Origin of the sequence: Streptomyces sp. NPDC050388, assembly GCF_040655635.1 — a bacterium.
Classification (GTDB): Bacteria; Actinomycetota; Actinomycetes; order Streptomycetales; family Streptomycetaceae; genus Streptomyces.
The window spans coordinates 1-54,796 of record NZ_JBFAKH010000054.1; the positions used below are offsets into that span (position 1 = coordinate 1).

Sequence of the window (54,796 nt, forward strand, 5' to 3'; positions counted from 1 at the left end):
GGTCAGGGCCTTGGGCTCACAACCCCGGCCGCCCGCCCGGCGACGAACCGACCCCCCGCGGGCAGCAGGACGCGGCCGGCGCCGGCGGCCGCGTCCTGCCCCGCGGGGCAGGACGCGGCCGCCGGAATCCCGGGGAGGGGAGGTGTCAGACCTGGGTGACGAAACGCTCCCAGACCCGGTGCGAGCCCAGTAGTTCCCTGACCTGCTCGAGTGCGGCGGAACCGGAGTCGGCGACGACGATCCCGGGTGCGTCGGTGGGTACGCCTGCCGCCTCGAGGGCCGTCTCGCCGCCCGCCCACGCGCCGATCGCCTTGCCGTGCCGGAAGGCCTCGGACAGGAGCAGGCCGACCCGCGGGTCGGCCGCCGTCCGCTGCGCGGCGGCGGAGAGGCCCTTGGCATCACGGGCGCAGTTCGCGTCGTCGCCCACGGCGGGCGCGCCGGCCAGCAGTACGGCGTCGAACTCGACGGAACGGGCGGTGACATAGCTGCGCTGTACCGTCAGTGTGTTCCCGCCCGTGCCGAGTGTGCCGCCGGTCGGCGCGACGACGAGGGGAACCATGCCGGCCTCGAGCACCGCCTCGCGCACGGAACGGACCCCCTCGATGTCGCCGTCCGGGCTCGTGAGGATCCCGATGACGCGTCCGTCCGTGGGCCAGGTCCGCCCGACCTGGGACAGCGCCGGGCTCGGTGCGACGTCGGCGAGCGGAACGGTGGGCTCCGGCGCGGGCAGGCCGAGGCCCTCGGCGACCTGGGAGCACAGCTCCGGATCGATGTTGGCCAGGACCTGCAGGGTGCGTTCCTTGACGGCCTGCTCGTAGCACTTGCCGAGTTCGAAGGTGTAGGCGCCGATGATGTGCTCCCGCTCCACCGGACTCATGCTCAGCCAGAAGCGCCGGGGCTGGCTGAAGTGGTCGGCGAACGATTCCGGGGCGTCTCGCACCTTCGTCGCCTCGGGGACCCGTACGGGAGTTTCGACGAACGCCCCGGTGTCCGCTCCCGCGGTGAACGGGCAGCCGCCGTCGAGGGAGTTGGGCCGGTAGGGGGCCACGCCCCGGTGCACGGCGGTCTGATGCATGCCGTCCCGGAGCATGTCGTTGACCGGGGCGTGGGGACGGTTGACGGGCAGCTGCGGGAAGTTGGGGCCGCCGAGCCGGGTGATCTGGGTGTCGAGGTAGGAGAAAAGACGTCCGGCGAGCAGCGGGTCGTCGGTGATGTCGATGCCGGGGACCAGGTGACCGACGTGGAAGGCGACCTGCTCCGTCTCGGCGAAGAAGTTCGAGGGGTTGCGGTTGAGCGTGAGGAGCCCGATCGGCTGCACGGGGGCGAGTTCCTCGGGGACGATGTTCGTGGAGTCCAGCAGGTCGATGCCCTCGAAGGTCTGGTCCGGGGTGTCGGGGAACGTCTGGATGCCCAGCTCCCACTGCGGGTGGGCACCGGCCTCGATGGCGTCGGCGAGATCCCGGCGGTGGAAGTCCGGGTCGATGCCGTTGATCATCTGCGCCTCGTCCCACACCAGGGAGTGCACCCCCAGTTTGGGCTTCCAGTGGAACTTCACCAGCGTCGTGGCACCCTCGGCGTTCACCAGCCGGAAGGTGTGCACGCCGAAGCCCTCCATCATCCGGAAGGAGCGTGGGATGCCGCGGTCGCCCATGAAGAAGATGGTGTGGTGGGTCGCCTCGGTGTGCAGCGAGACGAAGTCCCAGAAGGTGTCGTGCGCGCTCTGCGCCTGCGGAATCTCCCGATCGGGGTGCGGTTTCGCGGCATGGATGACGTCCGGGAACTTGATGGCGTCCTGGATGAAGAAGACCGGGATGTTGTTGCCGACCAGGTCGAAGACGCCCTCGCTGGTGTAGAACTTCGTCGCGAAACCGCGGGTGTCCCGCACCGTGTCCGAGGACCCCCGCGAGCCGACCACCGTGGAGAACCGCGTGAACACCGGCGTCTCCACGTCCGCCGCGAGGAACCCGGCCTTGGTCACCGAGGCCGCCGTGCCGTAGCTCCGGAAGACCCCGTGCGCGCCCGCGCCCCGGGCGTGCACCACACGCTCCGGGATGCGCTCGTGGTCGAAGTGCATGACCTTCTCGCGCAGATGGTGGTCCTGCAGCAGGACGGGACCGCGCGGGCCCGCCTTCAGCGAGTGGTCGGTGTCGTACAGTCGGGTGCCCTGCGCGTTCGTCAGCCGGCTCCCGGACTGCGCCACCCTGGCCTGGTCGTCTCCGGTCGCCTGGCCGGTGGGCGACACGGTGGCCGGCCCGCTCTGGTCCGGCTTGGGCGGCAGCGGCTCACGGGGCTCGGTCGGCTCGGCCACGGTCGGCGACTCGGAGCCCGGCTTGCCGGGAATTCCCTCCTCCGGGCCCGCGCCGTCGCCCTGCAGGCCTTCGGTGATCTTCTGGGCGGCCCGTTTGACGGGGTTGGCCTCGCTCATGGGGTGACACTCCTCCGCTTCTTAGCGGCCACGGATGGGCTGACCGGATGCTCAGTTGCCGGCTGCGGGCGATCCGATCGCTGGCAAAGCGCCGGAAAAGGGGCTCAGGTCGTCAACGTCTCACGACGAGGAGCCCCACGCAGCAGGCACGCTCCGACGGGGTGAACCCTCCACCCCGAAGCGCCCGTGCTTGCTCCCCTTTCCCCTCGTGTTTTCCCACCACGCCGGACCGGCCGCCCCGGCCGCGTACCCCGCTCCCGGAAACCGAGGCACGGAGGATGCGGCCCGGCGGCATTCGACGCGGGCCGGTCACCCTTTTCGTCCCCCGTACGGCATTCCCGCCCCGGACGCGCGCGCCTGAACCGAAGTCAGAACAGGTGCTCCTGCTCGGCGGGTGCGCCGCCGCGCGGAAGACGGCGCGGGACGGGGCGTCGGGCCGGGGGCTCCTCGCCGAACAGGGGCACCGTGCCGTACTCGTCCGGCTCGGCCGGCACCACGACGGGTCCGGCGCCCACGTTCAGCCGCAGCGGGGCGTCCCGGTCGAAATCTCCCGGCGTCATGTCCGTCCAGTCGCGTTCCTGACGCTCGCTCACCGACGCTCCGCTCCCCGTCCGGCCTTCCCGTCCCCTCACTGTTCCCGTACCGGGCCGGGGTGTCAGTCCTGGCCGCGGCCCTGAACGCGCGGCAGGGCGGTGCCGCTCTCGGCGGGTGCGGAGGGGTGGTCCTGCATGCCGTCAGGCTATCGCCCGTTCGCCGCTCCGTGGACGACGCCTCCGCGGGCCCGCCGTGGTCCGGCCCGCCGCACCCCGCGGGCCGTCTCCAGTCGGGAGACGTACGTCACATCCCGGGAACCTGTCACATCTCGGCGGGCTGCCTCGTCAGGAGTACGTAACCGCACACGCGAACCAGGAGATCACCATGGATGCCCGTATCAACCTCTTCGGCAACGCGCTCGCGACCAAGGTGCTGAAGCACATCAACTCGGCGGGCAAGGCGGTGTCCGACTCGGGTCTGCCGCACGCCACGCAGGAACTGGTGAAGATCCGCGCCAGCCAGATCAACGGCTGCGGCTTCTGCACCGACATGCACACCAAGGACGCCGCCCACGCCGGAGAGACCGCCCAGCGCCTCCACCTCGTCGCCGCCTGGCGCGAGGCCACCGTCTTCACCGACGCCGAGCGCGCCGCCCTCGAACTGGCCGAACAGGGCACCCGCATCGCCGACGCCGCCGGCGGGGTCACCGACGAGGCCTGGACCAACGCCACCAAGTACTACGACGAGGACCAGCTGGTCGCCCTCATCTCCCTCATCGCCGTCATCAACACCTACAACCGCATCAACGTCATCAACCAGCAGCCCGCCGGCGACTACCAGCCCGGTCAGTTCGGCTGACGGACGGCACAGGGGGCGCGCCGCCTCGCGTGCGCGCCCCCTGTGGTGCGGCCCCAGGTGCCACGGAGCTCGGGTGCCCGTGGAGTTCGGATACTCAGAAGCTCAGGACTCCGCGCGCTTCGGCAGACGCCAGCCGGGGCGGACGAAGTGGCAGGTGTAGCCGTCCGGGTACCGCTGCAGATAGTCCTGGTGCTCGGGCTCGGCCTCCCAGAACGGGCCGGCCGGCGCGACCTCGGTCACCACCGGGCCCGGCCACAGACCCGACGCGTCGACGTCGGCGATCGTCTCCTCGGCGACGCGCTTCTGCTCGTCGTCGAGGTAGAAGATGGCGGAGCGGTAGCTCAGCCCGATGTCGTTGCCCTGCCGGTTCTTCGTGCTCGGGTCGTGGATCTGGAAGAAGTACTCCAGGATCGTGCGGTAGTCCGTGACGGCGGGGTCGTAGGTGATCTCGATCGACTCGGCGTGGGTGCCGTGGTTGCGGTACGTGGCGTTGGGGACGTCACCGCCGCTGTAACCCACCCGCGTGCTGAGGACGCCCGGGAACGTGCGGATCAGTTCCTCCATGCCCCAGAAACAGCCGCCCGCCAGCAGCGCTGTTCCCACGGTTTTCTCGGTCCTCGTCATCTGCTCTCGCCCTTCTCCCGCGTCCTGGACGGCCGGTTCCGTCTCATCCTCATGGTCCCGCACCGTCGCAGCCGTACGTACAGCAGTCTCAACCATGCCGGGAGTTCTGTTGTTCCGCCCGTGACCGTCCGGCCCGGAGGATTCCGCCCAGGTCGGGCGGCGGCCGTGGGTACGATTTCACATATGACCGACACACCGGCCTCGGCGCAGCGTCTGCGCGACCTCGCGCGGCTGCGCCGGGTCCGCGACCGGATCGACCGGGAGTACGCACAGCCGCTGGACGTCGAGGCGCTCGCCCGTGGCGCGCACATGTCGGCCGGGCATCTGAGCCGGGAGTTCCGGGCGGCGTACGGCGAGTCGCCGTACAGCTATCTGATGACGCGGCGCATCGAGCGTGCGATGACGTTGCTGCGCCGCGGGGACCTCGGTGTCACCGAGGTCTGTTTCGCGGTCGGCTGCTCGTCACTGGGTACGTTCAGCACGCGCTTCACCGAGCTCGTCGGCATGCCGCCCAGCGCCTACCGGCGCCGCGCGGCGAGCATGACGGCGGGGCTGCCGCCGTGCGTGGCGAAGCAGGTGACCAGACCGGTCAGGAATCGAGAAGCGCCCGCGCCCGGCTCCTCTCTAGCGTGACGGCCATGGACATCACCATTCACGCGAGTTTCCTCCCGCACGACGACCCTGACGCCTCCCTGGCCTTCTACCGCGACACCCTCGGCTTCGAAGTCCGGGGCGACGTCGGACACGGCAAAATGCGGTGGATCACGGTCGGTCCCGTCGGCCGGCCCGGCACCTCCATCGTCCTGACCCCGCCGGCCGCCGACCCCGGTGTCACCGACGACGAGCGCCGCACCATCGCCGAAATGATGGCCAAGGGCACGTACGCCGGTCTCCTGCTGGCCACCGACGACCTGGACGCCACCTTCGCGCGGCTGCAGTCGGCCGACAGCGCCGAGGTGGTCCAGGAGCCGACCGAGCAGCCGTACGGCGTTCGTGACTGTGCCTTCCGCGACCCTTCCGGCAACCTGATCCGCATCCAGCAGCTGCGTTGAGCCGCCCGGTCACCGCAGGCACCGCCCGGCCCCGGCTCGGCGGTCGCACCCGACCCGGGAATCACCCACGAGAGGAAGACACCACCAGCATGGCCATGAGGACGAAGGCACGGCCGGCCGCGCCGCAGGGTGCCGACAGCCACGAACTGATCCGCGTGCACGGCGCGCGCGTGAACAACCTCAAGGATGTCAGCGTCGAGATCCCCAAGCGCCGACTGACCGTGTTCACCGGCGTCTCCGGCTCGGGCAAGAGTTCGCTGGTGTTCGACACGGTCGCCGCGGAGTCGCAGCGGCTGATCAACGAGACCTACAGCGCCTTCGTGCAGGGGTTCATGCCGACCCTGGCCCGGCCCGAGGTCGACGTCCTCGATGGTCTGACCACCGCGATCATCGTCGACCAGCAGCGGATGGGGTCGGACCCCCGTTCCACGGTCGGCACCGCCACCGACGTCAACGCGATGCTGCGCATCCTCTTCAGCCGGCTCGGCACGCCGCACATCGGCCCGCCCAGCGCGTACTCCTTCAACACCGCCTCCGTCCGGGCGAGCGGGGCGATCACCGTCGAGCGCGGCGACAAGAAGGCGGTGAAGGCGACCTACCAGCGCACCGGCGGCATGTGTACGCGCTGCGAGGGCCGGGGCACCGTCTCCGACATCGACCTCACCCAGCTCTACGACGACTCCAAGTCGCTGGCCGAGGGCGCGTTCACCATCCCGGGCTGGAAGTCGGACAGCTTCTGGACCGTCGGTGTCTACGCCGCGTCGGGCTTCGTCGACCCGGACAAGCCGATCCGGGAGTTCACCCAGCAGGAGAGGCAGGACTTCCTGTACCGGGAGCCGGTCAAGGTGAAGGTCAAGGGAGTCAACCTCACCTACGAGGGACTGATCCCCAAGATCCAGAAGTCGTTCCTGTCGAAGGACAAGGAGTCGATGCAGCCGCACATCCGGGCGTTCGTGGAGCGGGCCGTCGCCTTCACCACCTGCCCCGAGTGCGACGGCACCCGGCTCAGCGAGGGGGCCAGGTCGTCGAAGATCAAGGGCATCTCCATCGCGGACGCCTGTGCGATGGAGATCCGGGACCTGGCCGAGTGGGTCCGCGGCCTGTCCGAGCCCTCGGTGGCCCCGCTGCTCACCGCCCTGAGCGACAGCCTCGACTCGTTCGTGGAGATCGGGCTGGGCTACCTCTCGCTGGAGCGGCCGTCGGGCACGCTGTCGGGCGGCGAGGCGCAGCGCGTGAAGATGGTCCGCCATCTCGGCTCCCCGCTCACCGACATCACCTATGTCTTCGACGAGCCCACCACCGGCCTGCACCCCCATGACATCCAGCGGATGAACGACCTGCTGCTGCGGCTGCGGGACAAGGGCAACACGGTGCTGGTCGTGGAGCACAAGCCGGAGACGATCGCGATCGCCGACCATGTCGTCGACCTCGGCCCCGGCGCCGGCACGGCGGGCGGCACCGTCTGCTTCGAGGGCACCGTCGAGGGACTGCGGGGCAGCGACACCGTCACCGGCCGTCATCTGGACGACCGGGCCGTCCTCAAGGAGTCGGTGCGCAAACCCACCGGGGCACTGGAGATCCGCGGCGCGACGACGCACAACCTGCGCGGCGTCGACGTCGACGTCCCGCTCGGGGTGCTCACCGTCGTGACCGGCGTCGCCGGCTCCGGCAAGAGTTCGCTCGTGCAGGGGTCGCTGTGCAGGCTGAAGGGGGAGGACGGCGAGAGCGTGGTCTCGGTCGACCAGAGCCCGATCCGCGGCTCGCGGCGGAGCAACCCGGCGACGTACACGGGGCTGCTCGACCCGATCCGCAAGGCGTTCGCGAAGGCCAACGGCGTCAAGCCGGCGCTGTTCAGCGCCAACTCGGAGGGTGCCTGCCCCACCTGCAACGGCGCCGGTGTCGTCTTCACCGACCTGGCGATGATGGCCGGGGTCGCCAGTACCTGCGAGGACTGCGAGGGCAAGCGGTTCCAGGCGTCGGTGCTGGAGTACCACCTCGGTGGCCGCGACATCAGCGAGGTGCTCGCGATGTCGGTGGCGCGGGCCGAGGAGTTCTTCGGTGCCGGTGAGGCGCGCACGCCGGCGGCGCACCGGATCCTCGGCCGGCTCGCCGACGTGGGGCTCGGCTACCTCACCCTCGGCCAGCCGCTGACCACGCTCTCCGGTGGCGAGCGGCAGCGGCTCAAGCTGGCCACCCACATGGCGGAGAAGGGCGGCGTCTACCTCCTCGACGAGCCGACCACCGGCCTGCACCTCGCCGACGTCGAGCAACTGCTCGGCCTGCTGGACCGGCTCGTCGACTCCGGCAAGTCGGTCGTGGTCGTCGAACATCACCAGGCGGTCATGGCGCACGCCGACTGGATCATCGACCTCGGGCCGGGCGCCGGGCACGACGGCGGCCGGATCGTCTTCGAGGGCACCCCCGCCGACCTCGTCGCCGCCCGCTCCACCCTGACCGGCGAGCACCTCGCGTCGTACGTCGGCGCCTGAGAGGAGCGGCACCCTCGTGGAGGCGGCCGGTCGTCAGCGGCCGGTCGTCTCCACGAGGGAGATGCGGGCCGTGATGCGTTTGCCGGTCGGCTCCGGCTGCACCTCCAGTCCGTGGGCGACGGCCATCACGATCTCCAGGCCGTGCTGTCCCACCCGGTCCGGGTTCGCGACCCTGGCCACGGGCAGCACGCCGCTGCCGTCCCGGACCATCACCTCGAGGGCGTCATCGGTGATGCACAGGTCCAGCCGGACGGGGCCGGGGGCGTACTTGCGGGCGTTGGTGACCAGCTCGCTGACCACGAGCTGGGTGATCTCCACCGCACGCGCCGAGACGGGCAGCCCGTCCTCCGTCCGGGCCCGCGTCAGGAACGCGGCGGCCAGCTGCCGGGCCTTCGCTATCCACGCGCCGTCACCGTCCAGGGCGTACGCCACCCGTCGCGGTGTGCCCGGCGGCGCGCCTCCTTCGTTCACCGGAACTGGTTCCATTCGGTCCGCCTTCACTCACCGATCACACCGCGCGACTACCCGAAATGCCCGGCCGCACTCCCCGAGCCACCCTGCCGGGCCGGGCGGCTGCTCACCGCCCGTTCGGTGAAATGTGTCGGACGCGTCATACGGGGTTCCGGGCGCCCGGTGCCAGGGCGCCCACCGGTGCGGCCGGTTTCGGGGCCGGGCCTCGGCGCGCAGGCGGCGGCGCCGGCGGGCCGGGCCCCAGGGCTTGAGGAGCGGGATCACCGTCATGAGGACAGGGACGGACCAGGCAGACAGGGATACGATCGGTCCGAAGAGGGCATCGCCTCCATCCGGCAGGGGCCGGCCTACGGCCGCGGCGGCCGCGGACCCGGGGTGCTCGCGGTGACACCGGGTGCGAGCAGCCCGAGGGTGAGCACGAGCCGACTCGCGAAGGAGACGACGTGGACGACGAGCAGGGCCCGGCGTGCGGGGCGGCTGAGTCTCACCTGCCCCACGGTGCCGGGCCCGGTCGCCGCGGGCGTCCCACAGCGGGAATGACCCAGGATACTGGCCTCGGCGTACGCGAGGGCCCTCACCGGCCGCGCAGCCGTCCCGACTCCTCCAGCGTGCGCCTGACCGCGTCGGCCAGCCGGGGGCGGTCACGTACGAAGCGGCGGGCGGCCCGTGCCGGTTCGCGGCTCAGCCGGTACACGGCTCCGCCCGGCACCGGACGCACCACTGCGCCCTCGTAGACCGGCAGTTCACGGGTCTTGAACGAGTCCTTGTAACGGGCCGGCCCGCTGCCCAGGTCGACCAGGTGGACCCCGTCGGCCGCCGCCGCCTCCAGCATCCGCAGGTGCAGCACCAGCCCCGGGGAGTACTTGCCGTAGTCGCGGTCGTAGGCGGGGAACCACCAGGAGAGCACGGTGGGCGAGCGCAGCCCGAAGTGGGCGGCCACGGGGCGGCCGGCGGCGTACAGCACGGAGAGCAGTCCACGGCACTCGGGCTCGTCGCCGTCCGCGAGCCGTTCCACCAGAGCGGTGATCCACTGCTGTGCGAACCTGTCCCGGCGACCGGTGCGCCGGTACTGGGCGGACTTCCAGCGCATCAGCGCCCGTAACGCGTCCGGGTCGTGCGCGTCGTACACGAACCGCACCTCGCCGACCTGCCGGGCGAGCCTGCGCTCCTTGGCCAGGGTCTGCCGGAGGAATCCGGGGGCGGTCGCGCGCAGCCGTCGGGTGTAGGACTCGAATCCCTCTCCGATGTCGACGACGGGGCTGGCGAGTTCCTCGGTGGCATGCGGTACGAAGAGGTGCTGACCGGCCTCCAGATTGTCGAACTCCCATGAGGAGAGGGCGCAGGCGGCCAGGAGGCGGCGGGGGTCGAGCCGGATGCCGGGGCGCAGGACGGCGCCCTGGCTGTCCGACACGCCGAGGCCGATGGCCCTGCCCTGTCCCCATGCCCCCCTCTCGTACGGAAAGAAGCCGACGGGTGTGCCGTCCTCCTCGAGTACGGCGACCCTGGCTCCCGGCCTGCCCTGCCCGACGGCCGCGGTGAACGCCGGGTCGAGGAACGGGTTCTCCGGTGCGCCGGATTCGCTGCGCAGATGTCTCCACGTCTTGTACTCGGTGGGGCCCAGTTCGTCCGGTCGCAGAACGAGAACGCGCTTTCGGGACATGAGGGTCTCCTGTGTCGTCACGGTTTCGGGGACACGCGGAGGCCTGCCGCGTTGCATCGGCGTGCGGCGCGCGAGCGGCCACCGGAAAGTACGCGGGCCGCGCGGTGCAGGCCTCGGGCGGTACTGCGGTCGCTCAGCAGCGAAGAGTCTGTGATGCGGCGGCGCCGCGGGCCGGGCCCGCCGGTTCCGCGCCGCGTGGGGCACCCGGCGGGTACGGGGCGAGGACGCCTCGCTCGGAGAAAACCGCGTTCATCCGGCCGTCCGTCGCCGCCTGGTGTGCCGCTCCGGTCGCGCCCGCGGTCCTCGGTGAGCGTGCCAGGGGGCGGTGGAGGCAGGCGTCCTGCGTACCGGGCGAGGGCTCGCGGACACGTTGGGGTGCGGGGTCCTGAGCTGCCGTGGGGGCGGGGGCGGCCGTGGGGTGGGTCATCGCGTGCCGGTCCGACGCCGTGTGCCGGTCCGCCACGTCGGCGACCACCGGCGAGCACAGGTGCGCGAGGAGTATCGACGTCAGCAGAACGATCGCCGCCGCCCATCGAGGCCGCACCCCGTCACCTCCCGACGTGCATCCCGGCGGGGGCGGCGTACCGGGCCGGCGCCGGGCGTCCCCCCGGAACGTCCGCCCGGAACGCCTTCCAGTAGCGCCGAGCGCGTCCTGCCTCGTCAAGCCCCCGGCACCGCAACGGGGCGCACTCTGCGCGCCCCGGCCGCAGTGCTCCACTGCCGCATCACCGGTCGCGTCGTCGGACGCCGTCGGACGCCGACGGGCGCCCCCGGGAGGATCTGCGGCTCAGCGTTCGGTATGTGCCGGTGTGCCGAGCCCGCGGTGGTGCTGAAGCGGGTGCGGTAGGCGCCAGGGGTGACGCCGAGTTCGCGCTGGAAGACCCGGCGCATGGTTTCCGGGCTGCCGAATCCGGCGTGCCGGGCGACGGCGTCCAGTGGGTCGGTCCCGGTCACCAGCGAGGTGCAGGCCGCTTCCAGGCGCACCTGTTCCACGAACCGCGCGGGCGAGGTGTCGGTCTCCGCCCGGAAGAACCGGGTGAGGTGCCCGGGGCTGAGCCCGACCTGGCGGGCCAGGGAGTCGAGGGTGTGCTCGGCCGTCGGATTCTCGGTGACGAGGTCCAGCACCGTGCGCAGCGCCGGGGTGCCGGGCCGGCCGCTCCGGGCGCGGACACTGAACTGGGGCTGCCCGCCCGGCCGGGCGGGGAAGACCACCAGGTTCCGGGCGACGGCACGGGCCGCGTCGCCGTCGCCCGGCTTCGTCGCCCGCTCGGAGCCGACCGGATTTCCCACATTGGCATGGACCTGATACTCAGGGCCCGCTAAGCTCTGCCCAACTCTGATGAGAGCGCTCTCAGATGCGGTTGTTCCACCCCCACCTTGCTGGAACGACGAAGGGCAACTTCCCATGAGACGCACCCGATTCACGCATGCCTGCGTGGCCGCCCTGCTGATGCTCGGCAGCTGGACCGCGGCCGGCACCCTGCCCGCCTCGGCGAGTGACACTCCCGACTCCGCCGAATCCGCCGCCCGGGCCGGTTCCGCGCCGGCATCCGAGGCCCTGGTGCAAGCGATGCAGCGGGACTTCGGCCTGTCCCCCGCCCAGGCCGAGGCGCGGCTGGCCGCCGAAAGCCAGGCCACCGAACTCGAACCCGAGGCCGCCGAGACCGCCGGATCCGCCTACGGCGGCGCCTGGTTCGACGCGAAGAGCGGGAAACTGACCGTCGCGGTCACGTCGGACGCGGACGCGTCGACGGTCCGTGACCTCCGCTCCTCCGGCGCGGCCGTCCGCGTCGTCGAGCACAGCGCACGGCAACTCGACGCGGTCAAGTCCCGGCTGGACCGCCTCGACGCGCCTTCGGGCGTGAGCAGTTGGTCCGTCGACCCGACCGCCAACACGGTGGTGGTGAACGTCGTCGAGGGCGAACGGGCCGACAACGATGTCCGCCGGTTCCTCTCCGAGGTCCGCGAGGCCGGACCGGTCACCGTGCGCACCGTGGAGGCCGCCGCGGAGACCTTCGCCGCGGGTACGGTGGGCGGCGACCCCTACTACACGGGCAACGTCCGCTGCTCCATCGGCTTCTCGGTGCACGGCGGCTTCGTGACCGCCGGGCACTGCGGTGGCGTGGGCGGTCAGGTGCGGGGCTGGGACGGCTCGTACATCGGCAACTTCCAGGGTTCCTCGTTCCCGGGCGACGACTACGCGTGGGTCAACGTGGGCAGCGGCTGGTGGACGGTTCCGGTGGTGCTCGGTTGGGGTACGGTCTCCGACCAGCTGGTGCGCGGCTCGAACGAGGCTCCCGTCGGCGCCTCGATCTGCCGCTCCGGCTCGACGACCCACTGGCACTGCGGCAGGGTCCTGGCCAAGAACGAGACCGTCAACTACAGCCAGGGCTCGGTGCATCAGATGACGAAGACGAGCGTCTGCGCCGAACCCGGCGACTCGGGCGGCTCGTTCATCAGCGGTGACCAGGCACAGGGCGTCACCTCCGGCGGCTGGGGCAACTGTTCCGGCGGGGGCGAGACCTGGTTCCAGCCGATCAACGAGATCCTGAACCGCTACGGCCTGACCCTGCACACGACCTGACCGACTCCCGAAGGCGCATGGCACCGACGAAGCAAGCCCGGTTCCCGAACACATCGTTCGGGAACCGGGCTTGTGGTGGAGCGCTGGGCAGGCCTTGCACCTGCATCTCCCCGCAGGAAGCGGGGCGTCTTTCCTTGGACCACCAACGCACGGCCTGGAACCGGGAGTTCCGGCGCCTTGACGTGCGTCAATCATAACCACACTCGCCTCGGGCAGTCACATCGGGCGGGCGAGCAGCGCGGAAGGTGGTCCGGTGGGTGTGGTGGCGCCGCCGGTCAGTCCCTGATCAGCACGGCCCGTGGCGTCGCACCCGGCTGCCCCGCCGAGCCCGACCCTTCCGCCTCGCCCGTGCCGGAGCGGGCGCCCGCGAAGTTCTTCTCGACCTCCGCCTTCTCCGCCGCGTTCGGGTAACGGTTGGTGCACGCGGTTCCCGCGCTGGAGCCGGACATCAGGCTGGAGCAGGGGCCCGGCTTGCGGTCCGGCAGGCCCAGGACGTGCCCGAGCTCGTGGGCCGAGATGCGGATCGTGTCGTACCCCTGGTCCACGGCCTGGCGGCCGATGTAGACGGTGCCGCTGCCCAGACCGGTGGGCAGGGCGCGGGGCCAGCCGTTGTCCGCCAGGACCCGGATGTCGGCGCGCTGCCCGGACGCGGCCGGGCGGAGTTCCACGGCGTCGACGCTCTCGTTCCAGACCGCCGCGCCGCGGTCGACGGCGGACCTGAACTCCGCGGAGCCGCTCGCGTCGTAGGTGAGCACGCGGGCGGCCAGGGACTGCTCGGGCACACCGGGCGGGGCGGCCACGGCCTGGCCGCTCGACAACAGGGGGAAGGACATCACCAGAACCGTGGCCAGGCTTCCGGTCAGCGTACGGATGCGCATGGTCGACCTCCTCGCGGGGGAAGGGTAGTCGTGCTCATGACACTCAGGTCCCCCCTGCCCGCCGTGCGAGGGCGGCAATCCGTCAATCGGCCCTCGCCCGTCCGACAACGGTCCCCCAGGATTCAGAAGCCGTGTCGCTGAGTCCTGTGCGAAGGATCGGTTGGACTTCCGGATCACGCGGGGGCAGTGTGGACGGGGCTCCCACGTCCCACGGAACATCCCTGCATCGCACCCGGAGAACACCAGATGAACCACGTCATCAATCCCGAGCGCTACGACGGCACCATGCGCTACCGGCGCACCGGGCGTTCGGGACTCGACCTCCCCCTGCTGTCCCTGGGCTACTGGCACAACTTCGGCGACGACCGGGCCTTCGAGACCCAGCGTGAGATCGCCCTGCGCGCCTTCGACCTCGGCATCACCCACCACGACCTGGCGAACAACTACGGTCCGCCCTACGGGGCCGCGGAGATCAACTTCGGCCGGCTGATGAAGCAGGACCTGGCCCCGTACCGGGACGAGCTGGTGATCTCCACCAAGGCCGGCTGGGACATGTGGCCGGGCCCCTACGGCCAGGGCGGCGGCTCGCGCAAGTACCTGCTCGCCTCCCTGGACCAGTCGCTGAAGCGCATGGGCCTGGACTACGTGGACATCTTCTACTCCCACCGGCTCGACGCCACCACTCCCCTCGAGGAGACCATGGGCGCGCTCGACACCGCGGTCCGCCAGGGCAAGGCCCTGTACGTCGGCATCTCCTCCTACGACGCCGAGCGCACCCGGCAGGCGGTCGCCATCCTCCGGGACCTGGGAACTCCGCTGCTGATCCACCAGCCGTCGTACAGCATGCTGAACCGCTGGATCGAGACGGAGGGACTGCTGGACGTGGCCCAGGAGGAGGGCTTCGGAATCATCGGGTTCACCGCGCTGGCGCAGGGCCTGCTGACCGGGCGGTATCTGGACGGTGTGCCGGAGGGGTCGCGGGCGACGCAGGGCAAGTCGTTCGACGCCTCATGGCTCACGGACGACATGCTGCACCGACTGCGTGCCCTCAACGACATCGCGGCCCGCCGCGGGCAGACGCTCGCCCAGATGGCGCTGGCCTGGGCCCTGCGGGACCGGCGTGTCACCTCGCTGGTCATCGGCGCTTCCCGCACCGAGCAGCTGGAGCAGAACGTCGCCGCGCTGGAGAACCTGGACTTCAGCGACGAGGAGCTGGCCGAGATCGACAAGTACGCCACCGACGGCGGCGTCGACCTGTGGCGCGAGGCCCGTCTCGGCACCATGGGCTGAGCCGGGGCACCGGCTCGTCTCCGCGCGAGAACGACCCCGGCCGGGGTCGTTCTCGGCGGCCCCGGCGCCTCCCTCTCCGGGACCGCCGGGGCCCTTTGGGTGTTCGGCGCGCCTAACGCGAGGAGAGGTACTTCTCGACGCCCGGGGCCGTGTGCGCCTCCTCGGCGTTCACCACGCTGCCGACCGCCTTCGCGTCGGGCTTGAGCACATACGTCTCGACGCTCGCCGGACGGTCGACCTCGGAGAAGTTCTGCGCGGTGCCGAGGCCGGTGTCGGCGTTCTTCTGGGAGCGGTGCGCCTTGACCACGTCCTCGCGGCTGAGGCCGCCCGCCTCGCAGGCCGCCTTCAGGTCGGCGCCCATGAGCTGCGCGGCGTTGTAGCCGGAGAGCACTCCGGAGTCGACCGGCGAGTCCGGGTACTTCTTCTTGTACGACGCCACCATGCGCTGCACGCCCGGCAGTTCGGAGCTGACGGCGGGCGCGGCGCTCACGATGTGCAGCATGGCCGCCAGCGCCGGTGCGGCGGGGGTCTCCATCAGCTGGGGCGCGTAGCCCGGCGCGCTGCTGACGACGGGGACGCGCAGGCCGCGGGAGGCGGCGACGCCGACGAGGGAGGCCGTCTGGGCGGGTCCCGCGCTGATCAGGACGGCCTTCACGCCCTCCTTGCGCAGGGCCGAGACCTGCGCGGACAGGTCGGTGTCCGTGGCCTGGATCTTCTGGCCGACCACCTTCAGCCCGGCCTGCTCCGCCGCCCAGGTGGAACCTTCCAGCGCGTTGGCGCCGTAGTCGCCCTCGAAGTAGACGTGGCCGATGGTGTCGCCCTTCTTCAGCCCCTTGGTGCGGGTGAGGAAGTCGACCGCGGCGATCATGTCGACGTCGTAGGTGGTGCCGAGGACCTGGATGGCCTCCCTGCCGAGCAGGGAGGCCGCCCAGGCCTGCGGGAAGGTGAGCATCTCGTCGCGCTCGATGTCGTCGAGCAGGACGGCGACGACCGGCGAGCCGATGACCTGCGGCAGGGCGACGACGTCCGGGGCGATGTCGGCGTAGGCGGTGACCGCCTTCTGCACGTCGTAGCCGTGGTCCTTGACGACGATCTCCACCTCGCGGTCGCAGATGCCGCCGTCGGCGTTGGTCTCGTCGGCCCACATCTGCTGGGCCTGCACGATGCTCTTGCCGAGCGTGGCGTAGGGGCCGGTCAGGTCGGTGAGGGCGCCCAGTCTGATGGTCTCGGCGCTGACGCCGGGGCCGGTGCGGACGCCGTCGGCGGCGTCGCCGCCCCCTTTGCCGTCGTCCGCCTTGGAGCTGCATCCGGTGGCCGCGAGCAGCAGGGCGAGGGCGCCGGCGAGCGCGGCGGGAGCGGTGCGGCGCCGGTCGCGGGGCCGGTGATGCGTGGTGTTCACGGGGTGTGCTCCTTGGATCGTGCGGCTGCGGCCGGTTGCGGGGGTGAGAAAACTGAGTCGGCTGGGTCGGCTGGGCCCGTGGCGGGGGCGCGGGGGCGGCTGCGTCGTACGCGGTCGCGGGCCCGGCGGGCCAGGCCGTGCAGCCCGTCGGGCGCGTACAGCAGGACGACGACGATCGCGGCGCCGTAGAGATAGCGGGCGGCCTCGGTGGGACCCACGGAGCCCTCCCCCGATCCCGGGGCGGCCACCAGCGGGAGCTGGTCGGCGTAGCGGGTCATCAGCAGCGGGAGCGCGGTGACGAACACGGCGCCGGCGGTGGCGCCGGCGACGGAGCCGAGCCCGCCGATGACGATCATGGCGAGGTAGTCGACGGAGAGGACCAGGGAGAAGTAGTCCGGGACGACCCGGCGAAAGGAGAGTGCGAGGAGCACTCCCGCCAGGCCCGCGTACATGGACGACACCACGAAGGCCGCCGAGCGGTGGCGGGCGACGTCGACGCCCATCACCGCCGCCGCGGTCTCGCTGTCGCGCAGGGCGGCCAGTGCCCGCCCGGAACGGCCGCGCAGCAGGCCGCGGGCGGTGAACCAGGTGAACCCGAACAGCGCCAGGCCCAGGAACCACAACCGCTCCTCCGCGCCGAACGGCACCCCGAGCACGGTCAGTTCGGGGTCGCTCTCCGCGAAGGTGAAGCCGCCGAGGGTGAGCGGGGGCACGGAGCGGCCGTTGAATCCGCCGGTGACGGAGTCGGCGGTCAGCAGGACGTGGTGGCCGAGGAAGACCAGGGCGAGGGTGGCGATGCCCAGGTAGATGCCCTTCACCCGGGCGGCGACGGGGCTGAACAGCCCGCCCGCCGCTCCGGTGAGCGCCACGGCGAGGAGTGCGGCGAGGGCCGGGGGCAGTCCCGGTCCGGGCTCGCCCGCCAGATAGGCGTAGCCGTAGGCGCCGACGGCGAGGAAGAAGGCGTGGCCGAGGGAGAGTTGACCCGCCGTTCCGGTGAGCAGGGCGAGGCCGACGGCGCCGATGGCCGCCGCCATGGAGAACAGGCCGATGCGGAGCCAGAAGGCGTCCAGGTAGAACGGCGGGAGGCACAGGACGGCGGCGAGGAGCAGGATGCGGACCGGGCGGTGGGTCAGGGCACCGAGGAGACGGTCAGACACGGGCCGCTCCCTTCGCACCGAACAGCCCGGCGGGCCGTACCAGGAGCACCAGCAGCATCACGGCGTACGGGGCGACGTCGCCGAAGCCCTCACCGAGGACGTGCAGGTCGGACTGGTGGCCGACGACCAGCGCCTCGGTCAGGCCGATGAGCAGGCTGCCCGCCAGGGCTCCGGTCGGGGAGGCCAGCCCGCCGAGGATCGCGGCCGGGAACGCGTTGAGGGCGATCTGGCCGGTGGTGCGCTCCAGGCCCGGCGCCGGGAACGCGGCGAGGAACACCGCGGCCAGCGCGGCGAGCGCGCCCGCCAGGCACCAGGCGCCTGCCCGCACCCGGCTGAGCCGTACGCCCATCAGGGCTGCGGCCTCCAGGTCCTCCGTCGCCGCCCGCAGGGACAGCCCCCACGAGGTGAACCGGAAGAGCGCGAACACGGCGCCGATGACCACCGCGGACACCACGATCGCCGCGAGCCGGCTGTCGGCGACGGTCACCGGCCCCAGTTCGGTCACCGCGTCGCCCCACGGGTCTCCCAGGGACAGCAGGTCACCGCCGATGCGCCGGGCCAGGTCGGTCAGCAGGACGATGTCGACGCCGATGGTGACGATGGTCTGCACATGGGCGGAGTGCGCGTCCTGTCCGCCGCGTTGCAGCAGGAACCGGTCGAGCGCGCCCGCGAGGGCCGCGGTGGTGAGGATCGCCAGCGCCAGCGCGCCGGCGAAGCCGAGGTCGTCGTGCAGGACGGCGGTGAGGTACCCGCCGAACAGGAGCAGGGAGCCGTGGGCGAAGTTGAGGACGCCGGACGCCTTGAAGATGACGACGAAGCCGAGGGCGACCAGCGCGTAGACCGCGCCGAGCGCGATGCCGCCGAGGACGTTGTCCAGGAAGCCGGTCATGCCGCGTCCTTCCCCTGTGTGTCGGTGCCGAGGTAGGCGCGCAGCACCTCGGGGTCCTGGCGGACCTCGTCGGGGGTGCCGTGGGCGATGGGACGGCCGAAGTCGAGCACGGTGACGTCGTCGGCGAGGCGCATGACCAGTCCCATGTCGTGCTCCACCAGGAGGACGGACAGGCCGAGTTCGGAGCGCAGTTCGCCCACGACCTCGACCGTGCGGGTGCGTTCGGCGGAGTTCATGCCCGCCACCGGTTCGTCGAGCAGCAGCACGCGTGGTTCCAGGCAGAGGGCGCGGGCGAGTTCCACGCGCTTGCGGTCGCCGTACGGCAGCAGCGCCACGGGGCTGTCGAAGTGGGCGCCGAGACCGGTCAGTTCGGCGATCTCGCGGGCCCGGGCGAGGTGCTCGCGCTGTTCCCGCACGGCTCGTGGCAGACGCAGCGCACCGGCGGCGAAGCCGGACCGGGACAGGGCGTGGCGGCCGAGCATCAGGTTGTCGGCGACCGTGCCGTGGGTGGTGACGATGTTCTGGAAGGTGCGGGCCACCCCGAGCGCGGCGATGCGGTGCGGGGCGAGCCGGGTCAGCTCGGTGTCGCCGAGTGTCACCGTGCCGGCGGCCGGACGGCACAGCCCGGACAGTACGTTGAAGCAGGTCGACTTGCCGGCGCCGTTGGGGCCGATGAGCGCGTGCACCGAGCCCGGGGCGACGGTGAAGGAGACGTCGTCGAGCGCGGTGAGTCCGGCGAAGCGCACGGTGACGCCCCGTACGTCGAGCACGGGGGGCGCGGGCGGTGCCGTGGTGGTGCGGTCGTTCACGCGGCCCCCTGGTCCTCGGCGGCCTCGCCCAGATAGAGGCGGCGTACGGCGTCGGTGCGGGCGAGTTCGTCGGCGGGGCCGGACAGGCGGGTCTCGCCGACCTCGAGGACATGGGCGTGATCGGCGAGGGAGAGTGCCATGCCCGCGTTCTGCTCGACCAGGAGCACGGCGGTGCCCTGGGTGTTGATCTCGCGGATCACCTCGGCGATCCGCTGCACCATCTGCGGCGCGAGGCCGAGGGAGGGCTCGTCGAGGAGCAGCAGTCGGGGGGCGGCCATCAGGGCGCGGCCGATGGCGAGCATCTGCTGCTCGCCCCCGGACAGCAGGCCCGCGGCCTGGTGGGTGCGTTCGGCGAGCCGGGGGAAGAGCGCGAACACGCGCTCCCGCGCCTCGTGGACCTGGTCCCGGCCGCGCCGACCGAGTCCCAGACCGCCGCTGCGGAGGTTCTCGTCGACCGTGAGTCCGGCGAACACCCGCCGCCCCTCGGGGACTTGGACGACTCCGGCGCGTACCGCCGTCACCGGGTCCCTGCCGTCGAGCACGGTGTCGCCGTAGCGGATGCGACCGGCCGTGATCGCGCCACGGTGCAGGCGCAGTGTGCCGGAGACGGCGCGCAGCAGGGTCGTCTTGCCCGCGCCGTTGGCGCCGAGCAGGGTGACGACGCCGCCGTGCGGCACGGTCAGGGAGACGGAGCGGAGGGCGGACAGGGCTCGCCCGTACGTCACGTCGACGTTCTCGACGCACAGCGCGGGCCGGTCGTCCGGTGGTGCTTGGGGCATCACGGCTCCTCGGGGCCGTGCCGCACGGCGGCAACGGCTTGGACGGCAGGGGAGCTCACGACACCACGGGCGCGAACGACCGGTACAGGCTCCGGGCCCCGCTCGCTGCGCCGTCCCAACGAGGGCTGCCACGGGTTGTGCGGCTGCCCAGGACCGGGTTCAGCCGCGGGCGCGGAGGTAGGCCTCCAGTTCGGCCGCCCCGGTCAGCATGGCCCGCCCGCGGGCGGACAGCCGGCCGTGCCAGTCGCGCAGTGTCGCCCCCAGCGGCTCCGGCCCGCCTGCCGACCGCACCTGCGCGACGAGCGGGGCGATCTGCTCCAACAGGTAACCGCCCCGCCTGAGTTGGTGGGTCAGCCGGGCGTCCCGTACGTCAGCCTCCTCATAGACGCGGTAGCCGGTCACCGGGTCGCGGCGCGGGCTCACCAGCCCGGCGCGCTCCCACTTGCGCAGTGTCGCGGGCCGGATGCCGAGCTCTCCCGCCAGCGGCCCGATGAACCGTCCGCCGGTCCCGGACACCGCCGTGCCGGGTCCGGGCGCCGCGGTGGAGGCCAGGTCGCCGAGGGCTCGCTCCACCGTCTGCAGGGTCCGCCGGTCGTCGAGCAGTTGGGCGTGGCTCTCGTCGACGGTCTGCAGGGCCTCGTCGACCGCGCCCCGGTTCACGGCCCGCATGATCGACGTCGCCACCGCGTGGCCGTGGCCGGGCACCAGGGCGAGGAAGGCGCGCAGGGCACGCGCGTGCAGCGGGGTGTAGGTGCGGTAGCCGTGGGGGGTGCGGTCGGCGGGCGGGAGGATGCCGGCCTCCTCGTAGTTCCGGACGGCCTGCGTGGACAGACCGTGCCCGCGTGCCAGGTCGATCGGCCTGAGCCGTTCCTCGTTTTGAAGGTTTCGTCCCACGGTCCCGATGATATCGCGGGAAAGTCTCCACCGTGAGTTCAACGATAGCGTTGAGGGCATGACTACCGGCATCAAGGACATCACCCGTGCCGTGACGGCCGCCGCCGTCACGGAGCTGCTCGGGGCCCGGCCGCGGGTGCTCGCCCTCGGCGAGCCCACCCACGGCGAGGACACGCTGCTCGACCTGCGCAACGACGTCTTCCGGCAGCTCGTCGAGCGGGAGGGCTACCGGACCGTGGCGATCGAGAGCGACTGTCTGATGGGCCTGGTCGTGGACGAGTACGTCACCTCGGGCACGGGCACCCTCGACGAGGTCATGGAGCGCGGATTCAGCCACGGGTTCGGCGCGTCCGCGGCCAACCGCGAACTCGTGCGCTGGATGCGGGAGTACAACGACGGCCGGCCCGCGTCCCAGCGGCTCCGCTTCGCCGGTTTCGACGGCCCGCTGGAGATCACCGGCGCCGCGAGCCCCCGGCAGGCCCTCACCGCACTCCACGGCTTCCTCGCCACCCGACTCGCCCCGGACCTGCTCCCCTGCACCGCGAAGACCCTGGACCGTCTGCTCGGCGCCGACGACCGGTGGACCCATCCCGCCGTCATGACGGACCCGGCCCGGTCCGTGGGGCGGTCGGCCGAGGCCGGGGAGCTGCTGTTGCTCGCCGACGACCTGGTGGCGCTGCTCGAGGCCGAGACGCCGCACCTGATCTCGGCGACCTCGCGGGACGACTGGGAGAGGGCGCGCCTGTACGGGCGCACCGCCACCGGCCTGCTGCGCTACCACCACTGGCTGGCCGACACCTCACCGGGCCGCATGACACGGCTGCTGGGCCAGCGGGACCGGATGATGGCCGACAACCTCCTCGCCCTCGCCGAGCGGGGCCCGACCCTGGTCTTCGCGCACAACGCCCATCTCCAGCGGGACAAGAGCACGATGCGCATGTGGGACCAGCCGCTGCTGGAGTGGTGGAGCGCCGGTGCGCTGGTGAGCGCCCGGCTGGGCGAGGAGTACGCCTTCCTGGCCACGGCCCTGGGCACGATCCGCCACCGGGGAGTGGACGCCCCGCCGGCGGACAGCCTCGAAGGACTCCTGTACGCGCTTCCGGAGGACCGCCGCCTCGTCGACGGCATCCGGCTGGCGGGTCTCCTCGGCGACCGGCCGCCCGCCCCCCGGGAGTCCCCCTGGTTCGGCTACATGCCGCTCGACCCGGCCCACCTGACCGGGATCGACGGGGTGGTGTTCGTCAAGGACGTCCCGCAGGTCCGGTGAGCGGTCAGCGCGGGAGGAGTCTGCGGGCGGTCAGGGCGAGGGTGACCTCGACCAGGTCGAAGGGGCGGGACAGGGAGCGCCCCGTCAGTTGTTCGTAGCGGCGCAGGCGGTTGAGGACGGTGTTGCGGTGGCAGTACAGCCGTCTGCTCGCCCGCTGGGCCGAGCCGTCGCAGGCCAGCCAGGTGGCCAGGGTGTCCAGCAGGATCTCCGCGTCGGCGGGCTCGAGGTGCGCCAGCGGACCGAACAGCCGGTCGGCCAGCGCGGTGCCGAGGTCGGGGGACGACACCACCAGCGCCGCCGGCAGGTGTTCCGTCAGCCGGACCGTGCCGCCGGTCTCCGGGCACAGGCTCAGCGCGGTGTCCGCCAGCCTGCGCGCCTCCCCCACCGCCGCGAGCCCTTCGACGGCGCTGCTGACCCCCACCCGTACGCCCGGCGGCTGCTCGTCCGCCACCACCGGCTCCGCGTCGTCGTCGACCCGTACGATGCCGTGCTCCGCGTCCACACCCGTGTGCCAGTGCACGCGCACACCCGGAGCGAGGACCGCTTGGGCACCGGGACAGGCGGCGAGTCCGCCACCGCCGACCGCGACGACCACGTACCGGCCCTGCTCCGGCAGTTCCAACGCGAGCGCGGCCTCGGGCAGGTCGGCGATCCTGCTGGTTCCGTCCAGCAGCGCCGCGGTCAGCAGCCGCACCCTGTTCTCCCGCCGCCAGGCCAGCTGCCGCTCGGTCTGCCGGTAGGCGTCCGCCACGACGGTGCAGTGCTCGTCGACGAAGTGCCACACGTCCGACGCCACGTGCACCAGCAGCCGTACGTCCTCGGGGGCCACCCGGGAGGTCTCGTCGACCAGGCCCTGCCACACCAGGGAGCCGCCGAGGCGGAAGGCGTGCAGCACGGCGTCCAGCGGCAGCCCCTGCTCGGCGCGCGTGACGCCGATCTTCCAGGAACAGCGGCGCGCGGCGTCGCGGGCGCCGCGCGGGTCCAGCAGGGAGGAGACGCTGTGCCGCAGTGAGCGGTGCACCTCCTGCCAGATCTCGGCGGCATCGTGCTCGATCGCCGATCGGTAGGCGGGTTCCTGGTCCTGGAGCACGGCGACCAGTTGGTCGGTGAGCCGGGGCAGGTCGTCCAGCAGGACCCGGGCGGCGCGGTGCAGCACGCGGAGCGCGTCGGCGTCGATCAGTGACCGCACACGCGGGGTCCGTGGCCGCGGTGCGGGCACGGGTCCGGGGCGGGGCAGGCCACGTGGCCGTACAGCGTGTCGCATCGCGCATCTCCCCCAGGGTCGGCTTCCCGGCGGCGCCCGCGTGGCGGTCCGCGCACCGGCCACCGGCCGGCCGCGGAGCCCGTGGGCGGCCGCCACCTGACTCGTCCTGCCCCGAAGGATCGCATACCGTCCGGTCGGTCCCTAGGGGTGTGCACCGGCCTTTTCCGCCTGTTCGACCAGCCGGACGAGCTCGACCCGGGAGCGGACGCCGAGCGTCGCGAAGACGTTGCGCAGGTGGTAGTCGACGGTGCGGGTGCTGACGGACAGGCTCAGGGCCACTTCCCGGTTGGTGGCGCCCTCGGCGACACACCGTGCGATCCGCAGTTGCTGCGGGGTCAGCCGGGACAGGGCCCGCCCATCGTGCCGGGGCGGCTCGCCGCTGCCGGCCCCGCCCGGCGCCGCGCCGCCCGCGCGCAGTTCCGCGCCCGCCTGGCGCGCCCACGGGTACGCGCCGCAGCGCTCGAAGTCCACCAGCGCCTCTCCGAGCCGCACCCGTGCCTCACGCAGCCGGCGCCTACGGCGCAGCCACTTGCCGTGCAGCAGCTCGGTGCGGGCCCGTTCGAAGTCGCCGGACGTCTCGTCGTGCCGGTCCAGGGCCCGCAGGTACAGCTCGTCGGCCGCCTCCGGTGCGGCCAGCAGGGCGCGGCAGCGCAGGAGTTGGGCGGGAGCCTGCGGGTCGGCGCCGCACCCGGCCCACAACGCGAAGTCCTCGACCACCGTGCGGGCGCGCTCGGGCTGCCCGGCCAGTGCGGCGGCCTCCACGAAGCAGGGGACGGCGAGCATCCACACCGCGAAGTGCCCGCGCCGCGCACCGGGGCGCACCAGGGGGCCGAGCCGGTCGGCGGCCTCGCGGGGGCGGCCCGCACCCAGGTCGGCGCGGGCCGCCGCCCACTGGGCGAGCATGGCGGCCTGCGCCAGTCCGTGCCGCCGGGCCGTGGCGAGCGCGGTCGCCGTGTGCTCGGCGACGCGTTCCTGAGCCCCCTCGATCGACGCGGCGAGGGCCAGCACCGCGTGGTGGTGGGCGGCCGTGTTCCGCTGCCCGGTCCGGCGTGCGGCGCGCAGCCCCTCTTCCGCGTGGGTCCGGGCGAGTTGGTGGCGGCCGGCGCGCAGTTCGGCGTAGGCCAGGTATTCCAGGGCCCTCGGTTCGAGGGCTGCGGCCCTCAGGGTGCGTGCCGCGGCCAGCGCCCGCGCCCCGGCCCGGCGGGCGGCGGTCACGTCGCCGAGCATGAGTGCCGCGGCGGCCGAACGCAGCAGCCGCTCGGGCTCGGTGGCGGGACGGCCCCGCTCCACCACCCGGGTCAACGGGGCGGCGGCAAGGTCGAACCGCCCCTGCAGAACCGCCCGCATACCGTCCCGGTGGTCGCGGAGCAGGGCGACCGGGCCGTGGTTCTCGGTCCGGGGCAGAGCTGTCGCGTCTCCGGTTCCGGGCGGGGCCTCGTGGGCGAGGGCACGGAGGCAGGCCGCCGGGTCGCCCGCGGCCCACGCCGCGTCCGCCGCGCCGAGGACTGCCGCGCCGGACTCCGCGGGGCTCGGGTCCGCGAGGAGGGAGGCGGCGAGCAGGAAGGACTCGCGGGCGTCGTCCACCGGGCCGTCGGCCAGGAGCACCCTGGCACGGAGCAGTTCGGCACGGCCCCGCACCGGGGCGGGCGCCGGACAGGTCACGGCGGCGTCGAGCAGCCGCAGGGCCTCGGGCGGATGCCCGGCGATCAGGGCCTGTTCCGCGGCGGCCGTGTACCGGTGTGCGCGCTCCGCGCCGTCCGGTGTCAGTTCGGCGGCACGCACCTGGGCCGTACGGCGCGGACCGGGCGGCAGCCCGGACGTCACGTCGGCTGCGGCAGCGGCCAGTTCCGCGGCGAGACCGGCGTCGGGGCCCGGGACGGTCCACGAGCGGTGCAGCAGGGCGGGCACGCCGTGCGGTGCCGGGAGCACCCCGGCCAGTGCGCGGTGCGCGGCGCGGCGGCGTTCGGGCGGCGCACCGGCGTACACCGCCCTGCCGAGCAGCGCGCTGCGGAACCGGATCCGGCCCTCGAAGAACACGAGCAGGTCGGGCAACTCCTCTCCGTCAAAAGGTGGTTCGGCATGTGGCACCGGTACGGAGCAGGCGGTGGTCACTCCCGCGCCCGGCACCTCCCCCCGCCTCTCGAGTACGGCCGCCGCCCGCAGCACGAGCGACGCCTCGACGTCCGGCTCGCCCGTGACACGTGTCGCCGCCGCGACCGACAGCAGCAGGTCGGCGTGGTCGGGCCGCACACCGGTCAGGCACCCGCCGGCGACGGCGGCCAGTGTCCCGGCGTCGACCGGTGGGCGGGGCAGCGCGCGCCGGCCGCGGAGTTGGGCGGGCGAGAGGCGGTGGGTCAGGGCCACCAGCAGTGCGGGACTGCCCTGCGCCTCGGTCACCAGTTCGTCGCGGACGGCGGGGTCGACGGTACCGTCCGTCAGGTCGTGCAGGAGTCCCGCCGCGTCCCCGGGCGTGAGCGGGGCCAGGTCCAGCACCGGCAGTCCGGCCAACTCCGGGGCCACGGGCCGGTGTCCCGGTACGGTGAGGAGCAGCCCGACCCGGTGGGCGCCGTCCGCCGTGTGCACGCGTGCCGCCGCCCGGCCCAGCACGGCGCGCGAGGCGGGGTCCCACAGGTGTGCGTCGTCCACGCACACCAGCAGGGCCGAACGGGCCGACGCCTCGCGCAGGACGTCCAGGAACACCTTGTCCGCCGTACCGTCGTCGGACAGGCGCACGGTGCGGCCGGCGGCACGCAGCAGGGTGCGCAGACCGCTGTACGGCCGCGGGGTCCGGGCCGGATCGGCTCGGACGTGCCACACCGGTCCGGCGCGGAAGGAGCGTGCGGCGAACTCCAGGAAGGCCGTACGTCCGCCACCGGGTTCACCGGTCACCACATGGGCACCGCCGTCGGTGCCCAGTCCGTCCAGCAGCGCGGCGAGCGCCTGCCGTCGGGGTCCCGGGCGGTACCGGAACGGAGCGGGTACGGGGGTCGTCTGTCCGGTCATCTCCGTGACGTTACTCACGCGTAAGAAACGGTGGAAGACGTCCGTCCGCACGCCCCAACCGGCCCAACCGCCGTTCTACCAGGGTATTTTCGTCGCGGAAGCGGGGAACGGAGTGTGCTGCGGACCAAGTTGAGCGACCTCCGGTGGTGCGCACGCACAACGCCGGTGGCGGCCCGCGCACCGCGTGCGGGCCGCCACCGGGTCGAGGTCCGGCGGAACCTCAGGACGTGTGCGGGCAGTTGCCCCGTGCCTCCTCGATCGTCAGGCTCCGCTGCGGCAGCGGGCACAGGAACCGCTCGTAGCGGGTGTCGTTGTCGATGAACCGCTTCAGCCACGAGATGCTGTACTTCGCGATCGTGGTGTTGTTCGAGTTGGGCGTGAAGTGGGTGGCGTTGTTCAGTTCCAGGTAGGCCCGGTCGAGGGAGGACGGCAGACCCGTGTAGAGGGGCTTGGCGTGGGTGGAGACCGGGGCGATCGTGTCGCCGTCGGCCCCGAAGATCAGGGTCGGGGTGCGGACCTCGGGCCAGGTCTTGTCGAGGTTCCAGGGCGTCAACGGGATCGCCGCCTCGAGCGAGGGGCGGTCCTTCGCGGCTTCGAGGGTGCCGCCGCCGCCCATCGAGTGGCCCATGACGCCGAGGCGGCTGCTGTCGATGCGGCTGCGGACCGCACTGCTTTGGGTCAGGTAGTCCAGCGCGGCCAGCAGTTGGTCACCGCGGGAGGCGGGCTGGTCGAGCGTGGTGTTCGTGTCGATGGTGAACACCACGAAGCCCTGTGAGGCCAGGCGCGGGCCCAGCCAGGCGATGGAGGACTGGTAGGCGGTGTAGCCGGGCGAGATGGCGATCGCGCCGAACGTTCCGTCGGCGGTGCTGTTCGGATAGTAGATGGTGCCTCCGCCGAAGCCCCTCACGGAGAGCGAGGAGACGGAGACGTCGGAGACGGAGTACGGGCCGCGCAGTGCCTCGATGCTGGATTCGGTCGGCGCCGGACCGCGCTCGTAGGGGTTGGCCGCGGCGTGGGCGCCGGGACCGGTGAGGGTGGTGAGGCCGACGACGGCGGCGACGGCCGCGGCCAGTCCGGCGAACCGTCCGGTTCTGCCACGCCGGGTGCGGCCCGGGTGCGTGGTCACGGCCGAGGTGCTGGTGTGGGGGTGCTGCTGCACGACGAGTGGTCCTCTCTGTCGCGGCGAGCCGCCCGGTGGCCGGTGCACGGGGTACGACGTGGGAGTGACCGTGCTCCGACCGTGGGCGCCGCCTCTGGGGCTGACGGTTGCCACTGTCGGCGCGGAGGGGGCCGGCCCGGACCGGCAATCTCACCGGTCTCGTTCCGCCGCCTCGTCGCGCCGCTCCCCCAGGCCCGCCAGCCCCCTCCGCCGGCGGCCCACCGGACGGCGGTGACCGCCGTGCGGGAGCCCGAGCGCACTTGCCCGCGCTTCACCCACATGGCTCTCTCCGGGAGTCGGTCCGGCCCGCGCCGTGCTCGGATGGAAGCGGCCTGCCTACCCGGAGGGAGCTGGGAATGCACGAGATGTGGTGCGGTGCAGACACTTCGGGGGAGCCTGTGTGGCATGTCCTGACCACGGACAAGAGGGCCACGTTGTGCGGGGTGGAGAAGGAGGAGGAGTCCCGTCGGCGCCACGCGACGGACCGCCACTGCTTTCCCTGCATGCAGTCGTTCCAGGAGGTCGTGGAAGCCCACTGAAACCGCCCGCCGTTCCCGTGAGGGACCTCTGCTCCCGGCGCGGCCGACGGCGGCGCGGGCCGTGCCGGGAGCAGATCGGTGGTACGCGCCGTCCGCGCGGGCGGGGTCAGCGCGCGTCTGCCCCCGTGACCGTCGTGAACGGCAGCACGAGCCGGGAGGGGTGCGCGGCGTCACGGTAGATCTTGTGGGTGACGGGACGGCCCACCGGCAGGTGGAAGGCGTCCGGCGGCAGCAGGGCGTTGTGCTCGTCGGCCAGCGGCTCGGCGTTGGAGAGCTCCACGACCAGCTTGTGGCCGGGCAGGAACGTCGCCGCGAACGGGTAGACGCGCAGCACGTACTCCTCGATCTTCCCCGGCTCGACCGGCACCGCCCGCGTGTGCGGGTGGTAGGGGTCGCCCTCCGTGGTGCGCTCCTCGTCGAGTTCGCGGTGCGATGCCTTGAGGTAGGCGGTCGTGATGAGCTGGCGCTTGCCGCTGGGGGCCTCGTCCCACATGCGCAGGATGAAGTTCGTGTCGGGCTGGTCGATCTCCGCGAAGAGGTGCGCCGCGCCCTGACCGATCAGCTCGGTGGGCTCGGTGAACGGCTCGGTGCTCCAGCTGAGCATCTCCACCTTGTCGGTCACCGTCAGCGGCGCCTGGTAGAAGCCGTCGGGGGCGGCGTACTCGGCGCCCATCGGCTCGGGCTCGAAGGAGAGCTTGCGGCGCGGGCGGAGGTAGAGCGCCTTGCGCTCCACCTCCTTCGGCGGCCACTGCGCACCGGTGACGTACTCGCGCGAGCCCTCGACGTGGACGGTGACGGCGGGCTCGTCCATGACGCCGTTGTCGATGCCCTTGATCCAGTAGTCGTACCAGCGGAACATCTTGTCGTGCTCTTCGATGAAGGGGCGCGACTGCATGGGCGGGTAGGGTCCGATGTCCAGCTTCTTGGGGCCCTTGAGGCGGTTGAAGACCTCGATGGTGCCGTCCATCGTCCAGCCGCGGCCCTGGTCGATCTGGAGCCAGACGGGGATGTCGATGTTCGGTGCGAGGGTGACCGGGTTGCGTTCCTCGTACCACTCGCCGTCGACCTCGTTCATCACGATGTCGAACCAGGCCTCGTGGTTCTTCGGGTAGTTCAGCACGTGGACCAGGTTCGGCCAGGCGGCCACGTCCGGGTCCTTCAGTCGCTCGGCGACGCGCTCCTTGATCTCCTCGGGGGAGAAGGTCTCCAGCATGCGGGACTTGACGCCGTCGGTGAAGGCCCAGCCGGAGTCGCCGCCGCGCCCCTCGCGGGCGGCGCGCGGCATGAACCACATGACGCCACCGTGGTAGGTGGTCTCGTAGAAGTCGTAGTGGCCGCCGCTGACGAAGATCGCCTTGAGGCTCGGCGGCCGCTCGGCCGCCGCCAGCACCTGCATCGAGCCGAAGTAGGAGATGCCGATCATGCCGACGTTTCCGTCGCACCACGGCTGCCGGGCGACCCACTCGATGAAGTCGTACGCGTCCTGGCCGAGCGGGACGCCACCGGCGTTGTAGTTGCCGATGTGCTCGCCCTCGGAGGCGCCGGAGCCGCGCAGGTCGCCGATGACGTGGACGTAGTCCTCCTGGACGACGCGCGCGATGTCACCGGCCTCGATGCAGCCGTCCCACATCGGGCTGGGGCGCCGCTGCGGCGGCGTGGTGAGGGCGAGGGCCTGCAGCTCCTTGCCGTACGGGCTGAGCGCCACGAGTGCCGGACGCGGCTTGTCCTCGACGCCGCTGTAGGTGTCGGCCGCCAGCACGGCACCGTCGCGCATCGGGATCCGGAGATCCTTGCGGACGGCGATCTCCTGCCCGCCCGCCTGGATCGTCTGGAAGTCAGTCATGAGTGCGAAGCTCCTGTACTACGAGTTCTGGTTGTGCTGCGTGCGGTAGCCGTGCATCGACGTGAAGAACGGCGACGGCTCGAGCGTGGGGTCGCCGGTGTAGCCGAGCTCCTCGGCGGCGCGGGCGAACGGGGAGTACGGCGAATCCGTCTCCTCCGGGCCGGCCCGCAGGCAGTCGCAGGCGGCATCGGCGACCCGGCCCTCGACGGCGAGGCTCTGGTCGATGGCCTCCCGGGCCTGTACGGCGTCGAGCTCGACGCCGTACGGCGTGCCGTCGGCGCGGCGGTAGGGGTGCCCGAGGTACAGCCGCTGCGGACGGATCTCGTCCCGCAGGTACTCGAGACTGGTGCGGTAGGCGACCGGGTCCGTGTAGCCCGGGAAGCCGTTGGCGGCCCCGTGGACCTGCACGGAGTCACCGACGAACACCGAGCGCTGTCCGTCGACGACGTAGGCGACCGATCCGGGCGTGTGGCCCGGGATCGAGTGCGCCGAGACGGTGACGCCGCCGCCCAGCGAGAGGGTCTCGCCGCCCTTGAGGAGCAGGGTGGGCTCCATCTCGCCGGAGATGACGGCCTGCGCGGCGGCCGTCACCTTCGCTTCTCCCTCCGGGTCGCCCAGGTACCGGCCCCGTCCCGCGAGGTACTCCTCCACGTGGGCCCGCCGCGAGCGGAGCATCGGGGCGTCGGCCTCGTGGATCACCACCTGTGCGCGCCGCCCGGTGAGCTCCCACAGGGCGTGCGCCCCGCCGACGTGGTCGATGTGACCGTGGGTCAGCAGGATCCAGCGCACGTCCTCGATGCGGCGCCCGATCGCCTCGAGCGCGGGAACCATCCCTTCGGCGGGTGAGGAGGCGATCCCGGTGTCGACGACGGCCGGCTCGGGTGCGTCGATGAAGAAGCTGTAGAGACCGAACCGGCCCCACGGGGAAACCAGGGGATGGACGGTGGCTGCGTGCGTCATGGCCCTCTTTCTGTGCTCGTACGCGGTCGGCCGGTCAGCGCCGGCCGAGGAAGTCGCGCGTCTCGGCGAAGACCCTGTGGTACTCCGGGATCCAGGAGAAGTGCTGGACGAATCCGTGACCCGCTCCCTCGTACCGGCTCACCGTCGCCTCCACGCCGGCCTCCCGCAGCCGCCGGCCGTAGAGCTCGCCCTCGTCGCGCATCGGGTCGTACTCCGCGGTGACCACGAGGGCCGGCGGCAGCCCGGTGAGGTCCGCCCGCTTGATGGGCGAGACGAGCGGGTCCGCGGGATCGGCGCCGCCGTCGATGTAGAAGGCGTTGAAGGGCTTCAGCCCCGCCGTCTCCAGGCCGTAGCCCACGGCGTTCTCCCGCAGCGAGGCATAGCGGTCGACGTCGAAGTCCAGGTCCAGCGAGGGGTAGTAGAGGATCTGGTGCGTGATCCGGTCGAAGCCGTCGTCGTGTGCCCTGGCCGCGACCGCGGCGACGAAGTTGCCGCCGGAGCTGTCGCCGGCGACGGCGAGCGTCGTGCCGTCCCAGGCCAGGCTCTCACCCTCCTCGGCGACCCACCGCACGACCGCGTAGCAGTCGTCGAGACCGGCGGGGAAGGCGGCCTCGGGCGCCAGGCGGAAGCCGACGGAGACGACCTTGAGCCCGGTCTCCTTCGCCAGCGAGCGTGCGACGTGGTCGTGCGTCTCCAGGCTGCCGAGGAAGAACGCGCCGCCGTGGAAGTAGACCAGCACGCCGTGGCGGTCGGCCTCGGTCGGCGTGTAGATCCGCACCGGTACCTCGCCCGACGCCGTCCGCGCGGTCACGTCCTCGACCGCGTGGAGCGGCAGGCGCTCCTCGAGCGGAGCGACGTGCGCCTCGTCCCCGGCGCGCATGGCGACCGGGTCGAGCGGGCCCTCGGGCGGGGTCGGCAGACCGGCGAGGAACTTGGCGATCTCAGGATGCAGGGGCATGGTGTCACTCCTTCGGGGCGGCGGCCGCGGGCTTCTGGCCGGGGAAGACGTCGTCGATCTCTTCGGCGCTCCACCCCTGACGCGAGATGGCCTGCAGCTTGTCGGTCTCCGGCTTGCGGGTGGCCTGGTACTGGGCCAGCGCCTCCTTCAGGGAGTCCGCGTCCCGCAGGGCGTCGGCGAGCGCGCCGGCGTCCTCGATGGCGGAGTTCGCGCCCTGGCCCTGGTGGTGCAGCATCGAGTGGGCGGCGTCACCCACCAGGACGACGGAGTCCGAGTGCCACGTGTCGACCGGGTCGATGTCGTAGACCGCTCGGATGTTCACGGTCTCCATGTCGAGGTCACGCGTGATGCTGACGAGGCGCTCGTCGAAGCCCTCCACCGTCGCCAGCATGTCCTCCTTCGTGTTCTGCGGGTTCCAGGTGCTGTCCGGGCACAGGGCGGTGATGTCGAACGACACCTGGCCGCGGTGGCGCAGCGGCAGCAGGTAGATCTTCGTGCCCCTGCCGATGTACATCCGCAGGTTGTCGTCGGTGACCATCCCGTGGGCGTCGTCGACGGAGATGACGGCGCGGTAGGCGTGCTCGCCCGAGAACACCGGGCCCTTGTCGCTGAACAGCTGGTGGCGCACCACCGACTTGATGCCGTCGGCGCCGACGACCAGGTCGGCCTCGACGGTCCTGCCGTTCGCGAAGGTGAGGACGGAGCGGTCGCCGTTGTCCTGGATGCTCTCCAGCTTGTGCCCGAGGTGCACCATGCCCTCGGGCAGCACGCCCAGGAGGGCTTCGATGAAGTCACCGCGGTGGATCAGGTGGGTGTGGGTCTGCTCGCCGGAGGCCGGCCACGCCTCTTTCATGATCGGGTCACCGGTGGCCGTGAGGATCTCGAAGTACTCGCTCGGCGAGCTCACCTTCGCGATCGCGTCGAAGATCCCCCACGCGCGGAAACGGTTCATGGTGGAGGGCCGCAGACCGATGCCGGCGCCGACCTCCCGGATCTGGGTCGCCTGCTCGTAGACGTCGACGTCGGCACCGAGCAGGCTGAGGGCCTTGGCCGCCGCCGCGCCGCCGTAGCCCGCTCCGACGATGGCGATCTTCAGGTTCTTCAGTTCTGAGGTCTGCATGGTGGTTCTCTCTGATTCTGGAGGGTCAGAAAAGCTCTGGAGGATCAGGAGGACTTCCGGAGGGTGAGGAAGTCGGCCGGGTTGTCGACGAAGATCGTCTTGATCGCGGCCTCGTCGAGACCGGCGGCGCGGAGGTCCGGGATGAGGTCCTCGAAGATGTAGTTGACGGTGTGGCCCTTCACGCCCGGCCAGCCCAGGGGGCTGCAGTTGGCGTCGGCGGAGGCGAGGACCTGGTGCAGCCGGCCGTCGCCGATGAACCGGAGGAAGTGGTCCAGCCGCTCCTGGCGGGGGCGGGCCCAGAACGGCGGGTCCGGCAGCTCTGTCTCGTAGCCGAAGGTGTCGAAGCCGATGCGTCCGCCCTGCTCCGCGATCCAGACGTCGCGCGTCTTGTCGGCGTTCACGCCGTCGTCGACGTGCCCGAACAGGACGCGGTCCAGGGGAAGGCCCTCTTCGTTGAAGATCGCGATCGCGTTCTCGGCGTCGATCGCGAGGTGGGTCAGGATCGGCACGCCCGTGGTGAGCGAGGCGCGGGCCGCGGCCCGGTAGATGCGCTTGTCCAGGTCCGTCATGCGGCCGCCACGGCTCACCCCGACCTTGATGACACCGGCGAGGCTGCCGGTGTCGCCGATACCGACGGTGATCTCGTGGACGAACTGGCGGGTCAGGTAGTCCACGTCGGCCCGGGCGAAGTGCGGCAGGGCGGTGTCACCGCCGACGAAGCCGGTGCAGGCGACGATGTGGACGCCGGTCTTCGCGGACAGCGACTTGTAGTAGTCGACGTCGCGGCCGTTGCAGATCCCGGTCGCGTCGACGAAGGTGCCGCCGCCCAGCTCGTGGAACCTGCGCAGCTTCGGGACGGTCTCCTCGTACCGCTGCTCGGGGGTCTTCCACCACTTCGTGTCCAGCTCGGAGCCGGGCATGCCGTAGCCAATGTGCTCGTGGATGGCCACGAGACCCAGTTCCTCGGCCGGGATCGGCCCCAGGACGGTGTTCACTCTCGACACAACACTCACCTTTGCTGAAGAAACTCGATGGTCGTTCGTGCCGGCGCGCTCAGCGCGTCGACAGCAGGTCGCGCGGGTTCTCCACGAGGATCCGCTGCGTGTCCTCGTCGCTGAGACCCCGTGCCTCCAGGAGCGGGACGAAGGTGGTCAGGACGTAGCTGTACGGGAGGTCGTTGCCGGGGTGGCCCTTCGCCACGCCGGTCGCGTTGCTCGAGAGCAGGACCCGGTCGCCGAAGCCGGCCCGTACCAGGTCGGCGACCAGGTCGGCGCGCTCGGCGTCGGTGATGTGGGCCTCGTCCTCCGTACCGACGTGGTCGAGCGCGACGTGGGCGCCGCGGCGGGCGATCTCGAGGGGGGCGCCGGTGGCGACGGCGTCCTCGCGGTCGAGTCCGCCGACGACGACGCGGTCGGCCGGCAGCTTCTCGTCCAGGACGACGTCGAGGTCGTGGACGGCGTCGTTCCCGTAGCGGACGGAGACCGCGACGCCGGTGCTCAGGGCGGCCCGGGCCGCGCCGCGGAACAGGCTCTCGTCGGTCGCGGTCATGCCCTCGGGGGTCGCGGTGGTGGCCACCAGGCCGGCGGCGCCGCGGCGCTCCACGCGGGGGACCACCATGCCCTCGGTGACCTCCTTGGCGAAGAGGTCGGCGAACTTCTCGGCCGGCCACGGCGTCGGCGGGTTGGTCTGCGGCGTGAGGAAGTAACCGCCGAGCAGTTCCTCCGGGCCCTGCCCCGTCGAGGCGACGATGTGCACGCCGGTCGTGCGGGAGAGGGCCTCGTACAGCCGGACGTCCCGGCCGTGGAACATGCCGGTGCTGTCGACGATCGTGCCGCCGCCGTGGGCACGGAAGTCCTTCAGCTTCGCGGCGAGGGTCTCGAAGATCTCGGCGCGGTCGATGGTGATGTCGTACGCGTGCTCGGCACCCGGGACCACGGAGAGCAGGGCCTCGTGGACCGCGACGACGCCCAGTTGCTCGGTCGGCACCGGGCCCAGAACGGTGTTGACGGTGTTGCTCTTGACGCTCATGCCTGCCCTCACGTGTTCAGGTGGGGTGCACAGCACCCTGTGGCTGCTGGCACAGTATCGATTCGGTTTACATAGCGTCAATGAAATGAACGACACGTAAAACGATGCGCGGGGAACAGGACGGACAAACCGGGACTCCCCGCCCGGCGCCGCACGTCAAGGCCGCCCGAGGGGTCGCCGGCCTCGCCGTCGCGGATGTCGCGGATACGGCAGGTATGACGGATGCAGAGGACGTGAAGGAGAGCGTTGTCGGCGTCAGAGGTTGGTCGCGACGTCGAACAGCAGCGCCCGGAGCCATTCCATGAAGTACTGATCGGCCAGTCGGGGGTTCCAGACCATGTCCATCCCGAGCCCGGGAAGCGGGAACGGGAACTCCTCGATCCGCAGCTCGGCGAGCGCCTGCATGGCTGCGGCGACCCGGTACCGGAGGAGGGCGACGCCGCCTGCGCGCGCCACCAGGAAGGGCACCAACAGGAAGTCGGAGCTCAACTGGCCGACGCGGTAGGTGATGCCCTTCTCGTCGAGCACCGAATACGGGAAGACGCGCCGGTCGGTGTCGACGACGACGTGCGGCTGAGTGGTCAGGAGGTCGAGCGCGCTCGCTTCCGGTGGCGTGTCCGGTGAGGCCACCACCACACAGCGGTCGTCGTACAGCCGCTCGCGCGGGTACGGCGAGAAGTGCCCCTCGGAGAGCAGCACGACGTCGACGCCCTTGTCGGTGAAGGTGGCCTCCGTCGGCACCGTGATCGTCCGCAGACGCAACGTGGCGTGGGGCGCCCGCTCGGCAATGAGCCGCGCCAGTCGGGGACCGACGACGAACGCCGTGCTGGTCGTCATGGCGATCGTGATGACGCGCCGGTCCGTGGCGGGATCGAAGCAGGGGAAGTTCACGATGTGCGCCGTCTGCTCCAGGGCACTGCGCAGTGGCGCGATCAGCTCCAGCGCGCGCGGGGTCAGCGTGAGGCCCGTGCCTTGCCGGACGACGAGGTCGTCACCCAGCAGCCGTCGCATTCTCGTGAGGGCGTGACTCATCGCCGGCTGTGACAGACCGACCCGCTCCGCGGCCCTGGTCACCGAACGCTCCTCGAGGAGCGCGAGGAGGGGCACCAACAGGTTGAGGTTGACCGATGCCAGTCGGTCCAGCCCCGAACCCGTGGTGCCCTCTTCGCCCATGTGTCGACCTTACGCGGCTGCCCGGGTCATACGGCGCAGCCGCGGAATCGGGATCCGGTAGTCGAGCGCCACGACGTCACCGGTGCCGTCCTCGTGCGGCCAGCGCATCAACGCCGGCCCGCCCCCCGGCCGCCCGTCGACGTACGTCGGTTCCCCCTCCACCGGAAGGTGGCCCACCGCCTTCAGGCTCAGTCCGAACTGCTCGGTCCAGAAGTACGGCTGGAACCGGAGCGGCGGCGACTCGTCGCCGCGGACGAGCGCCGTGGCAGCGACCTTCGCCTGCTCGATCGCGCTGCTCCACAGGGGGACGCGACGCAGGCCGTGCTGAGTGGGGAAGGCCGCGAGGTCACCGACGGCCGCGACGTCGGGGCGGACGAGTCCGCGCTCGTCGACCGGGACGGCGCCCTTCGCAGCGAGGCCCGAGTCCGCGAGCCACTCCGTGTTGGGCACGTCGCCGGCGGCGGTGATGATCAACTCCGCGTCGAGGACCGCGCCCTCGTCGAGGACGACCCGAATGCTTCCGCCTTGCTGTTCGAGCCGTGCCGCCGCGGTCTCGACGACGGTGAGCCCCCGGTCCAGCGCGGTCTTGACGAAGACGTCGGCGAGGTAGGGGCCGAGCTGGAGGATGAGGGGCACGCCCTGGGAGACGACGGTGACCCGGCAGCCGGCGGCCAGGCACCCGGAGGCGATCTCCATTCCGAGCGGGCCGCCGCCGACCACGACGACCGACGGCTTGCCCGCCAGCCGCTCGCGCAGGGACAGTGCGTCGTCGAGTCCGCGCAGAGTGAGCTCTTCGGGCAGGTCGGACAGCCGCCGTGCCCGGGAGCCGGTGGCCAGGACGACGCGGTCGTACGGCAGCTCCGTACCGTCGTCGAGCGTGACGCGCCGACGGTCGAGGTCGAGTCCGGTCGCGCGCACACCGAGCAGTTCGGTCGCTCCGTGACCGGCCGGTGGAAGCTCGTGCGACGACACGTCGTCACTGTCGAGCAGAAGCGCCTTCGACAGGGCCGGACGGCTGTACGCCGGGCGCGGTTCGTCGCCGACGATGGTCAGCTCGCCGTCGAAGCCGGCCTCACGGAGCGTGTCGGCCGCGGTGAGTCCGGCGATCCCGTTGCCGACGACGACGACGCGGTTCAGGGTGCCGGTGCTCATATGACCCTCAGCGCGGCGACCGGGCACACCCGGGCGGCGGCGTTCGCCAGGGCGACGTCGGCCCCGTCGACCTCCTCGCGGTCGAGCACGAGCTCGCCCTCGTCGTCGAGGTGCATGAGCTGCGGGGCGGCCTCCTCGCACAGTCCGTGGCCCTCGCAGCGGGGGCGGTCGAGAACGATCTTCATGCGGGGATCACCTCCAGGACGGGGAGCTCCTCGATGCTCCGGGTGGTGTTACTGGGAACGCGGACCTCGGGTCCGACGACGAGGCGCTCGACGCGCCGGGACAGCGCGTCGATCACCGCGTGGGCCTCCAGGCGGGCGAGTCCCTGGCCCGCGCAGCCGTGCGGTCCGTAGCCGAACGCCAGGTGGTCGACCGGGTTGCGCTCGACGAGGAAGGCGTCCGGGTTCTCGTAGTGCCGGGGGTCGCGGTTGCCGGCGCCGAGCAGGACGGCGATCTGCGCGCCCGCGGGGATGACGGTCCCGTCGATCTCGACGTCCTTGGTGGCACGCCGACCCCAGGCGTTGATGGGAGGCCAGAAGCGCAGCACCTCGTTGAACGCCGCCGGTATCAGCGACGGGTTCGCGCGGACCAGGGCGAGCTGGTCGGGGTGCTCGGCGAAGAGGGCGACGATGTTGCCGATCGCCGCGATGGTGGTGTCGACACCGGCGCCAAGGTACTGGTGGATGATGTGGCCGGCCGTGTCCGGCGGAATGGCGCCGCGCGCCTCGGCCTCGAAGATGCCGCGGCCCACGGAGCCCTCGACCAGGTCGCCGGCCTTGACCTCGGAGCACCATCCGTAGAGCTCGCCGGCGATGGGGAAGTTCTCGGCCGTGCGCTGGTTCATCGGGCCGAGGACCTGCATGGCGGCCTGTCCCCAGCGCAGCATGTTGTCGCGCACGTGGCCCGTGAAGCCGATCAGGTCCGCGACGACCTCCAGCGGGAAGGCACGGGCGAGGGCGTCGATCGCCTCGAAGGAACCCGTCGCGACGAGCTCGGCGACGAGAGCGTCCGCCTTCCTCTCGATCCCGCCCTTGAGACCACGCAGTGCCCGCGGGGAGAGGTTCTCGGTGAGCGTGGCGCGCAGCTGGGTGTGCACCGGCGGGTCGGACGCGAGCGAGGTGCCGGTGAGGGCCTCGTTGGCCATCGGGTTGAAGGCGATCGAGGTCGAGGAGAACGACTCCCAGTCCGCGAGTGCGTCACGGATGACGTCGTACCGTGTCAGCGCGTAGACATCGTTCTTCCGAAGGTGGACGACAGGGCCCTGTTCCCGCAGTTCGGCGTAAGCGGGGTAGGGATCGAGCACGACCTCGTCCGCGAAGAGGTCGATACCGGAGGTGGGTGGAGTGGCCATGCCCCCAGTGAAATGGTGATCTTCACATCCAGCAAGTGAATGTTTTACATGCCGTAAGATGCATGCAATTCATACTTCTCCTGCGGTCACACTTCTCCTGCGGCGCCCCGGCAGGCCCGCGCCGGGGCGGTCGGCCGCCTCCCTCACGCCACAACGGCGGGAGGAAACACGTGATACCGGCACACGCGCGGTGACTCCGGGCATCGGCAGGGGCAACTCCACCATTCCTTCGGGGTCTTGTTCGCCCATGGGGTGGTCCGAGCCGCGCGGCGCTCCCTAGGATGACTCCCTGTCCAGCCAGTCCAGTTGGCACTCCGCAGGGGGAACGATGCACGCCGGTAAGCAGTTGTCCACCGAGATCGACGCAACAGTGCCAACGGCCGCACGCATGTACGACTACTACCTGGGCGGCAAGGACAACTACTCGGCCGACCGTGCCGCCGTGGAAGAGCTCGACAAGGTGGTGCCCAGCACGCGCCGCCTGGCCCTGAACAACCGGCGCTTCCTCCAGCGCGTGGTCCGGGTCCTCACGCAGAAGTACGGGATCCGGCAGTACCTCGACCACGGTTCCGGTCTGCCCACCCAGGAGAACGTCCACCAGGTCGCCCAGCGCATCGACCCGACCACCCACGTGGTGTACGTCGACAACGACCCGATGGTGCTGGTGCACGGGCGCGCCCTGCTGGAGCAGGACGAGCGCACCGTGGTCATACAGGCCGACATGCGGGAGACCGACGAGATCTTCGGCCACGCCGAGACGCAGCGCCTGATCGACTTCTCGCAGCCGGTCTGCGTGCTGTTCAACTCCGTGTTCCACTGCATCCCGGACAGCGACACCGACGGCCCGCTCGCCGTGGCCCGCCGGGTCCGTGAACGGCTCGCACCGGGCAGCTTCCTGGTGATGTGCCAGCTGGTCAGCGAGGACGCCGAAGTCCGCAAGTCCGTCACGGAGTTCATGGACCAGGTGACCCAGGGGCACTGGGGCCGGGTGCGGCAGGAGAGCGACGTCGAGTCGTACTTCGAAGGCCTGGAGATCCTGGAGCCGGGCCTGGTGGAGGTCTCCACCTGGCGTCCGGACACCGAGGTGGCGCCTCGTCAGCTCACCCAGGAGTGGATCGAGTTCGGGGGCGTGGGACGGATCCCGCTGTAGGCCACGGCACGTCGGCCCCGGCACGTCGACGCCCCTCGCCGGACCCGGATCACCGGGATCGCGCGAGGGGCGTCGTGCGTTCCGCGTCGGTCGCGCCGTGCGGGACCGCTATGCCCCGGCGTGCGGGGCGGAGCGGGGCGAGGGGTAGCGGTCCTCCATCGTGGTGCGCAGCAGGTCCAGGGACTCACGGGGCCGCAGGGCCTCGTCGGCGAGGCGGTCCAGTGCGATCCGGTACTCCTCCGTCTCGTCACGGTCCTCGAGGAAGTTGGCGCTCTTGATGTGCTCCAGGTAGACCACGTCGGGCAGGTCCAGACCGTCGAAGCGCAGGTACGTCACCGGGATGGCGGGAGCCGACGCGTTGGTCACGTCCAACGGCACGATCTGCACCGTGACGTTGGGGCGCTCCGCCATCCGCGCGAGGTGTTCGAGCTGCTCGCGCATCACCTCGACGCTGCCCAGCACACGCAGCAGAACCGACTCGTCGATGACCGCCCACAGCTGCGGGGCCCCCTCGCGCAGCAGCAACTCCGCCCGCCGCATGCGCAGCTCCACACGGCGCCGCACCTCTTCGGCCGGGGCGTTGGGCAGACCGCGCTCCACCACCGCGCGGGTGTAGGCGGCCGTCTGCAACAGGCCGGGAACGTACTGGATCTCGAAGGTACGGATGGTGGCGGCAGCCTCCTGCAGTCCGACCAGCCGGTCGAACCACTCGGGCATCAGCCGCTTGTCGTACCGCTGCCACCAGCCCGGATCCCCGGCCCGCCGGAGCAGTTTGAGGAGCACCGAGATCTCGTAGTCGTCGGTGCCGTACAGCTCCAGCAGCGCCCGGACGTCGCTCTCGGTGGGCGGGCGGCGCCCCTTGCCGGACTCGATGCGGGACAACTTCGCCGCGCTGAAGCCGACGGAACGCGCCGCCTGGTCCTGGGCCAGCCCGGCGTCCTCGCGGAAACCCGCCAGCTGCACACCGACCAGCATCTTCAGCAAGGTCGGGGCCGGCTCGGGGCGGTCCAGATAGGGTTCCAGACGGGAGATGCGATGCGAGGCGGCGGACATCCTGACTCCCAGCAGACCGACACAAGGGCGATTCACACTATCGCACCTAACTCTGCCCAGTGCGTCCACCCACAGAAGCCCTGCGGAAGTGGGGAGTTGAGCTCCGCTTCACTGCCCCGGCGCCGGGCTCCGAAGCGCTCGGACCAGGTGGTCGAACTCGCCGTCCCTCGCCCCGGCCAGGAATGCCGCCAGCTCCGCGGTCGTGTAGACCAGCGCGGGCCCGTCGGGGTCGCGGGAGTTGCGCATCGCCACGTCGCCGTCGCTCAGCGGGGCCACCTCGACGCAGTTGCCCTCGGCATTGCTGTGCCGGCTCTTGATCCAGCAGGCGTCCAAGGAACTCGCCCGCACTCCGTTCCGCACTCCTGGCACCGCAGTCTCCTCGCTGTTCACGGGTATCGCCGGACGGGGCCCGGCCGTTCACGCGGGACGGAGCCGGGCCCGGTCGCCGCCCGATCCGCCACGCCGCAAAAAACTTCACGCAATTTCTCGTGCAATTGCACACGATCACTCTCAGCGTGGATAATAGCCGTGGCGTCAACCCCCTTGTCGGCGCCCTGTCCTGACGTCGCATCGGGGAGACGGCATGTCATCACCTGTGCACCAAGTGATCGGGTCGAGTACCGGGATCGCGGTTCGGACGGGTGGCCGCTGCCCGGCCACCGCGAGCGGGCGCTGCGACGACGGCCTGTCCGAGGCGTGGAGTCGGGCTCCCGCTCCTTCGACGGGCAAGGCGGTCCGGACCCGGTTGTCGACCCGGCCGCCCCTCTGACCAGCCCCCCCACTCGACACGACCGCCGCGGAAAGGCACCCACGCGATGCGCAGCGCTTCGACGGAACACCCGGGCAGCGAGCGCCCTGTGCGCCAGACGTCCCCGGCCGGAATGGCACGTACGGCACCACTCATGTCACTGTCCCGGGTGCCGTGGCGCGACATCCAGGACTCCACCGGGTCGGCGGCGGCCATCCCCCTGCTGCTCAACGGCATCGCCTGGGGGGGACGCCGAGACGGCCCGGTCCGCTCTGGCCGATCTGCGGAAACGGATCTGCCAGTACGGCTTCGTGGTGGAGCAGGCGACGGCCGCCACCGTCCCCTTCCTCTGGGAGCTGGCGCAGCTGCCGCGCGTCACCTGCCGCGCCGAGATCATCCGGCTGCTCAAGGCGATCGCCGATGCCCGGCAGTGGGAGAGCACCGCCGCCGCGTATCCCAAGCTGCTCAATCACCGCGAGAACCCGGTCGTGTGGGAGCGGGCCGCCCGGCAGGCGGTGCGTGCCCGGCGGGGCGACCTGAACCGTCTGATGGCCGACCGGGACACCAAGATCGCCCGTGCCACGACCGAGCTGGCCCGCGCGCTGGCCGAATGAGCCCCTCCGAGCGCCTGGGGGACGAGCGCCGAGGGGTGAGTGGCACGGGGAGAGGGCCGCGCGACCGGAAACGCACCGCCGGTCGCGCGGCCCTCGGGCACATCCGATGGCGGGTTGCCGGGGCCGGACCGCGTCAGTGCCGGTCCGGCCCAAGAAGCGGCACTTCAGGCGGGTGGCGGCGCGCGGCGGTCCCGCCGCGAACGGCCGTTGCCCGTCCCAGACACGCCATCGGGGCCTGTAGTTAAACTCGGCACATGGTCCGACTGATGGGTCGATCCCAGGCCCGGTCGCCCCAGCGGCCCAGCACCACGGCCCCCATACGTCGGCAACGGCAGGCAGACGACGGTTCGCGGTGGCACCCACCGGCGTGGCTCCGGTCGGTGCTGAGCGTACGCAGCGTCGCGGGGCAGGTGTTCATCCTGCATGTCGTGATCGTGCTGCTGCTGGTCGTGTCGGCCGTGATCGCCCTGGTGCTGCAGGTGAAACACGACAGCACTCAGGAGGCCCGCAGCCGTTCGCTCGCCGTCGCGGAGACACTCGCCCACTCGCCCGGCATCGTCGACGCGCTCAGGTCCCCCGACCCCACTCTCCTGCTCCAGCCGCGCGCGGAAGCCATCCGCAGGCAGGCGAAGGTCGACTTCGTCGTCGTCATGAACACCAAGGGCATCCGCTACACCCACCCCCGGACGGACCGTATCGGCAAGAAGTTCGTCGGCGCCCTGCAGCCCGCGCTGGCCGGACGGCCGGTCACCGAGGAGATCACGGGCACCCTCGGTCCCCTCGTCCAGGCCGTGGTGCCGGTGACCCGCCCCGACGGCGTCGTCGTGGGCCTGGTCTCGGCGGGGATCACGATCGAGCACGTCGGGGGCGCCGTCGACGACCAGCTGCCGCTGGTGCTGGCCACCGGGGGCGCCGCGCTCGTGCTGGCCACCGCGGGCGCGGCCCTGATCAGCAGGCGCCTGCTGCGGCAGACCCACGGACTGGGCCCGCACGAGATGACCCGGATGTACGAACATCACGACGCGGTGCTGCACGCGGTGCGGGAAGGCGTGGTCATCCTCGCCGGCGACGGCACCCTGCTGCTCGCCAATGACGAGGCGCACCGGCTGCTCGGTCTGCCCGAGGACGCGGAGGGCCGCCATGTGCGCGACCTCCCCCTCGACCCCGGCACCGCCGACCTGCTGTCCTCGGGGCGCGTCGCCACGGACGAGGTGCATCGGGTCGGCGGCCGGCTGCTGGCCGTCAACCAGCGCTCCACCGACCGCGCCGGGGGGCCGCCCGGCAGCGTCGCCACGGTCCGCGACTCCACCGAACTGCGTGCCCTGTCCGGCCGGGCCGAAGCCGCGCGGGAGCGGCTCGACATGCTCTACGACGCCGGTGTGGGCATCGGGACCAGCCTGGACATCACCCGCACGGCCGAGGAGCTGACGGAACTCGCCGTACCGCGGTTCGCGGACTTCACCACGGTGGACCTGTTCGAGACGGTGCTGGACGGCGGTCAGCCGGACGGGGCGGGCCCGGTGCGCCGCACGGCGATGGCCGGCGTCCGCGAGGACGCCCCGCTCTACCCGGTGGGCACCCGGACCGGGTTCGTCGAGTCGTCCCCGCAGGGCCGCAGCCTCGCCACCGGCCGGCCGATCGTCGTGCCCCGGCTGAGTGAGGCCCCCGGGTGGCGGGCGCAGGACACGGAGCGCTCCAGGCAGGTCGTGGAGTACGGCATCCACTCGCTGATCACCGTGCCGCTGCAAGCCGGCTCCCTGCTGTTGGGCGTGGTCGGCTTCTGGCGTTCCGAGAAGCCCGAGCCGTTCGACGAGGACGAGCTGGCCCTGGCGGAGGAACTGGTCGCACGGGCCGCGGTGTCCATCGACAACGCCCGCCGCTACACGCGCGAGCACAGCATGGCGGTCACGCTCCAGCGCAGCCTGCTGCCCCGCAGCCTGCCCGAGCAGAGCGCCCTGGACATCGCCTACCGCTATCTGCCCGCCCAGGCCGGGGTGGGCGGTGACTGGTTCGACGTCCTGCCGCTGTCCGGGGCGCGGGTCGCGCTGGTGGTCGGCGATGTCGTCGGGCACGGGCTGCACGCCGCGGCCACCATGGGGCGACTGCGCACGGCGGTGCACAACTTCTCCGCGCTCGACCTGCCGCCCGACGAGTTGCTGGGCCTGCTGGACGAGTTGGTCGGCCGCATCGACTCGGACGAGACGGAGGACGCGCGCAGCGCCCCGGTGACCGGGGCGACCTGTCTGTACGCCGTCTACGACCCGGTCACCCGCAAGTGCGAGGTCGCCCGCGCGGGCCATCCGCCACCCGCGCTGATCCATCCGGACGGCACCGTGGAATTCGTGGACGTGCCCGCCGGCCCGCCCCTGGGACTGGGCGGGCTGCCGTTCGAGACGGCCGAGCTGGAGCCGGCGGAGGGCAGTCGTCTCGTCCTGTACACCGACGGACTGGTCGAGGACCGGCAGCACGACATCGACGTCGGTCTGGAGCTGCTGCGCGAGGCGCTGGCGCGGGCCGGGGACTCCCCCGAGGACACCTGCCGGGCCGTGCTGGAGTCCCGGAGTCCGGCCAGGGCACGGGACGACATCGCCCTGCTGGTGGCCCGTACCCGGGCGCTCGCCGCGGACCGGATCGCCCAGTGGCCGGTGCCCTCCGAACCGGCGGCCGTCGCCGAGGTGCGCGCCGCGGTCACCCGGAAGCTGGCCGAGTGGGGCCTGGAGGACCTCTCCTTCAGCACGGAGCTGATCCTGAGCGAGCTGGTCACCAACGCGATCCGTTACGGCGGCGGTCCCATCGAGGTGCGGATGCTGCGGGACCGCCATCTGATCTGCGAGGTCTTCGACAGCAGCAGCACCTCGCCGCACCTGCGGTACGCGACCATGACCGACGAGGGCGGGCGCGGCTTGTTCCTGGTGGCGCAGCTGGCGGAGCGCTGGGGCACCCGCTATCTGCCGACCGGTAAGGTCATCTGGGCGGAGCAGTCCATTCCGTGACCACGGGGTCGGTGCCGGAAACCACGGAAGAGGCCTCGAGAAGCCATAAGGGCCGCTTATGTGCCCATAGACCGGACCCGCGTACCAGGTAAGGCAAGCCTTTGTTTAGGATCGAGTGAGGCTCTTGTCATCGCTCGAAGGGAACCTGCCCATGCCCCGCCCCCTGCGGGTAGCCGTCGTAGGATCCGGCCCCGCCGGGATCTACGCCGCCGACGCCCTGCTCAAGTCCGACGTGGCCGCCGAACCGGGCGTCTCCATCGACATCTTCGAGCGCATGCCGGCGCCGTTCGGTCTGATCCGGTACGGCGTCGCTCCCGACCACCCGCGGATCAAGGGCATCATCACGGCCCTGCACCAGGTGCTCGACAAGCCGCAGATCCGACTGTTCGGCAATGTGGACTACGGCGCGGACATCCATCTCGACGACCTGCGCGCGTTCTACGACGCTGTGATCTTCGCCACCGGCGCGACCGCCGACCGGGCGATGTCCGTCCCGGGGATCGACCTCGACGGCTCGTACGGCGCGGCCGACTTCGTCTCCTGGTACGACGGTCATCCGGACGTGCCGCGCACCTGGCCGCTCGAGGCGGAGAAGGTCGCCGTGCTCGGCGTCGGCAACGTCGCCCTCGACGTCGCCCGCATCCTGGCCAAGACGGCGGACGAACTGCTGCCGACGGAGATCCCGCCGAACGTCCACGAAGGGCTGAAGGCCAACAGGGCGCGGGAGATCCACGTCTTCGGCCGTCGCGGCCCGGCGCAGGCGAAGTTCAGCCCGATGGAGCTGAGGGAGCTGGACCACTCCCCCAGCATCGAGGTGATCGTCGACCCCGAGGACATCGACTACGACGAGGGCTCGATCGCGACCCGGCGCGGCAACAAGCAGGTTGACATGGTCGCCAAGACCCTGGAGAAGTGGGCGATCCGCGACGCGGGCGACCGTCCGCACAAGCTGTTCCTGCACTTCTTCGAGTCGCCGTCCGAGATCCTCGGCGAGGACGGCAAGGTGGTCGGTCTGCGCACCGAGCGCACGGAGCTGGACGGCACCGGCAACGTCAAGGGCACCGGCGAGTTCAAGGACTGGGACGTCAGCGCGGTCTACCGCGCGGTGGGCTACCTGTCCGACAAGCTCCCCAAGCTGCCCTGGGACATCGACTCCGGCACCGTTCCGGACGAGGGCGGCCGGGTCATGCAGGAGAACGGCGAGCACCTGACGTCCACCTATGTCACCGGGTGGATCCGTCGCGGCCCGGTGGGCCTGATCGGCCACACCAAGGGCGACGCCAACGAGACGGTGGCGAACCTGCTGGACGACTTCGCCAACGGCCGGCTGTCGACGCCGACGTCGCCCGCCCCGGAGGCCGTGGACGCGTTCCTCGCCGAGCGCGCCGTCCGCTACACCACCTGGGACGGCTGGTACCGGCTGGACGCCGCGGAGAAGGCGCTGGGCGAGCCGCAGGGACGCGAGCGGGTGAAGCTCGTGGAGCGCGAGGACATGCTGCGGGAGAGCGGCGCATGAACTGAGAGCCGGGCCGCCGGCACCGAACGTACGGCGGAGTGCCCGTCCGGTCCCTCGAGGGACCGGACGGGCACTCCGCTTTCCACGGGGTCGGCGAGCAACCGCCGGCGCCCGCCGGTACCCCCCTGACGTGACAGCAATCGAAGTTGTGTACGATCCAGCCTCCACTGGATCACCATATGACCTTCACACAAAGGTCATGCAGGGGGATGAGTTCATGCGTATACGCACCGCTGCCGTCGCCACCACCGCCGCCGCGAGCGCCCTGGCCATGCTGACGGCCGTTCCGGCGCACGCCGCCGAGTACACCTCCGCGCTCAAGGTGCGCGGCGTCCAGTACGACGCTCCGGGGCGCGACTCCAACAAGTGCTCCACGGGCAACACGCACCAGGAGTACCTGACGATCAAGAACTACTCGTCGACGAAGACCGTGAACCTCAAGGGGTACCTGGTCAAGGACGCCGCCGGGAACCGGTTCGTCTTCACCGCCAACCACTACCTCGAGCCCCGCGACCACGTGAAGCTGCGCGGCGGCCACGGCAACGACTCCGACAAGAACAACGTCGTCTACCGCGACAACTGAAACTTCATCTGGAACAACGACAAGGACACGATCTACCTGGTCAAGCCCACGGGCAGCCGCGCCGACGTGCACTCGTACACGAAGCGCGGCTCCGACCGGGACGGCGACGGGTACATCAGCTTCCACAAGTGACCGTCCCCGCCGGACCGTCATTCCATGAGCGGTAGGCGGCCCGTCTCCCCCGGGTGGAGGCGGGCCGTGCGGTCCGGGAGGCGCACGTCGATCGGGGCGGGGCCGGAGGCCGGCACGGCGATCTCCAGCAGGCCGCGTTCCAGCCTCAGCCGGACACCCCAGTGGCCGTGGTAGCGCAGGGTGAAGCCGTAGGAGGACAGCTCCGGCAGGGGCACCGGGTCCAGCCGCAGGGCGCCGCCCCGGGTCTCCAACCCGGGCAGTCCGCGCTGGACCAGGTCGAGGGTGCCGGCCATGGCTCCGAGGTGAATGCCCTCACCGGTGGTGCCGCCCTGGATGTCGGCGATGTCCCCGCGAAGTGCCTCCTGGCAGAACGTCCAGGCCTCGGCGCGCCGCTCCCGGGCCAGCACCCAGCCGTGGACGAGGCCGCTGAGGGTGGAGCCGTGGCTGGTGCGGTGCAGGTAGTGGTCCACCGTGAGCCGCCAGGTCGCCTCGTCCAACTCATGCCCCAACCGGCGGAACAGGCCCTGTAGTTCGGCCGGGGCGAACAGATAGCCGAGCATCAGGACGTCCGCCTGCTTCGAGGCCCGGTAGCGGTTGACGCTGTCGCCCTCGGCCTCCAGGATCCGGTCCAGCCGCCGGATGTCGTCGTAACGCCGCCGGTAGTCCTGCCAGTCGAGCTCGGCGAGCTTTCCGTACCCCTCGAACTGGCTGATGACCCCGTCGTGGAAGGGCACGTGCAGGGTGCGGGAGACCTCCTCCCACTTCTCCAGTTCGCTTCCGTCCAGGCCCGTGCGCTCGTCGAGTTCCCGCCGTCGCGGCTCGGGCAGGTCGCGCAGCACGTCGAGGGTGTGGGCGAGCACCCAGGCAGCGGTCACGTTCGTGTACGCGTTGTCGTCCAGTCCGGGCTCGGCCGCGTCGGGATAGGCGTCGTGGTACTCGTCGGGGCCGACCACACCCTTGATCCGGTGCCGGCCCAGCAGCGGGTCCCAGGCGGCGGCGTCCGCCCAGAAGCGGGAGATCTGCAGCAGCAGTTCGGCGCCCTTGGTGTGCAGGAACTCGGTGTCGCCGCTGGCCTCGCAGTACTGCCACACGTTGTACGCGATCGCCGAGCCCACATGGTGCTGAAGGTGGGAGTGGTCGGGCACCCAGCGGCCCGACCGCGGGTTGAGGTGGAGCTGTTGGGCCTCCTCCCGGCCGTCGCTGCCGCTCTGCCAGGGGAACATCGCCCCTCTGCGTCCGACGTCCCGGGCAGCGTTGAGGGCCCGGCCCAGTCGGCGGTGCCGGTAGTGCAGCAGGGCGTGGGAGACCTCGGGGAAGTGCAGGTTGAGGTAGGGCAGCACGAACAGCTCGTCCCAGAAGACGTGTCCGCGGTAGGCCTCGCCGTGCAGTCCCCTGGCCGGCACCCCGACGTCCAGGTCGGCGGTGTGCGGGGAGAGGGTCTGGAGCACATGGAAGAGATGCAGACGCAGAATGCTGCCGGCCTCGCCGGGGACGTCCAGTTCGCCCCGGCGCCACAGCTGGCCCCAGGCCGTCCGGTGGGACTCCAGCAGCTCGTCGTAGGCGGGGACACGGTCCACCCGGTCGACGGCGGCGTGCAAGGGGTCACTGATGGCCGGGTCGCGCGAGGTGTGGAGGGCGACGATCTTGTCCACGGTCGCCGTGTGGCCCGGGGCCAGGTGCAGACGGGTCGACTGGACGGCACGTCGGTCCTCCCTGCGGATCGCGGTGGGCGCCTCGGACAGCAGCCGGGAGGCGAAGGCGATCAGGATGTCCGAGGTACGGGTGCGGCAGGACAGCCACACCGTGTCCGGCGCCGAGCTGCCGCTGTGCACATGGGTCAGATGCCGGCCGTCCAGGTCCCGGTAGCGTGTCACTCCCGCGTTGGTGACGTCGCCGTCGAGCGCCGCCTCGACCTCGAGGGCGCCGAAGTGCTGCTCCCCCGTGAACTCGGTGCGCAGTGCGGCCAGATGGGGGTCGGCCATGTGCACCAGCCGTTCCTGGCGGACCCTCAGCACCCGGCCGTCGCCCAAGTCGTACCGGGTCAGCCGCTCCAGCAGCCCGGAGGCCATCCGCAGGGTCTCGTGGTGGTCGAGCACGGTCGCGGTGTCGGGGGTGAGCCAGGTGCCGCCGGGCAGCCGGAAGCGCAGCGGCAGCCAGTTGGGGAGGTTGACGAGGTCCTCGTTCTCCACCTGCCGCCCGGCGACCTCCGAGGTGAGCCGGTCGTAGCAGCCGGCCTTGTAGGTGCCCGGGTAGTGCACCTCGTCGGCGGTGCACTCCGGCAGCGCTCCCCGGGTGGCGAAGTAGCCGTTGCCGAGCGTGCACAGCGACTCCCGCAGGCGCGCCTCGGCGGCGTCGTACCCCTCGTACTCCCAGGTCCAGCCCGTCACAACGACGCTCCTTCCGCGGTCGGCCCAGCGGAGAGCCCCGGTGGTTCGGCACGGGGTACCCAGCCCCGGGCCGGCCACACACGGCCGGACAGGTCCTAACTCTCCCGTACGGGCGCGCGCCACACCAGGGTGGTGCCCCGGTCCGCGGAACTGTCGATCTCCAGCTCGCCCCCGAGTTGCGCGGCGCGCTCCGCCATGTTGCGCAGTCCGCTGCGGCGGCCGCCGGCCGGGATGCCCACACCGTTGTCGGAGACCGTCAGCCGCACCTCGCGGCCGTCGGTCTCGAGGGCCACCTGGGCGCGGTCGGCGCGCGCGTGCCGGACGATGTTGGTCAGGGACTCGGACAGGACGGCCACCACGTGGTCGGCTGTCTCCTTCGACACATGGGTGTCGACCAGGCCCTCCATCCGCACGCTGGGGGCGAAGCCGAGCAGGGGAGCCGCCTCGCCGACCACCCGCACGACGCGGGCCCGCAGACCGGTCCCGGACGCGGTGTCGTGCGCGCGCAGACCGAAGATGGTCGACCTGATGATCTTTATGGTCTCGTCCAGGTCGTCCACCGCCCGGGCGACCCGCTCCGAGGCCTCCTTGTGCTCGATGAAGCGGCCGGCGCTCTGCAGCGTCATCCCGGTGGCGAACAGCCGCTGGATCGCCAGGTCGTGCAGGTCCCGGGCGATCCGGTCCCGGTCCTCGAGCACGGCGATCTGCTCGGCGTCGCGGCGCCGCTCCGCCAGTTCCATCGCCACGGCCGCCTGCGCGGCGAAGCCCTGCAGTGGCTCGATCTCCTTCTCCGAGAACTCGCCGGCGCCGGTGGCCCGCACCAGCAGGACGATGCCCCGGACACCGTCGCCCGATCCGACGGGCACCGCCACCGCCGGTCCCAGTCCGGCGAAGCTCCGTGGTCCGGACGAGACCCGCTCGTCGCTGGAGACGTCCGGGCTGGTGACGGGGGCGGCGCTGGTGAACGCCCGGCCCAGCAGACTGTCGTCGACGGGGACGACGAGCCCGCGGTGGGCGTCCGCCTCCTGGCCGATGGCGAGTTCCACGGTCAGTGATCCGGTGCCCTCCATCGGCACCGCCACCTCGGCGAGCGCGGCGCCGGTGATCTCCCTGGCGCGTTCGGCGATCAGCAGGAGGGCCTCGCTGCCGCCGCTGCCGGACATCAGGGCGTGGGTGATCTCCGTGTTCGCCTGCAGCCACCGCTCCCGCAGCCGGGACTCCTCGTAGAGCCGGGCGTTGTCGATGGCCACGCCGGCGGCGACGGCCAGGGTCGACAGGACCGACTCGTCCTCCTCGTCGAACTTCGCCCCGGCGCGCTTCTCGGTGAGGTACAGGTTGCCGAAGATCTGGTCACGGACCCGGATGGGGACGCCGAGAAAGCTGTTCATCGGCGGGTGATGGGGCGGGAACCCGTAGGAGGCGGGGTGGTCGGAGAGCTTGGCCAGCCGCAGCGGTTCGGGGTGGCGGATCAGTTCCCCGAGGATGCCGTGCCCCTCGGGGAAGTGGCCGATGCGAGCGATCCCTTCGTCGCTGACGCCGACGGTGTGGAAGGCCGACAGTCGTCTGCCGTCGGGGCCGATCACGCCGAGGGCGGCGTACTCCGCGTCCACCAGCACCGCCGCGGCGTCGACGATGCTGTGCAGGACCTGCTTCAGGTCGAGCTCGCGCCCCACCTCGAGGACGGCCTCCAGCAGGCTGTGCACCCGGTCACGCGTGCCGCGGGCCGCGTCGATCCGGGCCTGGAGCTCCTCCAGCAACTCGTCCAGCCGCAGCTGCGGCAGCCGAAGACGGGCGTCCCCGTCCCGCTCGGAGCTCTCCACCCGTGGTCCTCCCGTTCGCTCGCCCCACCGGGAATGTGCCCCCGGCAGGTGCCACGGTAACGGGCTCGGCACGGTCACGTCCCACCGATGCCGCACCCGGCGTCAGCGGTCCGTGCGCCGCAGCCGGTCCTGGGCCTGGGTGGCGATCACGGCGGCCTGGATACGGCGTTCCACCCCGAGCTTGGCCAGCAGCCGGGAGATGTGGTTCTTCACCGTCTTCTCCGCGAGATACAGCCGCTGGCCGATCTGCCGGTTGGTCAGCCCCTCACCGATCAGCGCGAGGATCTCCCGCTCGCGTTCGGTCAGTCCCGGGAGGGCGTCCTGCTCCTCCTCCGGCTCCTCCTGTTGCTGCCGCAGCCGGGCCATCAGGCGGGTGGTGGCGCTCGGGTCGAGCAGGGACTGTCCCGAGGCGACCGTCCGCACGGCCGCGACCAGGTCCGAGCCCTGGATCTGCTTCAGCACATAGCCGGAGGCACCCGCCATGATCGAGTCCAGCAGGGCCTCCTCGTCGTCGAACGAGGTGAGCATCAGGCAGGCCAGGTCGGGCATCTTCGAACGCAGCTCGCGGCAGACGGTCACACCGTCACCGTCGGGCAGGCGGACGTCGAGGACCGCCACGTCGGGGCGGAGCGCGGGGACGCGGACCAAGGCCTGCTCAACGGTGGCGGCCTCGCCGACCACGGTGATGTCCGGTTCGTCGTTGAGCAGGTCGTGCACTCCGCGGCGGACCACCTCGTGGTCGTCCAGCAGGAAGACCCGGACGGGCCGGTCGGGTCCGGGTTGCTCGCTGTCCGCCATCTGACGCTCCTTGTCCTTGTCGGTCCTTGCAGGCCCTTGCAGGCCCTTGTCCACCGGCCGCCGGCTGTCGGCCGACCGGTCCTCCACAGGGAGATCCTTCTCGATCACGGGCCGGACGGCCAGGGCCGACCGGCCCTGCTTTCCTCGGGCGACCCGTTTCGTCCCGGGTCATCCGTTGTCCTGCGCGACGCGGCCAAGGCCGGTCGGTCCGGGACACCGGGACCATCGGTACCTGTGCCACGGCGCGCGGCCGGCCCATCCTCGGGGCAGGAGCGGCATCGATCCCCCGCGGTGTCGCTCCGCTCACGATACCGGCGGTTCCGGTGCTCGCCCCCGTCCTCGCACCGGGGCCGTACTCACCGGTCAGTGCCGGTCGGCCCCGGTGGACCGCTGCGGCTGGGGCCGGCCGGCCCTACCGGCGGGCTCGCCGCTCCGGGTTGTCTGGACGGTATGCCCCAGAACCCCAGCCGGTCCGTGGCGGAGCCGCCCGAACGGATCGTCGCCGGAACGACGGTCGTCACCCCGCGCGGTGAACTCGACCTGCGCACCGCGCCCGTTCTGTCGCGGCGCCTGGACGCACTGACCGACCGCGCCGTTCCCGACCTGGTGCTCGATCTGCGCGCCGTGACCTTCATCGACTGCTCGGGGCTGGGCGTGCTGTGCCGCGCCCGCAACCGGGTGCTGGCCCGCGGCGGGCGGCTGCGGCTGATCACGGACAGGCCCTCCTTCCTGCGCGTCCTCCACCACGTCAGGCTCACCGGCGTCTTCGAACTGCTTCCCCGGCTGCCCGCGGAGCTCGACGCGGCCGCCCCCACGGTGCGTGCAAGCTGCTGAACAGCGTCGTGAGTCCCCCGCGACCGGGCCGATCGGCCCTGCTGGGTGCTCGTCGGCCCGGGGCCGAAGGTCCCCTTCTCCCGGACCGACGGGCCCGCAATGCCCAGCCCTCGCCGGTTACCGACGGAAACCCTCATGTCGGATTGCTATACAGGTGGTGCCGCCGGTCCGGAACGGCGGCCCAACCCTCTTACTCCGTCGCGCTGTTGGGAGACCTCATGCTGTCCGAAGAATCTGCCGCAGTGGTCCGGGTCACCCTTCCCGCCGTGGCCGGAGCGCTCGACGAGATCACCGCACGTTTCTACGGCGCGATGTTCCGCGACCGCCCCGAGCTGCTGGACGGCATGTTCAACCGGGGCAACCAGGCCAATGGGGCTCAGCGCCGGGCACTGGCCGGTTCCATCGCCGGTTTCGCGCAGGCGCTGCTCGCCGCCCCGGACATCCGGCCGGACGCCCTGCTGGCACGGATCGCGCACAAGCACATCGCGGTCGGGGTCACCGACGACCAGTACACGATCGTGCACAAATACCTGTTCGGCGCGATCGCGGAGGTGCTCGGCGAGGCCGTCACCCCCGAGGTGGCCGCCGCCTGGGACGAGGTGTACTGGCTGATGGCCGGTGCCCTCATCGGGCAGGAGGCCCGTCTCTACCAGGAGGCGGGGGTCGAACCGGGCGCGATATGGCGGCAGTGGACGGTCGTCGAACGGCACGAGGAGACCCCCGACGTGGTGTCGTTCCTGCTGCGCCCGGCCGACGGCGAGCCCGCCCCGCCCGCACGGGCCGGGCAGTACGTGAGCGTGCGGCTGCGGATGCCCGACGGGGTGCACCAGCTGCGTCAGTACAGCCTTTCCTCGGACCCCGGGGGCGACCTGCGCCGCATCACCGTCAAACGCGTCACCGGCGAGGCGGGGGCACCGGACGGCGAGGTGTCCGACCTGCTGCACGCGCAGACCTGCGTGGGGGACGAACTCGCGCTGTCCGTGCCGGCCGGCGACGTGGCCCTGGACGAGGCCGACACCCCGCTGGTGCTGGTCTCGGCCGGTATCGGCTGCACCCCCATGGTGGGCATGCTCGCCCGGCTCGCCGCGACGGGCTCGGCCCGCCGGGTCCTGGTGCTGCACGCCGACACCTCGCCCGACGAGCACGCCCTGCGCGCCGAGGTGCGGTCCCTGGTGGAGCAACTGCCGGACGCCCGCGCGGTCTTCTGGTACGAGCGGCCGGGCGCCGAGGAGCCTGACGCGCTCGGCGGCCTGATGGACCTCGCCGGGATCGACGTCCCGGCGGACGCGTCGGTGTACCTGTGCGGCCCCCTGCCGTTCATGCGCACGGTGCGGGGCGGGCTCCTGGGCGCCGGCGTCCCCGCCCGGCAGATCAGCTACGAGGTCTTCGGCCCCGACCTGTGGCTCCCCGACGCGGCCTGACCGCGGCCTGCTGACACCGCAACGGGCGTGTGCCCTTCGCGCGTGCGCCCACCAGGCGGAGCTGGAGTACCTCGCCGCCGACGACCAGGCCGACGACGACGACTTCGGCCGGTTCGGCGACCACCTGGACGCCCA

General features: G+C 71.7%; 44 protein-coding genes and 3 pseudogenes. 14 read left to right on the top strand and 33 right to left on the bottom strand.

Annotation, left to right across the window (positions count from 1 at the left end):
• Positions 1-145 precede the first annotated feature (145 nt).
• The gene (locus tag AB0I73_RS27020) at positions 146-2,425 is read right to left on the bottom strand and encodes a catalase (RefSeq protein ID WP_363041497.1); all 2,280 of its coding nucleotides are present in this window, start codon (positions 2,423-2,425) and stop codon (positions 146-148) included.
• Between the two features lie 368 nt (positions 2,426-2,793).
• A complete protein-coding gene (locus AB0I73_RS27025; RefSeq protein ID WP_363041499.1) occupies positions 2,794-3,018 on the bottom strand; it encodes a hypothetical protein in 225 nt (74 codons plus the stop codon).
• Between the two features lie 325 nt (positions 3,019-3,343).
• Here AB0I73_RS27025 and AB0I73_RS27030 point away from each other — a divergent pair, with 325 nt between their 5' ends.
• On the top strand, positions 3,344-3,817 hold the full coding sequence (locus AB0I73_RS27030) for a carboxymuconolactone decarboxylase family protein (protein WP_109378571.1): 474 nt from the start codon (positions 3,344-3,346) through the stop codon (positions 3,815-3,817).
• 102 nt (positions 3,818-3,919) lie between these two features.
• Here the strand turns inward: AB0I73_RS27030 and msrA are convergent, their stop codons facing one another.
• Positions 3,920-4,441, bottom strand: a complete 522-nt coding sequence (gene msrA, locus AB0I73_RS27035) for a peptide-methionine (S)-S-oxide reductase MsrA (RefSeq protein WP_363041501.1) — start codon at positions 4,439-4,441, stop codon at positions 3,920-3,922.
• Positions 4,442-4,624: 183 nt separating this feature from the next.
• Between msrA and AB0I73_RS27040 the strand changes: the two genes are divergently transcribed.
• From AB0I73_RS27040 to AB0I73_RS27050, 3 genes are all read left to right on the top strand, one after another.
• The gene (locus AB0I73_RS27040) at positions 4,625-5,074 is read left to right on the top strand and encodes a helix-turn-helix transcriptional regulator (RefSeq protein ID WP_363041503.1); all 450 of its coding nucleotides are present in this window, start codon (positions 4,625-4,627) and stop codon (positions 5,072-5,074) included.
• Positions 5,075-5,079: 5 nt separating this feature from the next.
• Positions 5,080-5,493 (top strand): VOC family protein, encoded by a 414-nt coding sequence (locus AB0I73_RS27045; protein ID WP_363041505.1) that lies wholly within the window; start codon positions 5,080-5,082, stop codon positions 5,491-5,493.
• An 89-nt stretch (positions 5,494-5,582) separates the two neighbouring features.
• Entirely contained in the window at positions 5,583-7,982 is a 2,400-nt protein-coding gene (locus AB0I73_RS27050; RefSeq protein WP_363041507.1) for an excinuclease ABC subunit UvrA, read from the top strand.
• 33 nt (positions 7,983-8,015) lie between these two features.
• On the opposite strand, the gene AB0I73_RS27055 is transcribed toward AB0I73_RS27050, so the two are convergent.
• The 5 genes and pseudogenes from AB0I73_RS27055 to AB0I73_RS27075 all read right to left on the bottom strand — a co-directional run bounded on the left by AB0I73_RS27055 (position 8,016) and on the right by AB0I73_RS27075 (position 11,403).
• The gene (locus AB0I73_RS27055; protein ID WP_363041509.1) at positions 8,016-8,468 is read right to left on the bottom strand and encodes an ATP-binding protein; all 453 of its coding nucleotides are present in this window, start codon (positions 8,466-8,468) and stop codon (positions 8,016-8,018) included.
• A 195-nt stretch (positions 8,469-8,663) separates the two neighbouring features.
• Positions 8,664-8,941: pseudogene (locus AB0I73_RS27060) on the bottom strand (hypothetical protein); the annotation flags it as partial.
• Between the two features lie 86 nt (positions 8,942-9,027).
• Positions 9,028-10,113 carry a GNAT family N-acetyltransferase gene (locus AB0I73_RS27065; RefSeq protein ID WP_363041511.1) on the bottom strand — a complete coding sequence of 362 codons (1,086 nt, stop codon included), beginning with the start codon at positions 10,111-10,113 and terminating at the stop codon, positions 9,028-9,030.
• A 133-nt stretch (positions 10,114-10,246) separates the two neighbouring features.
• On the bottom strand, positions 10,247-10,657 hold the full coding sequence (locus tag AB0I73_RS27070; protein ID WP_363041513.1) for a hypothetical protein: 411 nt from the start codon (positions 10,655-10,657) through the stop codon (positions 10,247-10,249).
• A gap of 116 nt (positions 10,658-10,773) precedes the next feature.
• Positions 10,774-11,403, bottom strand: coding sequence for a helix-turn-helix domain-containing protein (locus tag AB0I73_RS27075; RefSeq protein WP_363041515.1), 630 nt, complete (start codon positions 11,401-11,403; stop codon positions 10,774-10,776).
• A 115-nt stretch (positions 11,404-11,518) separates the two neighbouring features.
• On the opposite strand from AB0I73_RS27075, the gene AB0I73_RS27080 reads away from it, so the two are divergent.
• Positions 11,519-12,697, top strand: a complete 1,179-nt coding sequence (locus AB0I73_RS27080) for a S1 family peptidase (RefSeq protein WP_363041517.1) — start codon at positions 11,519-11,521, stop codon at positions 12,695-12,697.
• 275 nt (positions 12,698-12,972) lie between these two features.
• Here AB0I73_RS27080 and AB0I73_RS27085 read toward each other — a convergent pair whose 3' ends face one another.
• The gene (locus AB0I73_RS27085; RefSeq protein ID WP_363041519.1) at positions 12,973-13,575 is read right to left on the bottom strand and encodes a snapalysin family zinc-dependent metalloprotease; all 603 of its coding nucleotides are present in this window, start codon (positions 13,573-13,575) and stop codon (positions 12,973-12,975) included.
• 246 nt (positions 13,576-13,821) lie between these two features.
• On the opposite strand from AB0I73_RS27085, the gene mgrA reads away from it, so the two are divergent.
• On the top strand, positions 13,822-14,865 hold the full coding sequence (mgrA, locus tag AB0I73_RS27090; RefSeq protein WP_363041521.1) for an L-glyceraldehyde 3-phosphate reductase: 1,044 nt from the start codon (positions 13,822-13,824) through the stop codon (positions 14,863-14,865).
• A gap of 112 nt (positions 14,866-14,977) precedes the next feature.
• On the opposite strand, the gene AB0I73_RS27095 is transcribed toward mgrA, so the two are convergent.
• From AB0I73_RS27095 to AB0I73_RS27120, 6 genes are all read right to left on the bottom strand, one after another.
• Positions 14,978-16,264, bottom strand: a complete 1,287-nt coding sequence (locus tag AB0I73_RS27095) for an ABC transporter substrate-binding protein (protein ID WP_363041523.1) — start codon at positions 16,262-16,264, stop codon at positions 14,978-14,980.
• Positions 16,261-17,421 (bottom strand): branched-chain amino acid ABC transporter permease, encoded by a 1,161-nt coding sequence (locus tag AB0I73_RS27100; protein WP_363041525.1) that lies wholly within the window; start codon positions 17,419-17,421, stop codon positions 16,261-16,263. Before AB0I73_RS27100 ends, AB0I73_RS27095 begins: the two co-directional genes overlap by 4 nt.
• Complete coding sequence (locus tag AB0I73_RS27105) at positions 17,414-18,310, bottom strand: branched-chain amino acid ABC transporter permease (protein ID WP_363041527.1); 897 nt, start codon at positions 18,308-18,310, stop codon at positions 17,414-17,416. The genes AB0I73_RS27100 and AB0I73_RS27105 overlap by 8 nt, the downstream gene beginning before the upstream one ends.
• Entirely contained in the window at positions 18,307-19,119 is an 813-nt protein-coding gene (locus AB0I73_RS27110) for an ABC transporter ATP-binding protein (RefSeq protein WP_363041529.1), read from the bottom strand. Before AB0I73_RS27110 ends, AB0I73_RS27105 begins: the two co-directional genes overlap by 4 nt.
• Positions 19,116-19,898: an ABC transporter ATP-binding protein gene (locus AB0I73_RS27115; protein WP_363041531.1), complete on the bottom strand. Its 783-nt coding sequence runs from the start codon at positions 19,896-19,898 to the stop codon at positions 19,116-19,118. The genes AB0I73_RS27110 and AB0I73_RS27115 overlap by 4 nt, the downstream gene beginning before the upstream one ends.
• A 159-nt stretch (positions 19,899-20,057) precedes the next feature.
• Positions 20,058-20,792 (bottom strand): TioE family transcriptional regulator, encoded by a 735-nt coding sequence (locus AB0I73_RS27120; RefSeq protein WP_363041533.1) that lies wholly within the window; start codon positions 20,790-20,792, stop codon positions 20,058-20,060.
• 58 nt (positions 20,793-20,850) lie between these two features.
• On the opposite strand from AB0I73_RS27120, the gene AB0I73_RS27125 reads away from it, so the two are divergent.
• Positions 20,851-22,059: an erythromycin esterase family protein gene (locus tag AB0I73_RS27125; RefSeq protein WP_363041535.1), complete on the top strand. Its 1,209-nt coding sequence runs from the start codon at positions 20,851-20,853 to the stop codon at positions 22,057-22,059.
• A 4-nt stretch (positions 22,060-22,063) separates the two neighbouring features.
• Here the strand turns inward: AB0I73_RS27125 and AB0I73_RS27130 are convergent, their stop codons facing one another.
• The 13 genes from AB0I73_RS27130 to AB0I73_RS27190 form a co-directional block, all read right to left on the bottom strand.
• Positions 22,064-23,323 carry a helix-turn-helix domain-containing protein gene (locus AB0I73_RS27130; RefSeq protein WP_363041537.1) on the bottom strand — a complete coding sequence of 420 codons (1,260 nt, stop codon included), beginning with the start codon at positions 23,321-23,323 and terminating at the stop codon, positions 22,064-22,066.
• A 141-nt stretch (positions 23,324-23,464) separates the two neighbouring features.
• Positions 23,465-26,326, bottom strand: coding sequence for a helix-turn-helix transcriptional regulator (locus AB0I73_RS27135; protein WP_363041539.1), 2,862 nt, complete (start codon positions 26,324-26,326; stop codon positions 23,465-23,467).
• 220 nt (positions 26,327-26,546) lie between these two features.
• Entirely contained in the window at positions 26,547-27,452 is a 906-nt protein-coding gene (locus AB0I73_RS27140) for an alpha/beta hydrolase (protein ID WP_363041576.1), read from the bottom strand.
• A gap of 678 nt (positions 27,453-28,130) precedes the next feature.
• Complete coding sequence (locus tag AB0I73_RS27145) at positions 28,131-29,867, bottom strand: CocE/NonD family hydrolase (protein ID WP_363041541.1); 1,737 nt, start codon at positions 29,865-29,867, stop codon at positions 28,131-28,133.
• 18 nt (positions 29,868-29,885) lie between these two features.
• Entirely contained in the window at positions 29,886-30,827 is a 942-nt protein-coding gene (locus tag AB0I73_RS27150) for an MBL fold metallo-hydrolase (protein ID WP_363041543.1), read from the bottom strand.
• A gap of 34 nt (positions 30,828-30,861) precedes the next feature.
• Entirely contained in the window at positions 30,862-31,785 is a 924-nt protein-coding gene (locus AB0I73_RS27155; RefSeq protein WP_363041545.1) for an alpha/beta hydrolase, read from the bottom strand.
• A gap of 4 nt (positions 31,786-31,789) precedes the next feature.
• Positions 31,790-32,905, bottom strand: coding sequence for an FAD-dependent monooxygenase (locus tag AB0I73_RS27160; RefSeq protein WP_363041547.1), 1,116 nt, complete (start codon positions 32,903-32,905; stop codon positions 31,790-31,792).
• 44 nt (positions 32,906-32,949) lie between these two features.
• Entirely contained in the window at positions 32,950-33,909 is a 960-nt protein-coding gene (locus tag AB0I73_RS27165; RefSeq protein WP_202276936.1) for a phosphotriesterase, read from the bottom strand.
• 49 nt (positions 33,910-33,958) lie between these two features.
• Positions 33,959-34,933 carry a phosphotriesterase gene (locus AB0I73_RS27170; RefSeq protein WP_363041549.1) on the bottom strand — a complete coding sequence of 325 codons (975 nt, stop codon included), beginning with the start codon at positions 34,931-34,933 and terminating at the stop codon, positions 33,959-33,961.
• A 255-nt stretch (positions 34,934-35,188) separates the two neighbouring features.
• Positions 35,189-36,106, bottom strand: a complete 918-nt coding sequence (locus tag AB0I73_RS27175) for a LysR family transcriptional regulator (RefSeq protein ID WP_363041551.1) — start codon at positions 36,104-36,106, stop codon at positions 35,189-35,191.
• A 9-nt stretch (positions 36,107-36,115) separates the two neighbouring features.
• Complete coding sequence (locus AB0I73_RS27180; RefSeq protein WP_363041553.1) at positions 36,116-37,258, bottom strand: FAD-dependent oxidoreductase; 1,143 nt, start codon at positions 37,256-37,258, stop codon at positions 36,116-36,118.
• Entirely contained in the window at positions 37,255-37,443 is a 189-nt protein-coding gene (locus tag AB0I73_RS27185) for a ferredoxin (RefSeq protein ID WP_363041555.1), read from the bottom strand. Before AB0I73_RS27185 ends, AB0I73_RS27180 begins: the two co-directional genes overlap by 4 nt.
• Positions 37,440-38,612, bottom strand: coding sequence for a cytochrome P450 (locus AB0I73_RS27190; protein WP_363041557.1), 1,173 nt, complete (start codon positions 38,610-38,612; stop codon positions 37,440-37,442). Before AB0I73_RS27190 ends, AB0I73_RS27185 begins: the two co-directional genes overlap by 4 nt.
• Before the next feature lie 328 nt (positions 38,613-38,940).
• Here AB0I73_RS27190 and AB0I73_RS27195 point away from each other — a divergent pair, with 328 nt between their 5' ends.
• Positions 38,941-39,762, top strand: coding sequence for an SAM-dependent methyltransferase (locus tag AB0I73_RS27195; RefSeq protein ID WP_109378602.1), 822 nt, complete (start codon positions 38,941-38,943; stop codon positions 39,760-39,762).
• A gap of 108 nt (positions 39,763-39,870) precedes the next feature.
• Here the strand turns inward: AB0I73_RS27195 and AB0I73_RS27200 are convergent, their stop codons facing one another.
• Positions 39,871-40,815 carry a helix-turn-helix transcriptional regulator gene (locus tag AB0I73_RS27200; protein ID WP_363041560.1) on the bottom strand — a complete coding sequence of 315 codons (945 nt, stop codon included), beginning with the start codon at positions 40,813-40,815 and terminating at the stop codon, positions 39,871-39,873.
• Positions 40,816-40,923: 108 nt separating this feature from the next.
• Positions 40,924-41,184, bottom strand: a complete 261-nt coding sequence (locus tag AB0I73_RS27205) for a DUF397 domain-containing protein (RefSeq protein ID WP_363041562.1) — start codon at positions 41,182-41,184, stop codon at positions 40,924-40,926.
• 446 nt (positions 41,185-41,630) lie between these two features.
• Here AB0I73_RS27205 and AB0I73_RS27210 point away from each other — a divergent pair.
• The 4 genes and pseudogenes from AB0I73_RS27210 to AB0I73_RS27225 all read left to right on the top strand — a co-directional run bounded on the left by AB0I73_RS27210 (position 41,631) and on the right by AB0I73_RS27225 (position 47,401).
• Positions 41,631-42,177: pseudogene (locus AB0I73_RS27210) on the top strand (hypothetical protein).
• Positions 42,178-42,431: 254 nt separating this feature from the next.
• Positions 42,432-45,170: a SpoIIE family protein phosphatase gene (locus AB0I73_RS27215; protein WP_363041564.1), complete on the top strand. Its 2,739-nt coding sequence runs from the start codon at positions 42,432-42,434 to the stop codon at positions 45,168-45,170.
• Between the two features lie 151 nt (positions 45,171-45,321).
• Positions 45,322-46,686 carry an FAD-dependent oxidoreductase gene (locus AB0I73_RS27220; protein ID WP_363041566.1) on the top strand — a complete coding sequence of 455 codons (1,365 nt, stop codon included), beginning with the start codon at positions 45,322-45,324 and terminating at the stop codon, positions 46,684-46,686.
• A 217-nt stretch (positions 46,687-46,903) separates the two neighbouring features.
• Positions 46,904-47,401 (top strand): annotated as a pseudogene (locus AB0I73_RS27225) (lamin tail domain-containing protein).
• A 17-nt stretch (positions 47,402-47,418) separates the two neighbouring features.
• Here the strand turns inward: AB0I73_RS27225 and AB0I73_RS27230 are convergent.
• The 3 genes from AB0I73_RS27230 to AB0I73_RS27240 form a co-directional block, all read right to left on the bottom strand.
• A complete protein-coding gene (locus AB0I73_RS27230) occupies positions 47,419-49,788 on the bottom strand; it encodes a glycosyl hydrolase family 65 protein (RefSeq protein WP_363041568.1) in 2,370 nt (789 codons plus the stop codon).
• A 95-nt stretch (positions 49,789-49,883) separates the two neighbouring features.
• Positions 49,884-51,608, bottom strand: a complete 1,725-nt coding sequence (locus AB0I73_RS27235; RefSeq protein WP_363041570.1) for a GAF domain-containing sensor histidine kinase — start codon at positions 51,606-51,608, stop codon at positions 49,884-49,886.
• 102 nt (positions 51,609-51,710) lie between these two features.
• Positions 51,711-52,406 carry a response regulator transcription factor gene (locus tag AB0I73_RS27240; RefSeq protein WP_109378610.1) on the bottom strand — a complete coding sequence of 232 codons (696 nt, stop codon included), beginning with the start codon at positions 52,404-52,406 and terminating at the stop codon, positions 51,711-51,713.
• 450 nt (positions 52,407-52,856) lie between these two features.
• Here AB0I73_RS27240 and AB0I73_RS27245 point away from each other — a divergent pair, with 450 nt between their 5' ends.
• Positions 52,857-53,240 carry an STAS domain-containing protein gene (locus AB0I73_RS27245; RefSeq protein WP_363041572.1) on the top strand — a complete coding sequence of 128 codons (384 nt, stop codon included), beginning with the start codon at positions 52,857-52,859 and terminating at the stop codon, positions 53,238-53,240.
• A gap of 218 nt (positions 53,241-53,458) precedes the next feature.
• Positions 53,459-54,661, top strand: a complete 1,203-nt coding sequence (locus AB0I73_RS27250) for a globin domain-containing protein (RefSeq protein ID WP_363041574.1) — start codon at positions 53,459-53,461, stop codon at positions 54,659-54,661.
• Positions 54,662-54,796: the final 135 nt, after the last annotated feature.

Coding starts and splice junctions, on each gene's coding strand:
- AB0I73_RS27020 (WP_363041497.1), bottom strand. CDS start 2,425: ATGAGCGAGGCCAACCCCGTCAAACGGGCCGCCCAGAAGATCACCGAA.
- AB0I73_RS27030 (WP_109378571.1), top strand. CDS start 3,344: ATGGATGCCCGTATCAACCTCTTCGGCAACGCGCTCGCGACCAAGGTG.
- msrA (WP_363041501.1), bottom strand. CDS start 4,441: ATGACGAGGACCGAGAAAACCGTGGGAACAGCGCTGCTGGCGGGCGGC.
- AB0I73_RS27040 (WP_363041503.1), top strand. CDS start 4,625: ATGACCGACACACCGGCCTCGGCGCAGCGTCTGCGCGACCTCGCGCGG.
- AB0I73_RS27045 (WP_363041505.1), top strand. CDS start 5,080: ATGGACATCACCATTCACGCGAGTTTCCTCCCGCACGACGACCCTGAC.
- AB0I73_RS27050 (WP_363041507.1), top strand. CDS start 5,583: ATGGCCATGAGGACGAAGGCACGGCCGGCCGCGCCGCAGGGTGCCGAC.
- AB0I73_RS27055 (WP_363041509.1), bottom strand. CDS start 8,468: ATGGAACCAGTTCCGGTGAACGAAGGAGGCGCGCCGCCGGGCACACCG.
- AB0I73_RS27065 (WP_363041511.1), bottom strand. CDS start 10,113: ATGTCCCGAAAGCGCGTTCTCGTTCTGCGACCGGACGAACTGGGCCCC.
- AB0I73_RS27080 (WP_363041517.1), top strand. CDS start 11,519: ATGAGACGCACCCGATTCACGCATGCCTGCGTGGCCGCCCTGCTGATG.
- AB0I73_RS27085 (WP_363041519.1), bottom strand. CDS start 13,575: ATGCGCATCCGTACGCTGACCGGAAGCCTGGCCACGGTTCTGGTGATG.
- mgrA (WP_363041521.1), top strand. CDS start 13,822: ATGAACCACGTCATCAATCCCGAGCGCTACGACGGCACCATGCGCTAC.
- AB0I73_RS27105 (WP_363041527.1), bottom strand. CDS start 18,310: ATGACCGGCTTCCTGGACAACGTCCTCGGCGGCATCGCGCTCGGCGCG.
- AB0I73_RS27115 (WP_363041531.1), bottom strand. CDS start 19,898: ATGCCCCAAGCACCACCGGACGACCGGCCCGCGCTGTGCGTCGAGAAC.
- AB0I73_RS27125 (WP_363041535.1), top strand. CDS start 20,851: ATGACTACCGGCATCAAGGACATCACCCGTGCCGTGACGGCCGCCGCC.
- AB0I73_RS27130 (WP_363041537.1), bottom strand. CDS start 23,323: ATGCGACACGCTGTACGGCCACGTGGCCTGCCCCGCCCCGGACCCGTG.
- AB0I73_RS27135 (WP_363041539.1), bottom strand. CDS start 26,326: ATGACCGGACAGACGACCCCCGTACCCGCTCCGTTCCGGTACCGCCCG.
- AB0I73_RS27145 (WP_363041541.1), bottom strand. CDS start 29,867: ATGACTGACTTCCAGACGATCCAGGCGGGCGGGCAGGAGATCGCCGTC.
- AB0I73_RS27150 (WP_363041543.1), bottom strand. CDS start 30,827: ATGACGCACGCAGCCACCGTCCATCCCCTGGTTTCCCCGTGGGGCCGG.
- AB0I73_RS27155 (WP_363041545.1), bottom strand. CDS start 31,785: ATGCCCCTGCATCCTGAGATCGCCAAGTTCCTCGCCGGTCTGCCGACC.
- AB0I73_RS27160 (WP_363041547.1), bottom strand. CDS start 32,905: ATGCAGACCTCAGAACTGAAGAACCTGAAGATCGCCATCGTCGGAGCG.
- AB0I73_RS27170 (WP_363041549.1), bottom strand. CDS start 34,933: ATGAGCGTCAAGAGCAACACCGTCAACACCGTTCTGGGCCCGGTGCCG.
- AB0I73_RS27175 (WP_363041551.1), bottom strand. CDS start 36,106: ATGGGCGAAGAGGGCACCACGGGTTCGGGGCTGGACCGACTGGCATCG.
- AB0I73_RS27180 (WP_363041553.1), bottom strand. CDS start 37,258: ATGAGCACCGGCACCCTGAACCGCGTCGTCGTCGTCGGCAACGGGATC.
- AB0I73_RS27185 (WP_363041555.1), bottom strand. CDS start 37,443: ATGAAGATCGTTCTCGACCGCCCCCGCTGCGAGGGCCACGGACTGTGC.
- AB0I73_RS27190 (WP_363041557.1), bottom strand. CDS start 38,612: ATGGCCACTCCACCCACCTCCGGTATCGACCTCTTCGCGGACGAGGTC.
- AB0I73_RS27195 (WP_109378602.1), top strand. CDS start 38,941: ATGCACGCCGGTAAGCAGTTGTCCACCGAGATCGACGCAACAGTGCCA.
- AB0I73_RS27200 (WP_363041560.1), bottom strand. CDS start 40,815: ATGTCCGCCGCCTCGCATCGCATCTCCCGTCTGGAACCCTATCTGGAC.
- AB0I73_RS27215 (WP_363041564.1), top strand. CDS start 42,432: ATGGTCCGACTGATGGGTCGATCCCAGGCCCGGTCGCCCCAGCGGCCC.
- AB0I73_RS27220 (WP_363041566.1), top strand. CDS start 45,322: ATGCCCCGCCCCCTGCGGGTAGCCGTCGTAGGATCCGGCCCCGCCGGG.
- AB0I73_RS27240 (WP_109378610.1), bottom strand. CDS start 52,406: ATGGCGGACAGCGAGCAACCCGGACCCGACCGGCCCGTCCGGGTCTTC.
- AB0I73_RS27245 (WP_363041572.1), top strand. CDS start 52,857: ATGCCCCAGAACCCCAGCCGGTCCGTGGCGGAGCCGCCCGAACGGATC.
- AB0I73_RS27250 (WP_363041574.1), top strand. CDS start 53,459: ATGCTGTCCGAAGAATCTGCCGCAGTGGTCCGGGTCACCCTTCCCGCC.